Origin of the sequence: Novosphingobium sp. (genome assembly GCF_020852455.1) — a bacterium.
Taxonomy (GTDB): Bacteria; Pseudomonadota; Alphaproteobacteria; order Sphingomonadales; family Sphingomonadaceae; genus Novosphingobium.
Map to the genome: position 1 here is coordinate 56,329 of NZ_JADZAT010000014.1, position 57,671 is coordinate 113,999.

The following is a 57,671-nucleotide window of genomic DNA, read 5'->3' on the forward strand; positions in this document are numbered from 1 at the left end:
CTTCCCGACCACCATGTTCACCGTGCTGTTCGCGCTGGCACGCACCGTGGGCTGGGTCGCGCAGTGGAACGAAATGATCAGCGATCCCAACCAGAAGATCGGACGGCCGCGCCAGCTCTACACCGGCCCGACGCAGCGCGATTACGTGCCGCTCGACAAGCGTTGATCCGAAGGCGATAGTCACCCCTTCAGAACACGAAGGGGAGAGCCATGGATACACTCAGGAACCTGCTGCGGTTGGTCTATATGGCCTTGGCCGCGCTGATGGTGTTTGCCGGGCTATTCTGGGCACTGCAGGGCCTTGGCATCATCATGTGGCCACCGGAAAGCTTCATGCTCGCCGATCGGGCCTGGACCCTCTACGGATTGCTTTGGGCCAGCGGTTGGGCCGGGCTAATCTGGGTCCTGCGCGGTCGTCGGGGCTGAGGCCAGCAGGTCAGCCGGGACGTCCAGGATAAAGCGCGCTCCCTGCCCGGGGGCGCTTTCAACAGTCAGTTCACCGCCCATTGCGCGCGCAAGCCGCCGCGAGATGTAGAGACCCAGTCCGGAGCCACCGTCTTCGCCGCTGCGGCCCAGACGTTCGAATTTTTCAAAGACCTTGGCCTGTTGCTCCTGGCTGAGACCCGGGCCCTGATCAGCAACGATCAGGCGTGCCCGTCCGCCCGCATCTTCCAGTCTGATCCAGATTTGCGAATCGTCGGGTGAATAGCGGATCGCATTGCCCACCAGGTTCAGCAGCACCTGCAACACCCGCCGGAATTCAGCGATAGCAGGCAAATGCTCTCCCTGCTTGGGCGCATCGATCGTGATGCCGCGTTCCTGCGCGCGCACCGCCAGAATTCCGGCCGCGCGCCGCGCTACGTCGGCCAGATCGATCCGATCGGGAGCGGTGTTGAATTCTTCGGATTCGACGACTTCAAGATCAGCCAGGTCTTCGACCAGCGCGAGCAAGTGCTGCCCCGCCGCCGCGATATCGGCAGCATACTGGCTGTACTCTTCTGCAAGGGGACCGGCCATGCGAGTGCGGATTGTCTCCGCATTGGCGATGATCCGGGCGATCGGCTGACGCAGTACCGGAGCAACATCGCGACCAACCAGCCCCGGGCCATTCTGCGGCAGGATGACTTCTGCACCGCTGCGCGGCGCTGGCGGTGGCAGCGGTGCATCCGCGCACAGGCACAGTTCGAAACCGGAAGGTGCATCACCCGGCACCTCCACCGGCAGCAGCGACGCACGCCAGGCCCGTTCCGACCCAGCGATCCGGATGCCGGCACCATCAAGCAGGCGCCAGTGCATCGGTTGCTGGTGCGCGGCGCCTTCCACTTCGACGAAATCGGTCCAGGGCTTGCCCAGCCCAAGCTGCATTGCCTTGACCAGATCGGCCAGGTCAGCAGCATCGGAACTAGCACTCAACACGCATTGCTGGCTGTCGAGCCGCGCCGTAAGTTCGGCCAGATCACGGTCAATCGCCGCGCGATGCGCACTGATTGTTGTCGCATCTTCAGGTGGCAGCGAGCCGATCTGCCAACTGGTAACCCGCAGTGCGCAACTGTGGTCCTCCAGAGGCTCGACTTCAATCCAGGCGGTAATCGTATCGCGACCATCGTTCGCCTTGATCGAGCGCGCCAACTTGAGTCCAAATTCCCGGGATTTACCGATCAATTCACGCAAGGCTGGGATCGCAACATCGCCCGGAATTTCACCGCCACAGGCCAGCTGCAGCCCGGAAAGCGGTTCGCCGGCGCTGGTCAGTCGTCCGGACGAATCGCAGCGACCCTCGGCCAGGTATGGGCTGATGACGGGCACCTGGTTCAGCTTCCCGGATAGATCGCCGAGCGCGATAGCAGGGCGGCGGCGTGATCCGAACCGAGTTGATCAAAGCCCGGTGGCAACGACACTTCGGGATGAAGCGAGACAAACTGCTCTTCGATTGATTGTGGCTTGAGGCCTGCAGCACGCAGCGCCAGCGCAAGCCGGGCCAACTGTCCCTCGTTGGTTGCGAGCACGGCCATGTCACGATCCTGCCCCGAGGCAAGGGCCAGCGCCGAGAGGAACATGCCCACCCCGGCATGGGTAACCGACAGCGCGGCAGTAGCACCACCACCCATCCCCGTGACCAGTCGCGAAATCAGCCCCAGGCGGGTCCGGCTTTCGTCATAATTCTGGCGGATGGTGCGCTCGGCAACGGCCGCGTGCTCGGCCTCTTCAGCACTGGCAAGCCCGCGCAAGGCCAACACGGCGGCGTGCAGCAGGTCACCAGGCAGTTCGCCAAGCGGAAGCTGCATCCGGCGCTGAGCCTGGGCAAAACGGGCCTGTGAAGCCAACAGCGCCATCGCACTGGCGGCCACCGCCGGATCGCTTGACGCGACCAGAGCCTGCAGCAAGGGCGAAAGGACCGGATCGAGCGCCAGACGTGCTTCGAGCCGTTCGGTCAGCTGCCATTCCAGCGCAAGGGCATGAGCATGAGCAAGGAAGCCCGGATGAGCGACCAGAGCATCAACCAGCGCGTGCAGCCTGGCCGGGTCGTGCTCGACCAGGTCCTCCTCACCGCCGGCCCGCGCCTGGGCGTCCAGCAACTGGCCGGCAACATGGCCCATCATGCCACGAACCCGGGCAATGATATCGTCGCCGAACACCGAATGCTCGTCATTGGCCAGCAAGTGGCGCAGGATCGGAGCAATCGTGCCGATCAACGCATCGCCATGCGCCAATTCGTCACGCAGCACCACGGCCACTGCTTCAGCCGAAATTCCCTGGGCAGAAGTATCAATCATGCCCTGTGCCATAGCCCTGTCTGGTTAAGGTCGCGTTAGCCGATTTTTGCCGCCCAACAGCGCCAGTGCCGCGGCAGCTGCGATGATCGCTCCGCCATGGGCAAATTCGCTCGCCAGTCCGGCCAGTGTTGCGCTGCCAGCCACTACCGCCATCAAGGCCCGGTCGGTCAACCAGGCACCCCACCGTCCTGTGGGCAATGCCGCAAGGATGCGAAGCAGTGCGAACAGCATGAGTGGCGGGAACAACCGGTGCGGCAAGGCCTGCATGGCATCTCCGCGTGATCCCCAGGCCAGCAGCAAGACCAGCAGCGCGTCGATCAGCCAGGCGAAGGCGCCCAGCCCATCCATACCCTTGCGGGGGCCGCTTTCATCGCGCTCGATCCTGACCAGCAGAGCGGCGGATTCGCGCAGCAGCCAGGCAATGGCGCAAAGCCCGAATCCCATGGCGACCCAGCCAAACCACCCGGCACTCACTGCCAGCAGGACAGAGACCAAAGCCGCAACCAGTATCGCGTTGGCGCCGCTGCCAGCGTGCAGCAATGCGGGGCCTAGCCCACGCACAGCCAGCAAAGCTATCGCGCGCGAGGGGCCAAGCTGTTGGGTATCGCGGGTCCGTTGGCGGATCCACATTGGTTCGATCGCGTGTGCTTCGGTATCACTGCGGACCAGGGCCCAGAACAGGCCATCCTGCCCCGGAGCCGGGATCGCACGCTGGCGGACGCCCGCCTGCAGCGCGATTCGCTGCAGCGAGGAAACCGTATCGCAATCAGCCGGAAGGTCAGCCAGACGTTCAACCAGGCGCCCGGGAAGCCGCATGGCACCTGCCGAGGCATGGTTGAGGTCGATCCGCTCAAATCCTGCGGCCAGCCCTTGCTCGATCGGCTGCACCAGCACCAGCTGGCCATCTGACAAGAGATCGCAAGCCTCAGCGGTTGAAGCAAACAGGCCATCGGCCAGCACGATGACTTCATCGGTTGCGGTAACCAGGCCGACCAAAGGCCGTCCGCCGGGAATAACATGGAACTGGGCACCGCCACGTTCGGCAAGGTGCTGCAGTTCGACGATCGGGTTGGATAGCGCCGGGGCGATGCAGACAATTCGCTCGCACTGCAACGAAAGCGCCAGCGCCAGTTGCTGGCGCGCGACTGTCAGCCCGCCGATCCGCAGAAACGCGCGTGCGCCGTGCTCGCCATCAGCGGCAGGTTCAAGCATGGACAGTACGGCGACCCGCAGCGTTTCTCTCCGCGCATTCGGGATAGGGAGAGGCTATTTAGGTTGGTCAGGCCGTGGTGCCAAGCCGAAGTCGGCTGACAACCAACGGCTATGGTTCAAACGGCTGAAAAGTCGTCCAGAAAAGCCTTGATCTTGCGCAGCACGCAGGGATCGCCCGGCGCGCCATCGAGCGCTTCCTCGGCCAGTTCGATCAGCGGTTCGGCGTGAAAGCTGGCCGCCAGACCCTTGAGCCGCAAAGCCGCCATCTGCCAGTTGGCATCGCAGCGCGACCGGCCAAGCAAATCCACTTGCCGCGCAACGCTTTCGGCAAAGGCCTGGCGCAGCTCGATAAACAGCGCGCTATCCTCGCCGGCTGCGGCGGCCAGGGTGGCATCAAGGGCTCCAGCTTCGTAGGCCATTTCACTCCCATGCCATCAACAGGTTAAACCGGGGTTTATCCACAGCCCAATCATGGTAAACAGATCCTTATGACCAGGGGTACCCGAATTGTCGCCGTTGATGCCGATACACCGCAAGGTGTTGAAATTGCGTCAACAACCGAGATCGAAACCGCAGCGGAAGCCGAAGCATCCGCAGACGACTGGTGGGAAGAACCCGCCCCGGCCCCGCGCCGGCCATGGCTGGCGATCATCGCGGGAACCTTTGCGGTGCTGGCAATTGGCGGCTGGACGACGCTTTTTGCCATGGCCAACCTGGCGGAAATGCAGACCGGCGGAACGCTTCAGCAATGGACCACGTGGGTGCGTGATTGGTCGGCTCCGGTGCTGTTGGTGGCGGTCGCCTGGCTGGTTGCGATGCGCAACAGTCGGCGCGAAGCGCTGCGTTTTGGTGAAACGGCACGGTTGCTGGGTGACGAATCCGCACGGCTTGAAGAGCGACTGACCACGGTCAACCGCGAACTCAGCCTGGCGCGTGAATTCATTTCGGCCCAGTCGCGCGATATCGATGCGCTGGGCCGGGTTGCGACCGAACGGCTCAGCCAGCACGCCGACAAGCTGGCCGGGCTGATCCAGGATAACGGATCAAGGATCGATGCGATCGGCGATGTCAGCACTGCGGCACTCGAAAACATGGAGAAGCTGCGCGGGCAGCTGCCGGTAATTGCCAGCTCGGCCAAGGATGTAACCAACAACATAGCCGCAGCCGGACGCACCGCCCATTCGCAGGTCGAGGACCTGGTTGCCGGGTTCAACAAACTCAACCAGTTTGGCCAGGCCAGCGAACGCCAGGTCACCAGCCTGCGCAGCCTGGTTGAAGAGACCGTCGGCGAATTTACCCTGCAAGCCGACAAGCTGAAAGAGATCGCCGAAGCGCGTTTCGCCGCGCTGGGTGAGCAAGGGGCGGAATTCCGCGCGCAGCTCGATGCCCAGGAGGTTGAGGCACTCGCGGCGATCCGCACCCGTGCCACGGCATTGTCGGACGAACTGGAAGGAACCCGCAGCCAACTTGACGAGCATGAGGCGGAAAGCCTGACCTCGCTACGCGCGCGGCTCTCTGCGGTGCGCGATGAAAGCGCTGCCTTGATCCGCGCACTGCGCGATGGCGAAGTTGATGCGCTCGAGATCTGGAAGAATGCGATTGCCGGGCTCGAAACCGATCTGCGCACGGCGATTACCCAGGTCGGCGAAATTGACCAGAAGGCCATGGAATCCGCCCGCAAGCGCCTTGCCGAACTTGAGCGTGAAGCCGAGCAGGTCGATGCCCGGATCAGCGAACGCGATCAGTTGTTCGCGGCCGAGCTTGAGCGTCGCAACGCCGAATTCGATACACGCCATGCGCGTTTCATTGAGCAGGTCGGTACGCAGATGGCGGCACTGGATGAGGCCGCTGGTCGCCACCGCGAAATTCAGGACAACCATGCCAGTGCCATGGCTGAACGCAGCGAGCAGCTCAGCACCCGATTGTCCGAACTGGCCGAAACGATGGTCGGAATCGGTGAACAGAGCGGCCAGGTGGAAACCCGTCTGGCCCAGAGTATCGAGAACCTGTCAGCCAAGCTGGCGTCAAGCCGCGATGCGCTGGCCGGTACGGACAAGGCAGTTGAAGTGCTGACCGACAATTCGGTTCGCCTGCTCGAACTGATCCAGGCCTCGGTCCAGCACACTTCGAACGAATTGCCGCACGCGATGAGTGTCGGCGAGGCGCGCCTGGCCGAAGTTGAAGCACGGGTTACAAAGCTACGTGATGTTGCCGAGGAGGCGGCCCGAAAGGGCGAAGTGCTCGCCGGGCATGCCAAGGAAAGCAGCGGTTCGCTTACCGAGGCGCTCGATCAGGTTGCCAGCCTGCACAGCCAGATCAACGAGGAAGGCGCCCGCCAGGAGGCAAATATTGCTGCGCTCAAGGCGGCGCTGGAAAGCGTCCGTGCGGAAAGCCTGGCGCTGGCCGAGCAGGCCCAGGGTGAACTGGGCAAGGCGATTGCCGAACTCAATCAGTCCGCACACGAGGCAATTGGCGGGATCGAAACGATGAGCGCAAGCTCGATTGCAGGTCTTGCCAACCGGATCGGTGCCGAAAGCGCCGCCGCGATCGACAAGGCCATGCGTGAGCGCACCGCCGAAGTTGCCGGGCAACTCGAATCTGCGACTGCACGCGCCGCTGGATCGGGCCGCGAAGCCGCAATTGCACTGCGTGACCAACTGGCCAAGGTCAACGAACTGGCCGGCGCGCTGGAACAACGGATCGCCCATGCCCGCAGCCGCGCCGAAGAGCAGGTCGACAACGACTTTGCCCGCCGCGTCGCCCTGATCACCGAAGGGCTCAATTCGAATGCGATCGACATCGCCCGGGCGCTCGACACCGATGTCACCGACACAGCCTGGGCTGCCTACCTGAAGGGTGATCGCGGGATCTTCACCCGCCGCGCAGTCAAGCTGCTCGAAACGCCCGAAGCCAAGGCGGTGGCCCAGATCTATGAGAATGACCGCGAGTTCCGCGATCATGTCAGCCGGTACATCCACGATTTCGAGGCGATGCTGCGCCAGTTGCTATCGACCCGCGATGGCCACGCACTAGGCGTGACTCTGCTGTCATCGGATATGGGCAAGCTCTATGTCGCGCTGGCGCAGTCGATCGAACGGCTGCGCAACTGAAGCGTCAGAAATAATTGGTGATGTCGATGTCGTCCATCGTCAGCCAGTCGTTGACGTAGTTGGCGTAGTAGAGGCCGAACAGCACAACCGAGAGTATCGTTGCCCTGATCGCGATGCGCTTGGCATCGAAGTTGACCGGCGCGCTGCTGACCTGGCCGGGGATCATTTCTGCCTCATCATCGTCGTGGGTGCGAATTCCGAACGGCATGACCAGGAAGGCGCTCATCACCCAGAACAACAGCATGATCGCCAGGATCGAGGTCCATTTCATCTCAATGCTCCGGCAGGATCACACGGACTTGCGGCTTCTTGCCTGACCAGCGCTGGGCCGCACGCCGCGCCGCGAGCCGCGCTGCCTCGACGATCACGTCGCGGTCATGCCGCTGACCGCCCTTCAGCTTCGACAAGGCGACGGACACATCCTGCGCGGCTTCCACAACAAATTCGTCGTGGTCCTCATCAAGCGGCAGGCCAATGCTTTCGACATGAACCCGGCCCTTGCCGTCCAGCACCACGATCACCAGACCGTTGTGCGCCAAGCGGCGGCGCATCACCATCGCCTCGCCATCGGCGGGAGTGATAATATCGCCATCGAGCAGCAGGCGCCCGGCCCGAACTTCGTCGAACTTGCCCGGCTTGCCGGGGGCCAGGCGCACCAGATCGCCGTTTTCCTGCACCACTGTCTTGGCGATGCCGCAGGCCTTGCCCAGGCGCGCCTGTTCTTTCATGTGCCGCACCTCACCATGGACCGGCATCAGGATCTGCGGCCTTAGCCAACTGTAAAGCGCTTCCAGTTCGGGACGACCAGGGTGGCCGGACACGTGTATCTCGCTCTGCCGGTCGGTCACGATCGTGACGTCCCGAGCGGCCAGGCGGTTCTGGATCCGGCCAATCGATATCTCGTTGCCCGGGATCTGGCGGCTGGAAAACAGGACCACATCGCCAGCCTCCAATGCGATCGGATGGGTATCTTCGGCAATCCGGGACAGTGCAGCACGGGGTTCACCCTGCCCGCCTGTCGCGACAATCAACACTTCGCCGCGCGGCAAGGACATGGCCGTATCGAAATCGACCCGCTCGGGCAGATCACGCAGATAGCCGCATGCCTGCCCGGTGCGGATGATCCGGTCGAGCGAGCGCCCGGCCACGCAGAGGCGGCGATTGGTGGCACGAGCCACCTCACCCAGCGTATGCAGGCGCGCGACGTTGGAGGCGAAGGTGGTGACCAGCACCCGCTTGCCATGATGCCGCTTCACTTCCTCAAGCAGCGCAGTGCGAACCACGCCTTCGGAACCGGACGCCTTGGGATTGAACACGTTGGTCGAATCGCAGACGAGCGCCAAAACGCCCTGATCGCCAATCGCGGTCAGTTCGGCCTGGGTTGCCGGCGTGCCGATCAGAGGCTCATCATCCAGCTTCCAATCGCCGGTGTGGAAGATCCGTCCCTGCGGCGTGTCGATCAACAATGCGTTGCCTTCGGCGATCGAGTGCGCCAGCGGGACATAGCGGATCCCGAACGGCCCCAGGTCGAACCGGTCGAGATGATCGATCACGTTGAGTTCGATCTGGCCGGCAATGCCTGCTTCTTCGAGCTTTTCGTTGACCAGCTTGGCGGTGAACGGTGTGGCATAAAGCGGCACGCCCAGTTCCTGCGCGAAATAGGGCACCGCACCGATATGATCTTCATGGGCGTGGGTCAGCACCACACCCAACAGGTCCTTGCGGCGTTCCTCGATGAATTCGAGGTCGGCAAAAACCAGCTCGGTCCCGGGGTATTCGTTGGCGCCGAAGGTCATGCCCAGATCGACCATCAGCCACTTGCCCTCGCAGCCATAGAGATTGACGTTCATGCCAATCTCACCCGACCCGCCGAGTGCGCAGAACAGCAGTTCCTTTCCGGGCTTCACGCGCTGTCACCCCGGTTGGCATAAAGCAGCGCAATCCCGCGCAGGGTCAGGTCAGGTTCGACCCGGTCGAACAGTTCGGTATGGGCCTGGAACAGTGGGGCAAGTCCGCCGGTGGCGATCACCTTTACCGGACGGCCAATCTCGGCCTTCATTCGCGCCAGCATGCCTTCGATCATGCTGACATAGCCCCAGTAGATCCCGATCTGCATCTGTCCGACCGTATCGCGCCCGATCACGCTTTTCCCCGGGGGCGGCTCAATGGCGATCCGCGGCAGCATCGCCGCGGCATTGTAGAGCGCGTCGAGCGACAGGCTGACCCCGGTCGCAATCGAGCCGCCCAGATAGGCCCCGTCGGCGCCAATATAGTCGAAGGTGGTCGCGGTGCCGAAGCTGATGACGATCTTGTCGCCCGCTTCCAGCGCCTGCGCCGCGATCGCGTTGACTGCGCGATCCGCCCCCAGCGCACGCGGCTCATCCACCTTGAGTGCAATGCCCCATTCAACCGGCGCCCGGCCGCCAATCAGCGCTTCGGTGCCAAAGTATTTCTGCGCCAGTTCCTGCAGGTTGTGCAGCGCGCGCGGCACCACCGAGGCGATCACGACCGCGTGGACATCAGAACGCGAATGCCCTTCCATCCGCAGCAGCTGATCCAGCCAGACCGCGTATTCATCGGCGGTGCGCTTGATATCGGTCGCAAGCCGCCAGCGCTGCACAATCGTGCCCGCTTCGTCGACCAGCGCGAATTTCACATTGGTATTGCCGTTGTCGATCGCCAGCAACATGGCGGTCTCCCTATCCCAGGCGGACCTCGCCCGCGTGAATCGTCCGCGTCGTGCCGTCTGCAAGCCGCAGTTGCAAGGCTCCATCGCTCGCCAGCCCGGCGAAAGTGCCTTGAAGTGGTTCTTCGCCTGGCTCTCCCACCGCCAGCGGCGTGCCGGGTGGGTGCGCGGCGGCTTGCCAGCGGCGCAGCAGCGGGTCCAGGCCAAAGCTGCGCCAGCGGTGCAGTTCCTCGCTGAACTGGCGCGCCAGGCTGCTGGCGAACAGGTCGCGATCGGGCGTCGGCCCGAAGGCGGATAGTGCCAGCGTTTCGCGGCCCTCCACTTGTGGAGCCTGCGCGAGGTTTACCCCAATCCCGACGATCACTGCTTCGCCAACCCGTTCCAGCAGGATTCCGCAAAGCTTGGCACTGCCAACCAGCAGGTCGTTGGGCCATTTGAGCAGAGCCATGGCAGGCGGCGGGATGAGCGGCGCAACCACTTCCTGCACGGCCAGGCCCGCTACCAGCGCCAGCGTACCTGGCGAAGGATCACCCCGCCCTGGCCAGACCACCGTGGAGCCCATGAAATTGCCCGCGCCATCGAACCAGGCACGGCCCTGCCGACCGCGTCCGGCGGTCTGGCGATCGGCGACCAGCCAGTCATCCTCTGCCAGACGCTCGCCCGCAGCAATCCGCGCCGACAAGTCGGCATTGGTCGACCTGGTTTCGGGAACAGTTTGGATCAAGCGCCGGGGAACAACACGCCCGCCGCCACCACGGTCAGTGCAGTCAGGCACTTGGTGATCAGGTAACCCAGCGGCGAGATGAACAGCGTGCAGGTGGCCAGAAGCCATTCGTGGAGCATGTCGCTGCGCCCGGTGGCCTTGCCTGCCGGCTCGTCAAAATACATCACCTTGACGACCTTGAGGTAATAGAAGGCGCCGATCACGCTGGCGGCAATACCCAGGGCGGCGAGGGTGATCATGCCGGCCTGAACCGCAGCCTGGAACACCATGAACTTGCCCCAGAAGCCCAGCATCGGCGGGATCCCGGCAAGGCTGAACATGATAACGGCCAGCCCCGCAGCCAACAGCGGACGCGTGCGTGAAAGCCCGGCCATGTCCGCGATCGATTCGATCTGGTTACCCTCGGCATCCTTGAGCATCAGCACCGCGACAAAGCCGCCGATCGTCATCGCAACATAGACCGTAAGGTAGAACAGCATCGCGCTGGCGCCTTGCGGCGTTCCCGCAGCCAGGCCGATCAGCACAAAACCGACGTTATTGATCGAGGAATAGGCCAGCAGTCGCTTGATATTGCCCTGCCCGATTGCCCCCAGCGCGCCAATCACGATCGAGGCGAGCGCAGCGAACACCACGATCTGCTGCCAGGCTGCGGCCTGCGGCCCGAAAGCTTCGAGCGTGACCCGCATGGTCAAGGCCAGCGCAGCGACCTTGGGAGCCGAGGCGAACAGTGTGGTGACCGGTGTGGGAGCGCCTTCATAAACGTCGGGCGTCCACATGTGGAACGGCACCGCACTGATCTTGAAGGCCAGGCCCGCCAACACGAAGGTCAGACCGAACAGCGCGCCTTTCGAAATCGCTCCGCCAGCCAACGCGGTGGCAATCCCGGCGAAGTTGATAGTCCCGGTGAAGCCGTAGGTCAGGCTCATCCCGAACAGCAGGATCCCGCTGGCGAGCGCGCCTAGCACGAAGTACTTGAGCCCGGCTTCGGCAGAGCGCTGGTCAGGCTTGTGGAAGGCAGCCAGCACATAGGCGGCGAGCGAGTTCAGCTCGAGCCCGACATAGAGCGTCAGGAGATTGGTGGCCGAAACCATCATGCTCATGCCCAGCACCGCGAACAGCACCAGCACCGGATATTCCGGGCGATAGGCATTCTGTTTTTCAAAGAAGGCGGGCGCGACCAGTAGTGAGGCACCGGCTGCCGCATAGATCAGCAGCTTGGCAAAGGCGGCGAAGGCATCCCCGCTGAACAGCCCGCTGAACGCCAGCGCATCGGCCCCGCTGACTCCGCTCCACAAGGCCGGAGCGGTCATGATCGCGGCGACCGCCAGGGTCAGCACCGACAGCCAGGTCACCGCACGCGCATCGCGGCGGGTCTGGCCCCAGGCCGAGGCCACCAGCAGGATGATGCCGGCAACGCTCAGCAGTTCTTCAGGCGCAGCGATGCGCAGCGACTGTGCCCAGTCCATCAGTGCGCTCCCTCTGAATGCGCTTCGGTTTTCATAGCGGGTTGGCCAGCGGTCAGCTGCGCGTCACCGGCCGGCTTGGCGCTGGCCAGGCGCGCTTCAAGCGCCTGGATATCAGCGCGCATCGGCGCCAGGAAGCTCTCGGGATAGACCCCCATCCACAGCACGGCGGCCGCGATCGGGGCCAGCATGGCCCATTCACGCAGGTTCAGGTCCGGCATCGCTGCGGCATCGGCGTTCTTCTGATCGCCAAAGCAGATCCGGCGGTAAAGGTAGAGCATGTAGCCCGCCCCCAGGATCACGCCTGTACCCGCCACGAAGGCGACCAGGCTCGATTGCTGATAAATACCCGCCAGGCTCAGGAACTCACCCACGAAGCCGCTGGTGGCCGGCAGACCGACCGAGGCCATGGTGAACAGCATGAAGAACAGCGCATATTTGGGCATGTTGATCGAGAGGCCGCCGTAGCGATCGATCTCGCGTGTGTGCAGGCGGTCATAGATCACGCCGACACACAGGAACAGCGCGCCCGCGACCAGACCGTGGCTGAGCATGACCAGCATCGTTCCTTCAAGACCCTGGGTGTTGAAGGCGAACAGCCCGACCGTGACGATCGCCATGTGCGCGACCGAGGAATAGGCGATCAGCTTTTTCATGTCGTGCTGGACCAGCGCGATCAGCGATGTCACCACCACAGCGATCATCGAAAGCCAATAGATCAGCCAGGCAAAGTCGGCACTGGCCTGCGGGAACATCGGCAGCGAGAAGCGGATGAAGCCATAGCCGCCCATCTTGAGCAGCACGCCGGCCAGGATCACCGAACCGGCGGTGGGCGCCTGGACGTGCGCATCGGGCAGCCAGGTGTGGACCGGCCACATCGGCATCTTCACCGCGAAGCTGGCGAAGAAGGCCAGCCATAGCCACTTCTGCGCATCGACCGGGAAGTCATAGGCCATCAGCGTCGGGATATCGGTTGTCCCGGCATCGTTCGCCATCCAGATCATCGCGATCAGCATCAGCACCGAGCCAAGCAGGGTGTAGAGGAAGAACTTGTAGCTGGCGTAGATCCGGTCAACCCCGCCCCAGACGCCGATGATCAGGTACATCGGGATCAGGCCGGCTTCGAAGAAGATGTAGAACAGGAACAGGTCCTGCGCCGCGAACACGCCGATCATCAGCGCTTCCATGATCAGGAAGGCGGCCATGTATTCGCCGACGCGCTTTTCGATCGACTGGCTGGCCAGGATACAGATCGGCATCAGGAACACCGACAGTTCGATCAGCAGCAGCGCGATCCCGTCGATCCCCAGCTTCCACGAAAAGCCGGCGAACAGCGGCTTGCTTTCCTGGAACTGCCACTGCGCCCCGCCGATGTCGAACTGGCACCACAGCACAACGCCCAGCGCCAGATCGGCCAACGTGGCCGCCAGCGCGACGGTGCGGGCGGTCTTCGCATCGACCACAAGACAGATGAAAGCGGCCACCAGCGGCACCGCGAGCATCAGCGAAAGGATGGGAAAGCCCGCCATATCAGTGCACCAGTACCCAGGTGATCGCAGCGGTCAGGCCGACAAGCATGACCAGCGCGTAGGAATAGAGGAAGCCCGTCTGCAACTTGCTCGCGAACCGGCTGCCCTGGGCAACCACCCAGGCCGAACCGTTGGGGCCAAAGCGGTCGATCAGGCCGATATCGCCCAGCTTCCAGAACTTATCCCCCAGCCAGAAGGCGGGACGCACGAAGATCCGGTCGTAAAGCTCGTCGAAGAACCACTTGTTGTAAACGAAGGTGTAGAGCGGCTTGATCGCGGCGGCAAAGCGCGCCGGGAAGCCCGGGTTGAGCACATAGCCATAGATTGCCACGGCCAGGCCGGTAATCATCACCCCGAACGGCGCCCACTTCACCCAGCCAGGCACCGCGTGCATTTCGTGGATCAGGTGTTCGCCAAAGGCAATCGAACCGCGCCAGAATTCGCCCGCGCCATCGCTGATGAAGGCGTGGCTGAAGATCATTCCGGCAAAGACCGCGCCCAGGCTGAGCACACCCAGCGGGATCAGCATGTTGAGCGGACTTTCATGCGGGTGATAGCCGGCGGTCCCATCGTCATGGCCATGACCATGGGCGTGGGCGTGATCGTGCCCGTGGTGATCGTCATGCACCGCGTGCTGGATATGCTCTGACTGCGCCCAGCGCGGCTTGCCGAAGAAGGTCAGGAAGACCAGGCGCCAGGAATAGAAGCTGGTCAGCAAAGCGGCAGTGATCCCCATCCAGAACCCGAATCGGCCCGACTGGCTGGCCGAGGCATAGGCAGCCTCAAGGATCGAATCCTTCGAATAGAACCCGGCAAACCCGGCCACATCGACAATGCCGACCCCCGTAATCGCCAGCGTGCCCATCATCATCGCCCAATAGGTGAGCGGGATGTGCTTTCTGAGGCCGCCATAATAGCGCATGTCCTGTTCGTGGTGCATCGCGTGGATCACGCTGCCCGCGCCCAGGAACAGCAGCGCCTTGAAGAAGGCGTGGGTGAACAGGTGGAACATCGCCGCGCCCGGTGCGCCAACACCGGCAGCCACGAACATGTAGCCCAGCTGCGAACAGGTCGAATAGGCGATCACCCGCTTGATGTCCCACTGGGTGGTGCCGATCGTCGCGGCGAAGAACAGCGTGGCGGCACCGACATAGGTCACCACGTCCATCGCCACCGGGCTGGTCTGGAACATCGGCGAAAGCCGGCAGACCATGAACACGCCCGCGGTCACCATGGTCGCGGCGTGGATCAGCGCCGAAACCGGGGTCGGGCCTTCCATCGCATCAGGCAGCCAGGTGTGCAGCCCCAGCTGCGCCGACTTGCCCATCGCGCCGATGAACAGCAGGATGCACAGGATCGTCATCGTATCCCACTGCGTGCCCAGGAAGTGGATCGTCGATCCGGCCATGGCCGGTGCGCGCACCAGGATTTCCGGGATCGACACGGTGTTGAACACCAGGAAGGTACCGAAGATCCCCAGCATGAAGCCAAGGTCGCCCACGCGGTTGACCACAAAGGCCTTGATCGCGGCAGCGCTGGCCGAAGGCTTGCGGAACCAGAAGCCGATCAGCAGGTACGAGGCGAGCCCCACCCCTTCCCAGCCAAAGAACATCTGGACCAGGTTATCGGCCGTCACCAGCATCAGCATGGCGAAGGTGAACAGGCTGAGATAGGCAAAGAACCGCGGCTGATCCGGGTCTTCGGCCATGTAGCCCCACGAATAGAGGTGGACCAGAGCCGAGACCGTGGTCACCACCACCAGCATCACGGCGGTCAGAGTATCAACCCGGAAGGCCCAGTCGAATGACAAGCTGCCCGACTGCACCCATTGCAGCACCGGCACGACCTGCGGTTCGGCGCCATGCATCAGGAAGCCAAGGAAGATCTTCCAGCTGAGCGCACAGGCAATGAACAGCGCGCCGGTGGTCAGCGATTTGACCACGGTGTTGCCCAGCATGCGGTTGCCAAGGCCGCCAATGATCGCGGCCAGCAGCGGCAGGAAAACGATGAAGAGGATCGGATCCACTGATTCTTACCCCTTCATGTGGCTGACATCGTCAACCGCGATGGTCCCGCGGTCACGGAAATAGAGCACCAGGATGGCCAGGCCGATTGCGGCTTCGCCTGCAGCCACAGTCAGCACGAACATCGCGAAGACCTGACCGGTCAGGTCATGCAGAAAGGCGCTGAAAGCCACCAGGTTGATGTTCACCGCCAGCAGGATCAGTTCGATCGCCATCAGGATGACGATCACGTTCTTGCGGTTGAGGAAGATCCCCAGCACGCCCAGCACGAACAGGATCGAGCTGACCACGACGTAGTGTTCGATGCCGATAGTCACAGCTGAACCCCCTTGCCCACTTCCGGCTTCATGTTGACCGTCGCCTCGTCCGGGCGGCGGGCGTTCTGGCGGCTGACGATCTGTCCGCGCACCCCGCCGCGCTTACGGTGGGTCAGCACGATCGCGCCGACCATGGCGACCAGCAGCAGGATCCCCGCTGCTTCGAACAGGAACAGGTACTTGCCGTAAAGCAGGTGCCCGATCGCCTTGATGTTGCTCATGTCGGCAGGCACCGCCGCGCTGCCATCAGGCGTGCCCAGCGCGATCCCGCCCTGGCCCACCGCGCCCAGTCCGATCAGCACTTCAGCCAGCAGCACCGCTGCCAAGAGAAGCCCCAGCGGGAAGTTCTTGATGAACCCCGCGCGCAGTTCGGAGAAATCGATGTTGAGCATCATCACTACGAACAGGAACAGCACCGCGACCGCGCCGACGTAAACAATCACCAGCAGCATCGCGATGAATTCGGCGCCCAGCAGCACCATCAGCCCGGCGGCGTTGAAGAACGACATGATCAGCCACAGCACCGAATGGACCGGGTTGCGGGCCATGATAACCATCGCGCCCGACAGGATGGTTAGGACGGCGAACAGGTAGAAGGAAAGGACCGTGATCATTGCGCCGCGCCCCTATCGATACGGCGCATCGGCTTCAAGGTTCGCGGCAATCGCCCGCTCCCACTTGTCCCCGTTCGCCAGCAGTTTGGCCTTGTCGTAAAGCAGCTCTTCGCGCGTTTCGGTCGCGTATTCGAAGTTCGGCCCTTCAACGATGGCATCGACCGGGCAGGCTTCCTGGCAAAAGCCGCAGAAGATGCATTTGGTCATGTCGATGTCATAGCGCGTGGTCCGGCGCGAACCATCATCGCGCGGTTCGGCCTCGATCGTGATCGCCTGCGCCGGGCAAACTGCCTCGCACAGCTTGCAGGCAATGCAGCGTTCTTCGCCATTGGCGTACCGGCGCAGCGCATGCTCACCGCGGAAGCGGGGCGACAGCGGGTTCTTCTCGAACGGATAGTTGATCGTCGCCTTGGGCTTGAAGAAGTACTTCAAGGTCAGGAGGTGCGCTTTCACGAACTCCCACAGGGTGAACGATTTGATGAGTTGGGCGGCGGTCATGACGCTTTCCTGGCAAGGCATTGCGCTTGCATTGAAACGAGGAAGGGTGCGCGTTCTTTGCTGGCATCATCCGTTGAAACTGCACTGGGGACCAGCAAAAGGCGCAGCGAGCCATCGGTGCTCTTGGCGAAATTGATCATCGTGGCGCACGCCGCTTCGGTGAACATGCATGGGCCACCAGAGACCGCAAGGATCATGCCCGATTCGGGGCCCGTAGGCAGAAGCGCCATGTTTTTGCCGTCAATCTGGAATGGACTTTCTTTCCAATCGATCGAAGCCTTGTCACCCTTTAGCTCCAAACGAAAACGCAGAGCTTCTTTCGGCATTCCGCCGATTTTCGACGCGCTGGCCTTTTCCCCGTCAACCGAAATTGCGGCGATATTGGCAATCTCACAGTCGTATGAACCGGTCAGGCCCAAGACTGCTGATGCAGCTAGAAATAAAGTGCTCACGCCCCCTGCCTCCACATCAGCCAACCGCTCACCACGCAGACAAACAGCAGGCTCACCGGCAAAAACACCTTCCAGCCCAGCCGCATCAGCTGGTCATAGCGGTACCGCGGGACGGTTGCCTTCACCCACGAGAAGATGAAGAAGAACGCGAAGATCTTGCCGAACAGCCAGATCCAGCCCGGGATCCAGTAGAGCGGTGCCCATTCGAGCGGGGGCAGCCAGCCACCCCAGAACAACGTGGCGTTGAGCGCGCACATCAACAGGACGTTGGCATATTCGCCCAGCCAGTAAAGCGCGAAGCTCATGCTCGAATATTCGGTCTGGTACCCGGCGACGAGCTCGCTTTCGGCCTCGGTCAGGTCGAACGGCGCGCGCTGGGTTTCGGCCATGCCGCTGATCAGGAACATCACCGCCATCGGAAACAGCAGTGGGTTAAAGCCATAACCGTTGAACAGGCCCAGGATATGCTCGCGCTGGTCCAGCACGATCCCGTTCATCTGGAAGGTGCCGGCGTACATCACCACGCAGATCAGGATGAAGCCGATCGAAACTTCGTATGAGATCATCTGGGCGCTGGCGCGCATTGCCGAGAAGAACGGATACTTTGAATTCGACGACCAGCCCGCGATGATCGTGCCGTAAACCCCCAGCGACGAGATCGCGAGGACATAGAGCAGCCCGACGTTGATATCGGCCAGGATCGCGCGGCCATTGAACGGGATCACCGCCCAGGCCATCAGCGCCACGGTAAAGGTCAGGATCGGGGCGAGCAGGAATAAGCCCTTGCTCGCTCCCGCGGGCACGATGGTTTCCTGCAGGAACACCTTCAGCCCGTCGGCAAAGCTTTGCAGCAGCCCCCAGGGGCCAACCACGTTGGGCCCGCGCCGCAGCGCCATCGCCGCCCAGACCTTGCGATCGACGTAGATGATCATCGCCACGCTGAGCATCAGCGGGAGGGCGATAAGGAGGATGCCCGCGACCGTGGCGATCAGCCACGACCATTCGTAGGGCAGCCATTGTTGGAAGAACTCGGTCATTCCGCGGCCTCCGCGAAGGTCTCGCCGTGCAGCAGCTCGGCCGAGCAACGCTGCATGGTCACGCTGGCGCGCGCGATCGGGTTGGTGAGGTAGAAGTCCTTGATCGGATAGGCTTCAATGCTGCCCTTGGCACCCGCTTTACCTTTCGGCAGAGCGCCATAGTCAGCCAGGCCTTCGCGGCCCAGTGCCGGCACTGCCTTGGCCATGGCCGCGCGCAGGCCCTCGAAGCTGTCGAAGCCCACCGAGACGCCCAGCGCATCGGCCATGGCACGCAGGATCGTCCAATCCTCACGCGCATCGCCCGGCGCGAAGACCGCCTTGTCGGCCCACTGCACCCGGCCTTCGGTGTTGACGTAGGTGCCGGGCTTTTCGCTGAAGGCGGCAGCCGGCAGGATCACGTCGGCGGCATGGGCGCCCTTGTCGCCATGGTGGCCGATATAAACGATCATGCTGTCGGCGAACCTGGTGTAGTCCACCTCGTCCGCGCCCAGCGAGATCAGCATCTTGGGCTTGGCCTTGACCAGATCGGCGATGCCGCCCTTCTGCGCATAGCCAAGCATCAGCCCGCCCATGCGGGCAGCTGCCATGTGCAGCACGTTGAAGCCGTTCCAACCGTCACGCACTAGCTTGTACTTGGCAGCGAGCGCGAGGCAGGCATCGAGCGCGCCCTTGCCCAGCCCGGCCCCGCCCAGGATCAGTGCGGGCCGCTGCGCAGCCTTGAACGCCGCTTCGGCGTCCTTGGGCAGCTTGTCGAGCACGGCCAGATCGGTGCCAAGGAAGCTTGCCGGATAGGTCGCCTCCCATTCGGGGCCGACCACGAAGACCTTTGCGCCGCACTTCACCGCCTTGCGCAGGCGGGTCTGGACCAGCGGCGCTTCCCAGCGGACCTGGCTGCCGACGATCAGGATCGCATCGGCGTCCTCGATCCCGGCCAGGCCCGAATTGAAATTCACCGCGGCAAGGCTCGAGCAATCGTAGTCGAGCCCGGTCTGGCGACCTTCCAGCAGGCTGGAGCCGAGCGCCCCGGCCAGCGCCTTGGCGGCAAACATTGTTTCGCAATCGACCAGATCACCGGCGACCACTGCCACCGACTTGCCCGGGTTGATCTTGCTCACGGCCTCAAAGGCCTCGGCCCAGGTCGCGGCGACCAGCTTGCCATCGCGGCGCAGCCAGGGCTTGTCGAGCCGGCGGCGGGTGAGGCCATCGACCTGGAACCGGGCCTTGTCCGAAATCCATTCCTCGTTCACGTCATCGTTGACGCGCGGCAGGATCCGCAGCACCTCGCGCCCGCGGGCATCGAGGCGGATGTTGGCGCCGCAGGCGTCGGAAACGTCGATCGACAGGGTCTTCTTCAGCTCCCACGGGCGGGCTTCAAAGGCATAGGGCCGCGAAGTCAGCGCGCCGACCGGGCACAGGTCGATTACGTTGGCGCTCATCTCGTGCGTTGCCGCGCGTTCGAGATAGGTGGTGATCTGCATGTTCTCACCACGATAGAGCGCGCCGATTTCATCGACCCCGGCAATCTCCTCGCTGAAGCGCACGCAGCGGGTGCACTGGATGCAGCGGGTCATCACCGTGTTGATCAGCGGGCCCATGTACTTTTCGGTGACCGCGCGCTTCGCCTCGTGGAAGCGCGAGTGGCCGCGGCCATAGGCCACCGCCTGGTCCTGCAGGTCGCACTCACCGCCCTGGTCGCAGATCGGACAATCGAGCGGGTGGTTGATGAGCAGGAACTCCATCACCCCTTCGCGCGCCTTCTTGACCATTTCGCTGTCGGTGCGGATTTCCTGGCCTTCGCTGGTCGGCAGCGCGCAGCTCGCCTGCGGCTTGGGCGGTCCGGGCTTCACCTCGACCAGGCACATCCGGCAGTTGCCGGCGATGCTGAGCCGCTCATGATAGCAGAAGCGGGGGATTTCCTTGCCGGCTAGCTCGCACGCCTGCAGGACAGTAGCGCCCTGCGGGACCTCGATTTCAACGCCGTCTACGGTAACTTTAGGCATTACTCAGCGGCCTCCCGCACGTTTTCGGCGATCCGCTTTTCCAGCTCGGGCCGGAAGTGGCGGATCAGGCCCTGGATCGGCCAGGCGGCAGCATCGCCCAGCGCGCAGATGGTGTGGCCTTCGACCTGCTTGGTGACGTTCCACAGCATGTCGATTTCCTCGACATCGGCATCGCCGGTGCGCAGGCGTTCCATCACCCGCCACATCCACCCGGTGCCTTCGCGGCAGGGGGTGCACTGGCCGCAGCTTTCGTGCTTGTAGAAGTAGGACAGACGGCTGATCGCGCGGACGATGTCGGTGGACTTGTCCATCACGATCACCGCAGCGGTGCCAAGACCCGAGCCGACCTCGCGCAGGCCGTCGAAGTCCATCGGCGCGTCTTTGATCTGCGCCGCCGGGACCAGCGGGACCGAGCTGCCGCCCGGGATCACCGCCAGCAGGTTGTCCCACCCGCCGCGGATCCCGCCGCAGTGCTTCTCGATCAGCTCGCTGAACGGGATCGACATGCTTTCTTCGACCACGCAGGGCTTTTCGACGTGCCCGGAGATCTGGAACAGCTTGGTGCCCTTGTTGTTGTCCCGCCCGAAGCTGCTGAACCAGCTTGCGCCGCGGCGCATGATCGTGGGGGCAACGGCAATCGATTCGACGTTGTTGACCGTGGTCGGGCAGCCATAGAGCCCTGCCCCGGCCGGGAACGGCGGCTTCAGGCGGGGTTGCCCCTTCTTGCCCTCGATGCTTTCGATCATCGCGGTTTCTTCGCCGCAGATGTAGGCGCCCGCGCCGCGGTGGACGAAGACGTCGAAGTCATAGCCGCTCTTGGCCGCGTTCTTGCCGATCAGACCTGCGTCATAGGCTTCCTGCACGGCGGCGAACAGCGTCTCTGCCTCGCGGATGTATTCGCCGCGAATGTAGATGTAGGCGGCGCGCGCACCCATTGCGAAACCGGCGACCAGCGCGCCTTCGATCAGCTTGTGCGGATCGTGGCGAATGATTTCGCGGTCCTTGCACGATCCCGGTTCGGACTCGTCGGCGTTGATGACCAGGAAGCTGGGCCGGTTGGGGTTCGGCTCCTTGGGCATGAACGACCACTTGAGCCCGGTCGGGAACCCTGCCCCGCCGCGCCCGCGCAGGCCGCTCGCCTTGATTTCCTCGACGATCGCGTCGCGGCCCTTGGCGAGGATCGCCTTGGTATTGTCCCAATCCCCACGCGCCTGCGCGGCCTTCAGGTTCCACGGCTGGTAGCCGTAGAGGTTGGTGAAAATGCGGTCCTTGTCAGCGAGGCTCACGACTTGTCCCCTTCCGATCGGTTCGATCCGAAGATTCCGAGACCGCCCATGAGGCATCCAAGGATAGCCCAAACCACCCAGTTTCCGCCATTGATGAACTTCATGACTGCGAGCAGCAGGAAGACAATCCCGACAATCGGCAGGCCAGACTTCATTGCCTTTGCCATCACCAATCCCCCCGGTAATCGTGGTTGGCCTTGACCATCTGCTTGAGCGTGGTTGGCCCGCCCGAAGGCTCAACCGTGTGGCGACCCGGTTCCTGCGTTCCGGCCTTTGGGCTCTTGCCCGCAGCCAGCGCATCGAGCACCGCGTCAAGCCGGTCGGCGGTCAGGTCTTCGAAATTGTCGTCGTTGATCTGGACCATCGGGGCTGATGCGCAGTTGCCCATGCATTCGACCTCGGTCAGCGTCCACAGGCCATCGTCGCTGGTGTGGCCCTTGGCCATACCGCGCTTCTTGCAGGCGGCCAGGATATCATCGCTGCCACGCAGCATGCACGGGGTGGTGCCGCAGACCTGCACGTGGAACCGGCCGACCGGGACCAGGTTGTACATGGTGTAGAAGCTGGCCACCTCGACCACGCGGATGATCGGCATGTCGAGGTACGCCGCGACATATTCCATCACCGGGATCGGCAGCCAGCCCTGGGTCTGGGTTTCCTCACCCACCTGGCGCTGGGCATAGTCGAGCAGCGCCATCACTGCCGAACGCTGCCGCCCCGCCGGATAACGCGCGATCGCTGCCTTGGCCTTGGCTTCCCAGGCCTTGGAGAACGCAAACTTGCCCCACCGCGCGCGCAGTTCAGGGGTATCGGGTTCGAGATGACGGTCAGCCACGGCTCAATCCAAATGTGTTGAACTTGGGCAACTTGATTGCTGCCCAATAGTAGAAGGCGATGACCGATCCGCCGCCAAGCATTGCAGCAAGGTTTGGGCCGATTGTATCGCCAAAGGCACCCACTGCCGCGTACTGCGTCATCTTTGCGAATCCGATCAGCAGAGCAACGACCGGCAACATTGCAAGGATCTTCAGCACCCTCACCGGTCACACTCCCCGAACACCACGTCGATCGCGCCAAGGATGGCGGTCGCGTCGGGCAGCATGTGGCCCTTGCACATGAAGTCCATCGCCTGAAGGTGGCTGAAGGCGGTCGGGCGGATCTTGCAGCGGTACGGCTTGTTCGAGCCGTCCGACACCAGATAGACCCCGAATTCGCCCTTGGGACTTTCAGTCGCGACGTAAACCTCGCCCGCGGGCACGTGGAAGCCTTCGGTGTAGAGCTTGAAGTGATGGATCAGTGATTCCATCGACTGCTTCATCTCGGCCCGCTTGGGCGGGGAGACCTTGCCGTCGGTGCTGGCGACCGGGCCCGAGGGCATGTCGCGCAGGCACTGCTTCATGATCCTGGCCGACTGACGCACTTCCTCGACGCGAACCATGAACCGGTCATAGCAGTCCGAATTGGTGCCGACCGGCACTTCGAAGTCCATCCGGTCATAGACGTCATAGGGCTGCGCCTTGCGGATATCCCAAGGGATCCCGGCGGCGCGGATCATCGGGCCCGAAAAGCCCCAGGCCAGCGCGTCTTCCTTGCTGACCTTGGCGATATCGACATTGCGCTGCTTGAAGATGCGGTTGTCGATCACCAGGCTCATCGCGTCTTCGAACAGCCGCGGCAGCCGGTCGTCGAGCCAGGCGCCCAGATCGTCGAGCAGCGCCTGCGGCACGTCCTGGTGGACCCCGCCGGGGCGGAACCAGGCCGAATGCATGCGCGCGCCCGAAGCGCGTTCGAAGAAGTTGAGGCAGTCCTCGCGGATTTCGAACAGCCACAGGTTCGGCGTCATCGCGCCGACGTCCATCACGTGCGACCCCATGTTGAGCATGTGGTTGCAGATCCGGGTCAGCTCGGCGAACAGCACGCGCAGGTATTGCCCGCGCAGCGGCACTTCGACGTTGAGCAGCTTTTCGATCGCCAGGACGTAGCTGTGCTCCATCCCCAGCGGCGAGCAATAGTCGAGCCGGTCAAAGTACGGCAGCGCCTGAAGATAGGTCTTGTTTTCGATCAGCTTTTCGGTGCCGCGATGAAGCAGGCCGACATGCGGATCGACGCGTTCGATGATCTCGCCGTCCAGCTCCAGCACCATGCGCAGCACGCCGTGCGCGGCCGGGTGCTGCGGGCCGAAGTTGATCGTGTAGTTGGTGATGACTTCATCGCCGGTGGTGGGCGACTGTTCGAGAGTGAAGCTCATGCCTTGCCTCCCTCCGCCTTTTCATCGCCCGGCAGCACATAGTCTGCGCCTTCCCACGGGCTAAGAAAATCGAACTGACGCAGGTCTTGGGCCAGCTTGACCGGTTCATAGACCACGCGTTGTTCCTCGTGGCTGTAGCGCAGCTCGACATAGCCGGTCAGCGGGAAATCCTTGCGGAACGGGTGGCCTTCAAAGCCATAGTCGGTCAGGATCCGGCGCAGGTCCGGGTTGCCATCGAACACCACGCCGTACATGTCGAACACTTCGCGTTCGAGCCACCCGGCGTTGGGCCACAGCCCGGTTACGCTGGGCACCGGAGTATCCTCAGCCGCAGAAACCTTCACCAGCAAGCGGTGGTTCTTCGTCACGCTGAGCAGCATGTAGACCACTTCGAACCGTTCAGCCCGATCGGGGTAATCAACCCCGGCCATTTCCATCAGCTGCTGGTATTCGTGCTTGTCACGCAGCAGCTTCAGGGCATCGACGATCCCTTCGCGCGCTACGGTGATCACGACTTCGCCATGCTCTTCCCGGGCGGAAATCGCCAGCTTGCCCAGTGCCTTGGTCAGCGCATCGACAACGCCATCGTTGGGCGCGCAGCGCGGCGCGGAATGGAGGACCTTGCTCATCGTTCGATCGTCCCGACCCGGCGGATCTTGCGCTGCAGCTGCATCACGCCATAGAGCAGCGCCTCGGCAGTCGGCGGGCAGCCGGGCACGTAGATATCGACCGGAACGATCCGGTCACACCCGCGCACGACAGAATAGCTGTAGTGGTAGTAGCCGCCGCCATTGGCGCAGCTGCCCATCGAGATGACGTATTTCGGCTCCGACATCTGGTCATAGACCTTGCGCAGCGCCGGGGCCATCTTGTTGCACAGCGTGCCGGCCACGATCATCACGTCCGACTGGCGTGGGCTTGCGCGCGGGGCAACGCCGAAGCGCTCCATATCGTAACGCGGCATGTTGACGTGGATCATCTCGACCGCGCAGCAGGCAAGGCCGAAGGTCATCCACCACAGCGAGCCGGTGCGGGCCCACTGGAACAGGTCCTCGGTCGAAGTGACAAGGAACCCCTTGTCATTCACTTCCGAAGTCAGGTCGTTGAAAAAGCCCGCGTCAGGCGCGGTAACCGGACCGTTCCACAACGGGCGGCCAAGGGCATCAACCGGAACGCTCATTCCCAATCCAGAGCCCCCATTTTCCAGGCATAGACAAGACCGAACACCAGTTCGGCAATAAAGACCATCATCGTCATCCAGGCGGCCCAGCCCAGATCAAGGAAGCTGACCGCCCAGGGAAACAGGAAGGCCGCTTCAAGGTCAAAGACGATGAACAGGATCGCCACCAGATAGAACCGCACATCGAACTGGCTGCGCGGTTCTTCGAAAGCGGGAAAGCCGCATTCGTACTCGCTGAGCTTTTCGTCGGTCGGCTGGTGGGTGCCGGTCAGGCGTGCAACGCCCATCGGCAGGAACACGAACAGGGCCGAAAGCGCGAAGGCGATCCCCAGAAAGATAAGGATCGGCAGATATTGTGACAGATCGACCACGTAGAATCCCGCTGCTTAAGAGTCGGCAACGGCCCGCCTCTAGGCCCGTGCATGGCCGGGCGCAAGGGCCGGATTGGCCCGATTCAGTGGTTTGTTGTGCGTAGTTGCAGCAAGCGGACCTGTGTGGGCTGCACCGGTTTGCCGGGCAGCGGCGCGCCATTGTCGAACCGGTCCCACTGGCCGGTTGCGACATAGAGCAGGCGATTGCCGTCCAGACTGCCCGAAGTCGGCTCGGTCCAGGCCGGATTGGCCTGTTCAAGTACTGCGGCGCGCAGGATTGCAAGCCCGCCATTGGTCAGCGTCAAGCGCACGATCCGCTGCGGCGAAGTGCCGTTCTGAACTGCGATCAGGCTATTGCCCTGGCGCCACAGGCCGTCGATCCCGTCCAGCGGGATCGGCAGCGCGGTGCCGGCGCCAAGACGCAGCACGCGCCGCTGGTCGAGCATGATCGCGGCCAGCCCATAGCCATAGTCGCTGACGTAGAGCAGCCGGCCGTCAGCGCTTTCAGCCAGCCCTTGCGGGGAACGCAAGGTGCCGGGTGCGATCAACTGGGTCAGTGCCGTTTCGCCCACCCGCGCGCGATAGACCCCACCGCCAATCGGGTCGCTGGCATAGAGCGTGCCCTTCACGCCCAATGCGATATCTGACGGGTTGACCCCGTCGGGAGCGGCTATGCGTGCCATTTCACGCAAGGTCGCCAGGTCAATCGCGATCAGACCGCGGAAGGCATTCTGCGGCCCCGGCCCCATGCCCAGATTGCCCGAGGCAACCCATAGCACCCCGCGCGCGGGATCGATCACCATGCCGCTAAGGCTATCTACCCCGGCAAGCGCAACGGCGCTCCATCGCCCGGCGGAATCGCGAACCCAAAGCTGCCGGGATACGACGGTGGTGGCGAACAGGCGGCCGCGCCTGCGATCGAAGGCCACCGCCTCGACCAATTGGGCCGCTACCGGGACTTCGCCGAAGGCTACACTCGCGGAGCGTTCCGCGGCTTTGGCGATCAGGCCGGGATCGGGCTGCCCCCAGTCGGCGGCAAGTTTGGCGAGCTGGCGCTGCCCGCCTGCCGAGAACACGTGGCCATGCGCTGTGAGCCAGGCCAGCGAGGCCAGCGCGCCGGCCTTGTCCTGCGCTTCGATCTGGACATTGAGCAACCGCAGCCGTGCGGCGGCGCTGTCGGGATGGTTTGCTACGAGTTCGACCGGATCGGCCTTGGCCATCCCGGTCGTGACCGGTCGCCAGGGCATGCCCGGGGCACTAACCAACGAAGCAGGCCCCTGCCCGCCGCTGCAGGCGGTTGCGGCCAGCATCAGGATGCCGGCCAGCAGTCGCTTCATTTCTTCAGTTCGCGCGCCAGGGTCGATTGAGTGGCCTTGCCATAAGGCGGCTTGAAGCCCGAGAGCTTGCCAATGTCCATCCCGCTCTGGCTGTAAACCGCGCGGGCATGGCTGAAGGTCTTGAACCCGTCAAAGCCGTGGTAGTTGCCCATGCCCGAAGGCCCGACCCCGCCGAACGGCAGATCTTCCATCGCGTTGTGGAACAGCACGTCGTTGACGGTAACGCCGCCCGAGATCGTGCGGCTCAGCACCTTCTGCTCCTCGGCCTTGTCCTGGCCGAAGTAGTACAGCCCCAGCGGCCGGTCATGCGCGTTGACATAGTCAATCGCCTGATCGATCGAATCATAGGTCATCACCGGCAGGATCGGTCCGAAGATCTCTTCCTGCATGACCTTCATGTCATCGTTCACATTGCGCACGATCGTCAGCGGCATCTTGTTGCCGTTCGAGCTCTTGAAGTCCTCGCCTGCGGGATTGACCTCGATCAGCTCGGCGCCCTTCTCCTGGGCATCCTTGAGGTACCCTTGAAGGCGCTCGAAGTTACGGCCGTTGACCACCGAGGTGTAATCGTCGTTACTCAGGAGTGAGGGGTACATGCCGGCCACCCCGCCCTTCACGCTTTCGATCACATCGGCTTCCTGGTCCTTGGCAACCAGCAGGTAATCGGGCGCCAGGCAGATCTGCCCGGCGTTCATCATCTTGCCCATCGCGATCCGCTCGCCAGCCTGCTTCTTGTTCGCGCTGCGGCCGATGAAAGTTGGCGATTTTCCGCCCAGTTCCAGCGTTACCGGCACCAGGTTGTCCGCCGCGGCGCGCATGATGTGCTTGCCCACGCTGGTCGCCCCGGTGAAGATCATATGGTCGAACGCCAGCTTGCTGAATGCGGTCCCGACTTCGACTCCGCCGGTGAAAACCGCCATTTCCTCTTCAGCGAAATACTGCGGCACCACTTCGGCGAACAGGTCGGCCACCCGTTCGGTAAACTCGCTCGGCTTGATCATCGCGCGGTTGCCGGCGGCCAGGATTCCCGCCATCGGCACCATCACCATTCCAACCGGGAAGTTCCACGGGGCGATCACCCCGACCACGCCTTTGGGCTGGTAAACCACCTTGGCTTTCGATCCGATCAGACCCAGCGGGAACATCGGCTTGCGCTTCTCATCGCGGCTCCAGGCCGCAAGGTGCTTCTTCGAATGCTTGAGCGCGCCGACCGATGGCATGATGTCGGTCATCAAGGTCTGCTCGATGCTGCGATGGCCGAAATCGGCGCTTACCGCCTTGGCAAAGGCATCCTTGTGATCGATCAGCAGCGCAATCGCGCGGTCAATCCGGTCAGCGCGGATCGAGAGCGGCTCGGGCAAAGCGGCGGTAAAGGCGGCGCGCTGGCGGCGCAGGACGTCTTCCATCCGGGCGATTTCGGCAGTCATGGCAAGCTCCCCGTTGCGATTTGCCACTCTTCTTGAGCAGAGCGCCAGCAAAGGCAAGCGCGCAATTGCCATTGTTGCAATGCAGCATTAACAGGGTGCGAGACTCAATTCCCTCCAGAAAGGTTCAAGCGCCATGGCCCAGCTCTCTGCCAGCGATCCGATCGTCATCCTGTCCTATGCCCGCACCCCGATGGGCGGCATGCAGGGCGCGCTGGCCGACGTCAGCGCGACCGACCTTGGCGCCACCGCAATCAAGGCTGCGGTCGAGCGCGCCGGCGTCGATGGTGCCGAGGTTGAGCGGGTCTATATGGGCTGCGTGCTGCCGGCCGGGCTTGGCCAGGCTCCGGCCCGTCAGGCGACGATCAAGGCGGGCCTTCCTGCCTCGGTTCAGGCCACCACGGTCAACAAGGTCTGCGGTTCGGGCATGCAGACGCTGATCATGGGTGCAGAAGCCCTGGCCGCCGGCTCGATCGACCTGGTGGTAGCAGGCGGCATGGAAAGCATGACCAACGCGCCCTACCTGCTCAAAAAGCATCGCTCCGGCGCTCGGATCGGGCACGATACCGCCTATGACCACATGTTCCTCGATGGGCTGGAAGATGCCTATGAACCCGGCCGGGCAATGGGCACCTTCGCGCAGGATACTGCCGACGCCTATCAGCTGACCCGCGAAGCGCAGGATGCCTATTCGATAGAATCGCTCCGCCGCGCCCAGGCCGCGATCACCGAAGGCGCCTTTGTGAGTGAAATCGCGCCGGTTACGGTGGTTAGCCGTGCCGGTGAAAGTGTGGTCGATACCGACGAAGCCCCCGGCAAGGGCCGTCCGGACAAGATCCCGACACTGAAGCCCGCCTTTGCCAAGGACGGCACGATCACCGCCGCCACTTCCAGCTCGATCTCGGACGGTGCCGCCGCGCTAGTGCTGACCCGCCAGAGCGTCGCCGCCGACAAGGGGCTGAAGCCGGTGGCGCAGGTTGTCGCGGTTGCCGCCCATGCCCAGGCGCCCAAGGATTTCACCACTGCACCGGTCGGGGCGATCGAAAAGGTTCTGGCCAAGGCTGGCTGGGCTCTGGCCGATGTCGATCTGTTCGAAGTCAACGAAGCCTTTGCCTGCGTCGCCATGTTCGCGATGCATGACCTGGGCATCCCGCACGAGAAGATCAACGTCCATGGCGGCGCGACCGCACTGGGCCATCCGATCGGCGCATCGGGTGCCCGGATCGTGACAACGCTGATCGCCGCGCTGCAGCGCCACGGCAAGACCAAGGGCATCGCCAGCCTGTGCATCGGCGGCGGGGAAGCCACCGCCGTTGCGGTCGAGCTGGTCTAGCGACAATCGGCGACACTTTGTCGCTTGGCTGCGACAGGACATTTCACTGGGGTTCAGTTTCGGAACCACAGTTTGCGGGGGTCGGCCGGATGGTCCGCCGAACCCAGCAAAGGAGTGCTCCCAAATGAACCGCAAGCTGATCGCCATCGCGATTGTCGCCGGGCTCGCCCTGCCCGGCGTGGCCCAGGCCCGTACCACCCGCGCCGAACTGCGCCGCGATGTGGCGGCCGTGCACCATGAACAACGCGACCTGCGTCAGGAACTGCGTCAGCACGATTGGCGGGACGCACGTCAGGAACGTCGTGAACTGAGCCGGGCCAAGCAGGAACTGCGCGAGGATAGCCGGGCCTACTGGCGCCAGCACCACCGTCGCCACTGATCTAGATGGAGTGCGGAGGGAGCCTCAGGGCTCCCCTGCCCCCCACAGTCGGGCCTGTTCGACAAAGCCGCTGCGCGGGCCAACGCTGAACTCGCACCAGCCAGCCTTGCAATCGCCCAGCAAGCCAACCACGCCGGGCGAAAGCCGCCACAGCAATTTGGCCCCGGCTTCACCCTTCTCGCGCATGTCAGCCGGTTGCTTGCCGGTAACATAGCCGCCCCGATCGCGGGTCAGGAATTGCGAGAGCATCCAGCCTCTGGCTCCATCGGGATCCTGCACCAGGCGCCAGCCTTCCTTGGTTCGCAACACCTTCATGGGCAGGTGCTGGCGATGATAGACCCACAGGATCTTGTAGTCTTCCCCTGGACCGACCCGCATGTTGACGGGTTGATCCTTGCGGATCGAGGCCCAGTACGGAACTTTGGGATCTTCCGCCGCAAGCGAGGTGCCAAGCACAAGCATGGCGGTCAGCGCGGCAATGTGGCGGATTCGGAACATGCCCTTATGATAGCCGCCCTGCCCCCAAGGCTTCAAGCCGCTTGACCGCAAAGCCCCCCACGGCCTAGCGATTGGCGCATGACCGTGGTTACTGACACCCCCCTCGCCCGCCGGATCGCAGGAAAGCCGCGCGTTCAGGTTACCCGCCACCTGCTGCCCTCGGTCGAAGCGCGGATGAGCGAGCTGTTCGACGTGGTGCTCAACACGCAGGATCGCCCGCTTTCGCGCGACGAACTGGTCGCGGCGATGAACGATTGCGACGTGCTGGTCCCTACGGTGACCGACCGGATCGATACTGAAATGATCGCCGCAGCCAGCGATCGGCTGGGCCTGATCGCGAATTTCGGGGCGGGTATCGAACATATCGACCTGGCGGCGGCACGGGCTCGCAAGCTCATTGTTACCAACACACCCGGGGTGTTCACCGATGATACCGCCGACCTGGCGATGATGCTGATCCTGTCGGTGCCGCGCCGTCTGGGCGAAGGCAGCCGCCTGGTGCGCGATGGCAAGTGGACCGGGTGGGCACCAACCGCGATGCTGGGCCACTGCATCGGCGGCAAACGGCTGGGGATCATTGGCATGGGGCGGATCGGCCAGGCCGTTGCGCACCGTGCCCGCGCTTTCGGGATGGAAGTGGTCTATCACAACCGCCACCGCCTGCCCCCCAGCATCGAGACGATGTTCGGCGCCCGCTATGAACCCGATCTGGAATTGCTGATCGCCGAAAGCGACATCATCTCGCTGCATTGCCCGGCCGGTGCAGGCACCCATCATCTGATCAACGCCGCGCGGCTCAAGGAAATGAAGAGCACCGCCTACCTGATCAATACCGCGCGCGGCGACCTGATCGACGAGGAAGCCCTGATCGCAGCGCTCGCCAGCGGCGAGATCGCCGGGGCGGGCCTCGATGTCTTCGCCAACGAACCCAAAGTCGATCCACGGCTGATCGCGCTGCCGAATGTCATTACCCTGCCCCATCTGGGCAGCGCGACGATCGAGGGGCGCGCACATGCCGGCGAAAAGGTGATCGCCAACATCCGGTTCTGGGTCGATGGCCATCGTCCGCCCGATCAGGTGCTGGAAGGCTGGGCATAGTCCCGGCCTGACGCAACAAAGCTGCGCGCGCACCTTGCGACATATGCAATCCTTGCTTTAAGTGCCCAGCCAAGGAATCGCGCGGTCAATGCCCGCGCCGGAGGGAGAATTCGATGCGCAAGCTTGGGGCCCTGAGCCTGGCCGCCGCCGCAACCCTGCTGCCCGTTGTGGCCTGGGCACAGGAGGCTGCTCCCCTGGCGGCTGATGCTGCGGAAGATGCCTTGAACAGCGGGGACAATGCCTGGGTGCTGATCTCATCGGCCCTGGTGCTGTTGATGACCATGCCCGGGCTGACGCTGTTCTATGGCGGGCTGGTGCGCACCAAGAACTTCCTGTCGATCATGGTCCAGGTTGGTGCGATCGCGGCGATCGCTTCGGTGCTGTGGATCATGGTGGGTTACAACCTCGCCTTCGGGGATCCGGCTTCGGCCAATGGCTGGATCGGCAGCAGCGGCATGTGGATGCTCAACAACACGCTCGATGTGCTGCGCGGCGACTATTCGGTTACCGAGCGCACTTTTGCGCTGTTCCAGATGACCTTTGCCGCGATCACTCCCGCGCTGATGGTTGGCGCCTGGGTCGATCGCGCGCGGTTCGGCTGGGTCGTAGCTTTCTGCGCGGTCTGGGGACTGGTCGTCTATGCCCCAGTTGCCCACTGGCTGTGGGGCGATGGCTGGCTCGCAACCAAGGTCGGTACCAAGGATTTCGCGGGCGGGATCGTGGTGCACACCACCGCCGGGGTATCCGCGCTGGTCGCGGCCCTGCTGGTGGGCAAGCGAATGGGCTTTCCGCGCACGCTGATGCTGCCGCACAGTCCCTCGCTGACCATGGCCGGCGCTGGGCTGCTGTGGGTCGGCTGGTTCGGCTTCAATGGCGGCTCGGCACTGGCGGCTGACGATGCTGCGTCCAGCGCGATCATCGCCACCCATCTGGGTGCCAGCACCGCCGCGCTGGTGTGGCTGCTGATCGAAAAGATCAAGGTCGGCAAGCCGACCAGCGTGGGCTTTGCCACCGGCGCGGTTGCCGGTCTGGCAACGGTTACGCCGGCGGCCGGGTTCATCTCACCGGGCGCTGCCATCTTCTTTGGCCTGATCGCCGCGCTGGTCTGTTTTCCGATGATCCAGGTGATCAAGCAGAAGCTGCAGATCGACGATTCGCTCGACGTTTTCGCGGTTCACGGGGTTGGCGGGATTACCGGATCGTTGCTTCTGGCAGTGTTCCTGCACCCTGCACTGGGCGGCGGCGGCTATGACGAAGGGGCCTCGATGCTCAGCCAGTTCGCCGCGCAATTGGTCGGGGTCGGAGTGGTTGCGATCTGGTCAGCGGTGGCAACGGCAGTAATCGCGGTGCTGGTCAGCCTGGTGATCCCGATGCGGGTTGGCGAGGATGATGAGCGCGAAGGGCTCGATCTTGCCAGCCATGGCGAACGCGCCTGGGAATTCGATTGAGCCTTGCTGCTCCATCAGCGCTTGGCACCTTGCGCCAGACGCTATCGTTCGCAGGCAGAAGCCCCCGCAGCGAAGTGCTGAGTTATGCGCTGCTCGCAGTCATGGTGCAGGTTGCCCTGTCGCTGCTGTTCATCTTCACGCTCGATTTCGAGGTGCGGATGCTGGCGCGCAAGGCGCTGGCCGTCCTGATCGCGCTGCCTGTTCCGGCGCTGATTGCCCGGCGCTGTCACGATCATGGCCGCAGTGGCAGCTGGGCCTGGCTTGCGGTATTTCCGTTCGTGCTGTGGCTGGTGCGTTCGGTGCTGGCGCACAGTGCCGGGATCGAAGCCAGGATTGCCTTCGATGCCTGGACCTGGCCGCTTGACGTGTTGGCAACGCTGGCCAGCATCGCCGTGTTGGCACTCCTGGCGATCCCCGGCACCCGCGGGCCCAACCGGTTCGGCCCTGATCCTAGGGCCCAAGCTCCTCTGCCAGAAGCCGGCCCACCAGACTGATGCCCTTTGGCGCGCGGGCCAGCGATAGGTGGCGTTCGTGCAGTTCCAGCTGGCGATCGCTTTCATGCGGCAACCCGCGCGCGGAAGCCGGGGCGACAATCCCGTCGATCGGCGACCAGACGGCGATCGTCGGCACCGGCGGTTTGGCTGCCAGATCGCCGGCAATCGGCGGATTATCGACCGAGTGATCGTTGAGCAGATTGTAGATTCGCCAGGCATTGTTGGCCCTGGGGCTGCCCGAGAACGGACTGCCCAGCGTGATTACCAACCGCACCAGATCCGGGCGGTGCTTGGCCAGTTCGCGGGCGAAGACCCCGCCCAGGCTCCAGCCCACCAGTGCCGCGGGTTCGCCGTGCCGATCGGTCACCTCGGCCAGATGGCGGCCCAGGCGATCAAGCAGATCAACACGCGCGCCCTTGTTCCGGCCAATCTGCCAGCCATAGGCCGCATAGCCCGCCTTGCTGAGCGAACGGCGCAGCCGGATCGAGGAAACGTCGCTGGTCAGATAGCCCGGATAGACCACCACCGGCTGTCCGCGCCCCGGCGCGATCGGCACCGCGCGCTGGAACGGGCTGAGCAGCAACTTCGGAACTTCCAGCCCTTCGCTGGCCCACAACCGTAAACTGGGTGCGGCGCGCTCCATCCGCGGGCTAGTTCCCGGTCAGGATCCGATCGACCAGCTGCTTCACCGTGGGGGTGAAGTTGTTCGAATAGAACGGGTCGGTCTTGAAATTGAAGGCCGCGTGCCCGGCGAACATCAGGTTCTGGTCGATATCTTCACCGTGGACGATCGCCTTCAGCGTTTTCTGAATACAGAAGCTGCGCGGATCGGCGAGGTAGCCGGTAGTGAAATCGTCGTGATCCTTCCAGGCCGAAAAGCCGCAATGCGACAAGCAGCCCATGCAGTCCTTCTGATCCTTCTGGATCACGCTGCGTTCGGCCGGATCGACGAAGACGATGGTGTCGTCGGGCGTGCGCAGCCCTTCGGTATAGCCCTGGGCAACCCAGGCCCGTGCGCGTTCAAGATCAGCCGGAGCAACCCAGAAGTTCTTGTTGCCCACCCCAACATCAAGCCGCGCGGTATGCTCGCCCGCTTCGACTTTCGAATAGGGCACCTGACGCTCGCTGCGCGCCTCTAGGTTGCGCAGGAACGGATTGCGCACGGCCGAAGAATAGAACCCCGTCGGCGAGAAGCGGTGCAGCAGCACGTCACCCGGCTCGAGCGTCCGCAGATGGTCCTTCCAGGCCTGCGGGATCGGGCTTTCCTGCGTCAGCAGCGGACGGGTGCCATACTGGAACACGATCTGGCCCAGTTCGGGGTTGTCGATCCAGTCTTCCCAGTCGCGCAGGTACCAGACGCCGCCGGCCATCACGATCGGCACCGAATCCGCGATCCCTTCGGCGCGCATGGTGTCGCGCAGCGCCTTGACCCGCGGATAGGGATCCTGCGGCTGCAGCGGGTCTTCGGCGTTTGACAGACCGTTGTGGCCGCCGGCCAGCCAGGGGTCTTCATAGACCACCGCGCCCATCAGTTCCGAGACCTTGTGATAGGCCCGCTTCCACAGCGCGCGAAAGGCCCGTGCCGAGCTGATGATCGGCAGGTAGTTGACGTTGAACCGGGCGGCGATTTCGGACAGCTTGTACGGCATGCCCGCGCCGCAGGTGACGCCCGTCACCAGCCCGCGGGTCCGTTCCAGCACGCCTTCCAGCACCTGCTGCGCACCGCCCATTTCCCACAGCACGTTGATATTGATCGCGCCCTTGCCGCCCGAGATATCGTGCGCCCGGCGAACCTGTTCGACCCCGCCGGTGATGCCGAACTGGATCAGTTCGTCGTGACGTTCCTTGCGGGTGGCGCCACGGTAAACCTGGACAACCCGCTCGCCATTTTCGTCATAGAAGTCTGCATTCACCGCGCTGACCGTGCCGATCCCGCCGGCGGCGGCCCAGGCGCCCGAACTGGCGTGGTTGGAAACCGCCACGCCCTTGCCGCCCTCAACCAGTGGCCAGACCTCGCGTCCGCCATAGATGATCGGCTTCAGCCCCTTGAAGCTTGCGGCAGCAGCAGTCATTGCGTCCCTGTCTTTCCGTTTGCCGTGTTGCACGGCTTGATACCCCTCGGCTCAGGCCGATTCCCCGTTGCCTCGAACGCCGCATAGTAGCCATTAAGCTCGGGTCGAAGCACAAATTGCACAAGTTTGAAGCCTACAGCTCCGAATTCGCAGAAAAGCTGGCGCGGCGGGATGCCATGCTGCTCAGTCGGGCGATCGACATCGACCACAATCACCTGACCGCCGGCCTTCAGCGCCGGCCGCAGGTACCACAGGAAGGCGTAGGGCTCGCTCACTTCGTGGTACATATGGACCATGAAGATCCGGTCGAAGCTGTTGGCGGGCAATTTCGGATCGACCGGATCGCCGGTGCGGATCGAGACATTGTCCAGTCGTTCCCGCTCAACCCGCTGGCCCAGGCGCTGGATCGCCTTGGGATCGATATCCTCGGCCAGCACCCTGCCCTTGGCGCCGACGCGTTCGGCCAGGCGGATCGTGTAATAGCCCTCACCGGCACCGATATCGGCCACGGTTGTGCCTGGCTGGATCGCTGCCAGGTCCATCACCACCTTGGCCTCACCCAGGTTGTCGCGCTGGTCCTCGTTGGCGAATTCGTTGCCGGCCATCGTTGAGACCGCGCGATAAGCGCTTGGAAATTCGTGGGCCGCAGGGGGCCGATCGCTCTGCTCAGTTTTCACCGAACAGCCAGAAACAGCAAGGGCGCTGCCCCCCAGGGCCAACCCGATCAACAGGACATGGAACGATCCCAGGCGCATGGCTCTTTCAGCTTTAGCTGAGGCCGCGCCGCTTGGCAAAGCAGGACTCAGTCAACGTCCTCGACGTCCACCTTCTCACCGGTCACACGCTGTGCCAGCGCGGCAGCCATGAACGGATCGAGCGCACCGTCCAGCACGTCGGACGGCGTCGGGCTGGTCACGCCGGTGCGCAGATCCTTGACCATCTGGTAGGGCTGCAGAACATAGCTGCGGATCTGGTGCCCCCAACCGATGTCGCTTTTCGAAGCGTGTTCGGCGCTGGCGGCCTCTTCGCGCTTTTGCATCTCGGCCTCGTAGAGCCGCGATTTGAGCATCCCCATACAGATATCGCGGTTCTTGTGCTGACTGCGATCCTGCTGGCTGGCAACGATGATCCCGCTGGGAACGTGGGTAATCCGAACTGCCGAATCGGTAGTGTTGACGTGCTGACCGCCCGCCCCCGACGCCCGATAGGTGTCAATCTTCAGGTCGGCCGGATTGATATCGATCTGGAAGCTGTCGTCGATCACCGGATAGACCCAGACCGAGCTGAAGCTGGTGTGGCGCCGGGCCGAGCTGTCATAGGGCGAGATCCGGACCAGGCGGTGAACGCCGCTTTCGGTCTTGGCATAGCCATAGGCGTTTTCGCCCTTGCACAGGATCGTGGCGCTCTTGATCCCGGCCTGTTCGCCCGACTGGTGCTCGATCAGATCGACCTTGAAGCCGCGCTTTTCCGCCCAGCGGGTGTACATCCGCAGCAGCATTTCAGCCCAGTCCTGGCTTTCGGTGCCGCCCGCCCCGGCGTGAATTTCGATATAGGTATCGTTGCCGTCAGCCTCACCCGCCAGCAGTGCCTGGACCTTGTCGGCATCGGCGCGTTCGGCCAGCGCGGCCAGCGTCGCGATGCCTTCATCGACGGTGGCCTCGTCGCCTTCCAGCTCGCCCAGTTCGATATATTCGATCGCGTCGGCCATCTGGCTGCCGATCGACTTGACCGTACCCACCGCCGCTTCAAGCCGGCGGCGTTCCTTCATCACCGCTTCGGCTTCCTTGGGATTGTCCCACAGCTTGGGATCCTCGACCCGCGCGTTGAGTTCATCCAGGCGCCGCAGCGCGCGGTCCCAATCAAGGAACTTGCGAACCAGCGCCAAGGCGGCTTCGATACGGTCGATATGGGCCTGCCCTTCGGCACGCATGACTTGTCACTCCGGAATTCAGGAGTGCGCCCGTTAGCCGGAATGCCGGCAATGTAAAAGGGTCAGTGGTGTCGCCCGCCGTGCAGTGCCCGCACCGCCGCCAGCGTGCGTGTGACATGCTCGTTGGGCTTCATGTCGGTATAGACCAGCTTCACCTTGCCATCGCGGCCGATCACATAGCTGGTCCGGCTGGACAGGCCGGTGGCGCTGCCATCCGGCTTCTTCAGATGGACGTCATAGGCGGCGATGATCGCGGGGCTGGCCACACCCACCGGAAACTTGTCGCTGCAATCCTTGCGGCTGAAGTCCTGCTGGGTCTGGATCGTATCGGCGGACAGGCCGATCAGTGTGGCCCCGGCCGCCTTGAAATCCTGCGAAGCCGCGGCAAAGGCCCGTGCTTCGATCGAGCAGCCTTGGGTGAAGCTCTTGGGATAGAAATAGAGCACCACCGGCCCCTTCTTGAGCGCGGCCTTGAGTTTGAAGTTAAACACCTTGCCCGCAAGCGCACCCTGGGTGGAAAAGTCAGGCGCACTGGCTCCCTGGGGCAGCTCAGCCGGCGCCGCCGCCGGCATGGCCAGAGCCGACGCTGCCAAAAACGATCCGGCTATCAGGCGCTTTATCGACATGTGAGTTCTCCCGCCAGAATTGGCAAAATCAGATCGGTGCATCTGCGGCAATGCTGGGCTCTGCTTCCGGTTCCTTCGCATCATCCGGGGCGGTGCTGGTGCTGCCGCGCTGTGATCCGCGCTTGATCGCGTTGATCAGGGCCGCGCGCTGCTTTTCCAGTTCCTCGGTGCCAATCCCCGGCCGTGCTTCGCTTTCAGCCTTGAAGGCTTCCCAGATCACCGAGCTCTTGGGATCCTCGGTCGGGCTGCCGGTAAAGACCCGCTTGCCACTGATCCGATCGACCTTGACCCAATGGATATCATTCGGGGCAACGAATGGCCGGGTACTCCAGCGGTGCTTGGTCGCCTGGACCATCTGCTTGAAGATCGGCGCGGCAATCGTGCCGCCCTGAGCATAGCCGCCCAGCGAGCGCGGCTGGTCATAGCCCAGATAGACCCCGCCGACGATCTGCTGGTTGCCGCCAACGAACCACACGTTGGTGGGGCCGGTGGTGGTCCCGGTCTTGCCGAACAGCGGCAGATCAAGATCGCGCAGCGTCACCGCCGTTCCGCGGGTAACCACGCCTTCCAGCATGTGCACCACCTGGAAGGCGGTACGAGCGTCCATCACCTGTTTGCCGCGCGAATCGAAGCGCGGCATCGGCTTGCCGTCCCAGTCGGGCATGTTGCACTTCTCGCAGCGCCGCGAGTCAGACTTCCAGATCACCTTGCCGCTGCGGTCCTGGATATAGTCGATCAGGGTTGACGGGAATTGGAGCCCGTTGTTGGCCAGCGCGGCATAGGCATTGACCATCTGTTGCACGGTCGTTTCACCGGCCCCCAGCGCGAAGGCCAGATAGGGCGGATATTTGCCGATCCCGACGCGTTCGAAGGTCTGGACCACGTGGTCCATCCCGGCATCATTCGCGATCCGCACGGTCATCAGGTTGCGCGATTGCTCAAGCCCCCAGCGCATCGTGTGATTGCCGCTGCCACCGCCGCCGCCGAAGTTGCGGAAGCATTTCTGGCCAAACTTTGAACCCTGATAGACGCAGAAGGTGGCATCAGCGACTTCGCTTGACGGGCTCATGCCATAGTCAAGTCCGGTACCGTAAACGAATGGCTTGATGGTCGATCCGGGCTGGCGCATCGCCTGGGTGGCCCGGTTGAAACTGTCGAGCCCTGAATCGAACCCGCCCTGGATCGCCAAAACCCGCCCACTGGCCGGTTCGGCGAGCAGCATTCCGCCGGCAATCTCTGGCACTACGCGCAGTGCCCAGCCGTTGCCCGACGGAGCGGCAGCGATCACATCGCCTTCCCGCAGGGCATCGGGGATACCGGACAACGGCCCGGTCTTGCCGTCAGCAAAGCCAACAGTTGCCCGCGGACCGTCGCGGTCGATCACCAGGCCGACCCGCCAGTCAAGATAGTTTACCGACTTGCCCAGCAGCGCGATCTGGCTTTGCCAGCTGTCCTTGTCGACATCGACATGGGCGATCGGCTTGGTGAAGGCGCGGCCCCCGCCATAGCGCATCAGCCCCGCGCGCAGTGCGTCCTGCGTTGCCTTCTGCAGTTCGGGATCGAGCGAAGTGCGCACCCACAACCCGCCGGCATAGACGCTGTTCGGGCCGTTTTCGGCGTTCTCACCATATTTGGCGATCAGCTGGCGGCGCACTTCCTCAACGAAATAGCCGTTGGCAGAATCCCATACTTCAGCCCGGCGCGCGATGACGCCAAGCGGCTGGGCCTTGGCGGCCGCCACTTCGGCCGCTGACGCGACACCATTCTTGGCCATCTGCTCCAGCACCCAGTTGCGGCGTTCGAGCGCCCGTGCGGCATGCTTTTCGCGGCCATAGATCTCGGGGCCCTGCGGCAGGGCGGCCAGAAATGCACATTCGGCCAGCGAGAGATCGCTTACGCCCTTGCCGAAATAGGCCTGGGCGGCCGCTTCGACGCCGAAGCTCTGCCGGCCAAGCGGAATTTCATTGAGGTACAGCTCGAGGATCTGCTGTTTGGTCAGCACGCCCTCGATCCGCCGCGCCAGGACCATTTCCTTGAGCTTGCGGGTAATCGAATACTCGTTGCCCAGCAGGATGTTCTTGGCCACCTGCTGGGTAATCGTCGAACCACCCTTGGCGCGCTCGTTCGAGCCGAGCTTGGTCACATAGTCGAGCACAGCCCCCGCAAAACCCGAATAGTCGATCCCGCCATGGGTCCAGAAGGTCTTGTCCTCAGCGGACAGGTAGGCGTTGATCAAGGGCTTGGGAAAATCGACAAAGCGCAGCTGGACCCGCCGTTCGCGCGCATAGGAATAGACGATCTGGCCAGTGTTGCCTCGCACCATGGTGGGCAGCGGCGGCTGATAGGTCAGCAGCGTATCGGCCGACGGCAGATTGCGGGTGACCGCAACCCACAGCACCAGCGTAAAGGCCAGGAAGGCGCCCAGCACATAGTTGGCGATGCGAAACCGCTTGCTGTCTTCCCAGCGCGACTGGTGCCAGGCGTGGAACTTGGTCTGGCGCCAGCGCTCCAGCCCCGAACCGAACACCCCCCTGACGCGCGACCACAGGCCGCCCGCTTCGCGGCGGATACGCAGGCGCACGGATTCAGTGCCTTGATCGTCGGGTTCAGCCATAACGAGCGGGTCCTAGCATGGCCTTGGCCGCGATTTCCAGAACCATTGCACGGCTATGCCCGGACTGCGGCGGTACGCGCGAAGAATACCTTGATCGCGCTGGCCAGCGTTTCGGCAAAGGTCTTGCGTCCGGCAGGCGAAACCAGTCGCGCGACATCATTTTCGTTGTTGATATAGCCCGTTTCGAACAGCACTGACGGCACATCCGGGGATTTCAGCACGGCAAAGGCGGCCGATTGCGGGCTGGCCTCCTTGAACGGCATTAGCCCGCGTGCTTCGCGCAGCAGCAGGCCGGCAAACTGTTCGGAACGCGCCTGGGTATCGCGCTGCGACAGATCGACCAGGATCGCATTCACATCGTCGCTCTGGTTGCGGATCTTGATCCCGTTGATCTCGTCGGCGGCGTTTTCGCGTGCCGCCATGCGCTCGGCGGCCTCGTTGCTGCCCTTGGCCGACAAGGTATAGACGGTCGCCCCCAGGGCGCCGCTATCCGCCTCGGTACTGTCGGCATGGATCGAGATGAACAGGTCTGCTCCCAGGCGGCGGGCCACATCGGGGCGTTCGCCCAGCAGCAGATAGGTATCATCGCTGCGGGTCAGGGCCACGCGCACCCCGCCCTGCTTGAGCAATTCGTCACGCAGCGCCCTGGCAAGAGCCAGGGTCAGCTCCTTTTCCTTTAGCGTCCCGGCCCCCGCCCCCGGATCCTTGCCGCCATGTCCGGCATCGATCACCACCAGCGGGCGGCTTGAATCCATCGGGCCTTCGATTTTCGGCAGTCCGCCGCCGCTGTTGGGGGCAAGGTCGATGCTGACCACATAGTCGAAACCGCGCCCGGGCTGACCAAACCAGCGATCAGCCATCACCATCGCCGCGAAGACCGCGATCGGCGCAAGGATCACCAGCAAAAGCAACAGAACGCGACGCATCCCCGCCTGCCTAGTCGCGCAGCGGCGCGTGCGCAATCGCCTGATCGAACCTTGCCGCAAGCGCGAAGCAATGCTAACCAGTTCTCAACCGGATCAGTTCCAATGGAAAAGGAACCGCATCCCGGGGGAGAATCCGGACGCGTTTTCTATCCGGATAAACAGGTTGATGTATCGATGAAGAGCTTCGTCCCGTCCAATCCGCCGCGAGCCCAAGGGGTTCTGGTGGGCAAGGCGGTACGCTGCGCGCGCCCTTACCTGCCGCGCCTCTTCGCTGGTGCAGACACGCTCATCGCCGCCGGAGCTGCTTTGCGCCCCGGCATCACCGATACATCCGCACCGTCACTTCGGGATCTCCCGGGGCGGCGCGGAAGTTCCGCATACAGCCGCGCCATTTGTGGAGACGCCCGTTTCGGGCCGGTCTCCTCCCGGCGCGCACGGAGAATTCATAATGACCATGCGCATGCTGATCGATGCGCGCCACCAGGAAGAAACCCGGGTGGCGGTGCTCAAGGGCAACCGAATTGAAGAGTTCGACTTTGAATCTGCCGATCACAAGCAGATCAAGGGCAATATCTATCTCGCCAAGGTAACCAGGGTAGAACCCTCGCTGCAGGCCGCGTTCGTCGATTTCGGCGGCAACCGCCACGGCTTCCTGGCGTTCAGTGAAATCCACCCGGATTACTACCAGATCCCCAAGGAAGACCGCGAGCAGCTGCTGGCGGAAGAAGCCGCCCATGCCGAAGAAGAGGCCGCCCTGCGCGCCAAGGCCGAGGGTGAGGAAGACTTCGTTGGTGACGACGAACTGGGTGAAAGCTTTGCCGACGAACTGGCCGGCACCACTCACGAACATCATCACGACGATGATTTCGGCGGGGTGACCGAAGTCGACACCGCCGAAAAGGACGAAGTCGCCACAATCGAAGACGGTCACGTCGATGACGCTTTCGACCATGAAGGCGAAGAAGCCGCCGAGGAAGACACTGGCGAGCAGCGCCGCCGCGGTCGCGGACGCCGCCGTCAGGGTGGTTCGAATGGACGCGGTCACGCCAAGGAAGCCGATGAAATCCGCGCCAAGCGCATGGCGCTGCGCCGCCGTTACAAGATCCAGGACGTGATCCAGCGCCGCCAGGTGCTGCTGGTCCAGGTGGTCAAGGAAGAACGCGGCAACAAGGGCGCTGCGCTGACCACCTATCTCAGCCTGGCCGGACGCTATTGCGTGCTGATGCCCAATTCCAGCCATGGTGGCGGAATCAGCCGCAAGATCAGCTCGTCGGCTGACCGCAAGCGCCTGAAGACCGTGATTGCCGAGCTTGATCTGCCCAAAACCATGGGCTGCATCGTCCGCACCGCCGGGCTGCAGCGCACCAAGACCGAGATCAAGCGCGACTTCGATTACCTGGCCCGGCTGTGGGACGGGATCCGCGAAACCACGCTGAAGAGCACCGCCCCGGCGCTGATCCATTCGGACAGTGATCTGATCAAGCGGGCAATCCGCGACATCTATAACCGCGACATCGAAGACGTGGTGGTCGAAGGCGAAGAAGGCTACCGCGCCGCGCGTGACTTCATGAAGCTGCTGATGCCCAGCCATGCCAAGCGGGTGAAGCAGTACGCCGATCCGGTGCCGCTGTTCCAGCGCTATGGCGCCGAAGACCAGCTGACCGCGATGTACGATCCCGAAGTCCAGCTGAAGAGCGGCGGCTACATCGTCATCAATCCCACTGAAGCGCTGGTTTCGATCGACATCAACTCGGGCCGCTCGACCAAGGAACACGGGATCGAGGCGACCGCGCTCAACACCAACCTTGAAGCCGCCCGCGAAATCGCCCGCCAGCTGCGCCTGCGCGACATGGCCGGGCTGGTGGTGATCGACTTTATCGACATGGAATACGGATCGAACGTCCGTAAGGTCGAGAAGGCGATGAAGGACGCGCTCAAGAATGATCGCGCGCGGATCCAGGTCGGCCGGATTTCCAGCTTCGGCCTGATGGAAATGAGCCGCCAGCGCCTGCGCACCGGCGTGCTTGAAGCCACCACCCGTGGCTGCCCGCACTGCGACGGCACCGGGCTGGTCCGCACCGCCTCCAGCGCCGGGCTTTCCGCATTGCGCCTGATCGAGGACGAAGCCGCCAAGGGCAAGGGCACCGTGATCTCGCTCTATGCCAGCACCGAAGCTGCGGTTTACCTGCTCAACGCCAAGCGCGCCGATCTCGCCGAGATCGAGGAACGCTATGGCGTGCGCGTTGAAGTGCTGCCCGAAGGTGAGAACGAAGGCGCCAAGATGCGCGTCGGCTCGTCCGGCCCGCGGCCTGAATTCACCCCCCGTTTCGAAACCATCGCCATCGAGGATGACGATGATGATGAGGTGATCGAGGACGAGGACGATTTCGACGCTGAAGATCGTTCGAATGACGATGATGAAGGCCGCGGCAAGCGCCGCCGCAAGCGTCGCCGTCGGGGCGGTCGGGGCCGCGATGGCGGTGAAGATCGCAGCGACGAAGCCCGCGAAGCCGATGACGGCGACGAGGGTGAAGGCGAAGGCGAAGATGGCGGTGCTGACGAAGTCGGCGAAGATGGCGAAGCGCCCCGCAAACGGCGTCGGCGCGGTCGTCGTCGGCGCGGCGGCAAGGGCCGCGGTGACGGCAATGGCGGCGAAGGCGAAGGCGCTGAGGGTGAAGAGGCCTCGGACGATGCTGACCAGGCCCCGGCCGAAGCACCTGCCGCTGAACCCGTTGCCGAAGAAGCGCCGGCCAAGCCCAAGCGCAGCCGCAAGAAGAAGGTAGAAGCCGAACCCGAAGCCGAGGCACCTGCCGAAGCTCCGGCTGAGGCGCCAGCCGAAGCGGTTGCCGAGGAAGCCCCGGCCAAGCCCAAGCGGACCCGCAAGAAGAAGGTCGAAGCCGAACCCGAAGCCGAAGCTCCGGCTGAAGCACCGGCTGAAGCACCGGCTGACGCGGTTGCCGAGGAAGCCCCGGCCAAGCCGAAGCGGACCCGCAAGAAGAAGGCTGATGCCGAAGTGGCCGAAGCGGCCCCTGCCCCGGCGGACGAACCTGCTGCTGAGGAAGCAGAGTCAGCCAGCCCGCGTCGTGGCTGGTGGCAACGGACCTTCGGCGAATAATCACCCAGGATGGCCGCGCCCGATCGCGCATCGGGCGCGGCCAATCTTTCCGAACGTCCCTATCACCATTTGCGCGGCGGGGGGTTCCGCAACCCGCCCGGCAGTCCGCGCAACTCCGCACGCCTGCGCGATTATCTCAAGTTCCTGTTGTGGGACATGCGCTGGAAGCGTCTGCCGCCGCTGCCGCCAGGCCTGGCCAGCTCCACTCCGCCCGATCTTGCCGGCCTGTCCGAGAACCAGATCGCCTGGCTGGGCCATGCCTGCTTTGCGATAAAGCTGGGCGGTCGGCTGGTCCTGACAGATCCCTATCTGGGCGATGTCGCCGGGCCGATGGCACTTGGCCCGCGCCGGTTCCTGCCCCCCGCGCTGCGGGCGCATGAACTGCCCCGGCTCGATCTGATCGCGATCAGCCACAACCATTACGATCATGTCGATGTGGCCGCGCTCAAGGCCTATCGCTGGCGCGCCGAGACGCCGGTGGTCTGCCCGCTGGGGCTGGCGCCCCTGTTCCGCAAGCTGGGTTTTATCCAGGTCGTCGAACTCGACTGGTGGCAGGACTGGCAGCTGGGCGACCTCACCGTAACCGCCCTGCCCGCAGTCCATTTTTCCGGGCGCGGCCTGTTCGATCGCAACCGCACCTTGTGGGCCAGCCTGGCCTTTGCCTCGCCCGCCAGGAAGGTCTGGTTCGGCGGCGATACTGGCTATGGCGCCTGCTTCCGCGAGATCGGCGAACGCTACGGACCATTCGATCTCGCCCTGATCGGGATCGGCGCCTACACCCCGCGTGTGATCATGGAGGCGAGCCACGCCACCCCCGAGGAAGCCGTGCAGATCGCTCGCGACCTGCAAGCCCGCGCCGCCGTGGGCATGCACTGGGGCAGCATCATGCTGACGCCGGAAGATCCGTTCGAAGCGCCGGTGCGGTTCCGCCAGGCCGCGCTGGAGCAGCAGTATGGCGAGGCGAATGCGTGGGTTATGCAGGTGGGCGAAGTGCGGGGGTTTTAGGGCGCGAAGCTAGATGGCGCCCCCGGATCAGCGACTGAATTTGGGGATTTGTGAAGATCGAACCAATCACCGTTTGATGGCGAAATTGAACATCTCTCAACGGAAGATCGTCACTTCATCGTGTTTCAAAGCTGCCAGAGCCTCCAGCCAAGGCATACCCTTTGTCACCTCGCGGCGTGAAGCGCTGAAAGTTTCCGTGGCAATCGCTCCGGAATACAACCTGACAAGCAGGCCAGCATAGGGAAGACCCAGTTCGTCTCGAAGGTCATTGAGGACGGCGTTCCAGAGCTCGAGACTGTCTGAGCCGCCACCGTTTGGCTTAGCAGCAGCCCTGCGGCGGTCCTCATTTGCACGGGCAATTTTGGTTGCCGACCAGCCCTTACGCTTCATGCGGGCCTCTTCTTTGGCAAGCTCAGCCTCTAAGGCCTCTGGTGTGTCATTGCGACGCGCCAGAACAGTACCGCAGTCACAATGTCCACTCGTTGTCAGGTATTGACGCTCGCCGTCCTGTAAAACCTTGCGGATGGAAAAGTTGTCGATCAGGTCTGCTACTCGACCATGCCGCTCCATCACTGCACGGACGGAGGCAGCGTCATCGGTGGGCGCAATCAATGTGATGAAGTGACACACCCAGACAGGTTGGCGCGTCTTGTCAGTATTCGCAATGTTGTCGTGTCCGGACCGGCAGCTACCAGCAAAAAAATGCCGATAGCCGCCTGCCCCTCAACCAGCGAATACCACTACGCCCTCACGCCGTGGCGAACATCTCCACCGGCAGCGCCATCATCGCTTCGCCGCCCGTTTCCAGCTTGCGCCGCAGCGCCCCGGCATCGGGGGTGTAACGCTCGCCGAAATAGCGCGCGGTGACCAGCTTGGCTTCGTAGAAGGCCTTGTCTTCGCTGCCTTCGGCCAGCTTGGCGGCGGCCAGTTCGGCCATCCGCAGCCACATCAGACCCAGGCTGACGATCCCCATGATGTGCATGTAATGATGCGCCCCGGCCCCGGCGTTGTTGGGGTTCATCATCCCGTTCTGCATCAGCCACATGGTCGCGGCCTTGAGCTCGCCATTGGCTTTTTCGATCTGACCGGCCAGCGCTTCGAGCTGGGGCTTGGCCTTGGCCGCGGCGCATTCGGCATCGACCAGGGCAAAGAAGGCCTGGACCGCACGGCCGCCCTGCATCGCCAGCTTGCGGCCGACCAGGTCCATCGCCTGCACGCCGTTGGCGCCTTCATAGATCTGGGTGATCCGGCAGTCGCGGACGAACTGGCTCATCCCCCATTCCTCGATGAAGCCGTGGCCGCCGAAGACCTGCTGCATCTGGACGCAGGTGTCGAAGCCCTTGTCGGTGCCATAGCCCTTGATCACCGGGGTCAGCAGGCTGATCAGATCGTCGGCCATCTGGCGCTCTTCCTCGCTGGCCGCCTTGTGCGACAGGTCAACCTGCAAGGCGCCCCACAGGCACAGCGCGCGCATGCCTTCGGTGAAGGCCTTGGCGTCCATCAGCATGCGGCGGATATCAGGGTGGACGAACAGCGTGTCGGCCTTTTCGTTCGGCTCGGCCGGGCCAGTCAGCGCGCGGCCCTGGCGGCGTTCGCCGGCGTACTTGACCGCGTTCTGATAGGCCGTTTCGGCCTGGCTCAGCCCCTGGATGCCCACGCCCAGGCGCGCGGCGTTCATCATGATGAACATCGCGGCCAGGCCCTTGTTCTCCTCGCCGACCATCCAGCCCGCGGCCCCGTCATAGTTCATGACGCAGGTGGCGTTGGCGTGGATGCCCATCTTGTGCTCGATCGACCCGCACGACACCGCGTTGCGTTCACCCAGCGAGCCATCGTCATTCACCAGCACCTTGGGGACGATGAACAGCGATATGCCCTTGGTGCTGTCGGGCGCGTCGGGGGTCTTGGCGAGGACCAGGTGGATGATGTTCTCGGTCAGGTCGTGGTCGCCCGCCGAAATGAAGATCTTGGTTCCGGTGATCGCATAGGACCCGTCGGCATTCGGCACCGCGCGGGTGCGGATCAGGCCAAGGTCGGTCCCGCAGTGCGGCTCGGTCAGGTTCATGGTGCCAAGCCATTCGTTGGCGATCATCTTGGGCAGGTACTTCGCCTGCTGCTCTGGGCTGCCCTTGACCAGGATCGCGCTGACCGCGCCATTGGTGAGGCCGGGATACATCCCCCAGGCCTGATTGGCAGACGAGATGAATTCCTCGGCCATCATGCCCAGCACGTGCGGCATGCCCTGCCCGCCGAATTCCTCAGGCGCCGACAGCGTGCCCCAGCCTGCCTCGCGGAACTGCGCGTGGGCTTCCTTGAAGCCCTTGGGCGTGGTCACCGTGCCATCTGCGTGGCGGGTGCAGCCTTCCTGATCGCCCGACAGGTTGAGCGGCGCGAGCACCTCGCTGCAGAACTTGCCGCACTCTTCAACCACCACGTCGATCATGTCGGCGCTGGCGTTTTCAAAGCCGGGCAGGCTTGAATGCTGCTCAAGTTGCAGCAGTTCGTTGATGATGAAGCGGGTGTCGCGCGTAGGTGCCTTGTAAACGGGCATGGTGTGTATCCTTGGTGTAGCTGGTGTGCGTCTTAACGGACACCGAAGTCGATGTTTTCGACCAGTTTGATGAACTCGTTAAGCTCGGAGATCGCGGCATCAAGATCGTCACGCTGCTGGCGCAGCCGCTCAACCTTTTCGCGGCACCGCTGGACCGTGACGCGGCGCTGCTCGACCCGGCCATCGCCCAGGTCGTACAGGTCGATCATTTCCTTGATCTCGGTCAGGCTGAAACCGACGTTCTTGGCGCGCAGGATCCAGGCGAGCCGGGCCCGGTCACGCTTGGAATAGACGCGGGTCAGCCCGATCCGTTGCGGAGCGATCAGCCCCTCGTCCTCGTAGAACCGCAGCGCGCGGGCGGTAACGCCGAATTCCACAGTCAGGTCCGAGATCGAGAACTGCTCACGGTCAAGCGCATCGGGCGTTTCGATATGCGCGCCGTCGTGGCTTGCGGGGGATGCGCCGAGATGGTCCATGGCACGCAAGATAGCTTCCCTTTACGTAAGCGTCAACTTGCGATCCGGACCAGCCCCGCTCCCTCGATCCGGCGATAGAAACAGCTCAACGCACCGGTGTGGCAGGCCGGCCCGGCCGGTTCGACCAGCAAGACCAACGCATCCTGGTCACAATCGACCCGGATTTCCCGGACCTTGAGCACATGGCCCGAACTTTCGCCCTTCATCCACAGTCGCCCGCGCGAGCGGGAGTGGAAGTGGGCCAGACCGGTTTCGCGTGTCCTAGCCAAGGCTTCGGCATCCATGAAGGCAACCATCAGCACTTCGCCGCGCGCTGCATCGACCGCCACTGCGGTCAGCAGGCCCTGGGCATCGAACTTTGGCAGGAACTCCTCACCCTGCTCGATTCTCTGGGATTGGTCGTGGCTCATGCTGCTCCCTTGTTGCAAGATAACCACATATGTCGACCAAAAACTGCGCTGCGAACGCTTCGCGCTTCCCTTGACGGCCAGTTTCGGAGATTCAGGCGCCGCGGAAGGCACAAGGCCCAGGTTCAGGGACCGCAAACCGCATGAGGGATCGGGCGAGGCGGCACTAAAGGGGGAGCCGCCAAACCACGCAAGTGGCGCCTGGAGAGTTTCGTCACGAGGACGCCCGGAGCTTCGGTTCCGGGCGTTTTCGTTTCAAGTCAGGTCAGGTCCAACGCCTCGTCAAGCACGCGGGCGAAGCAGGCCACCACCACCTTGTCCGTCCGCGCCCGTTTGAGCACACCGACGCAGGCATCGCTGGTGGCACCGCTGGTCAGCACATCATCGACCAGCAGAACCCTGGCCCCGGACAGGCGACTCGCGCGCCGCGGGTTCACCGCGATTGCCCCCGCCAGCGCCCGGGCCCGCGCCTTGCGTCCCAATCCGCCCAGCGTTGGCGTGCGCCTGGTGCGGACCAGCGCGTCAACCAGCAGTTCGGCCCCCGTTGCCTTCGCCAATTCACCGGCCAGCAGCGCCGACTGGTTGAACCCCCGGCTCCACAACCGCCAGCGATGCAGTGGAACCGGCACGATCAGCCAGCCCGGGCCGACCTCGGCTGGCAGTTGCGCGGCGATCAGCCGGGCCAGCATCGGCGCCAGCGCGATCCGGTGGCCGTGCTTCAGCGCCAGGATCAGCTTGCGCGAGGCATCGTTGTAGAGCGTGCCGGCCGCAATCCCGTCATGCCGGGGCGGATCAGCCAGGCATACCGCGCAGATCGAGCCGGCGGCAGTGCTGCTGTCAAACGGGCGCTGGCAGCTGGTGCAACTGGGTTGCCCGGGTATCGCCAGTTCGGCCCAGCAGCCGGAGCACAGGCCCGATTGCGCCGCCAGCCCTTCGCCGCACAGCGGACAGCGCGGGGGGAAGACCAGGTCAACGACCGGGGCAAGGATCGCGGGCACTTGCATCGATTCCAGCTATCGCTTGCGCGCCGCTCCGGCGCAAGGCAGGGCGTTGGCATGAGCTCCGCCCCGCCCCTGATCTTCGCTCCTGCCCGCCGGCTTGCCGCACGGCGCCGGGCGCTGTGGCTGCAAGGCCGGGCCGGGGCCGCGCGCTATTTGGCCGAGGACATGGCCGAGGACGTGATTGAGCGACTGGGCTTCCTGCGCCACCAGCCCCGCCGGGCGCTGGTGATCGGCCTTGCTGCCGACCTCCCCAGCTGGCTGGCCGGGCAAGGCTGCGCGGTAACCCAGGTCGATCCGGCCAGCGGGTTTGAGCAGGAGCAGCCCTTCCCCGCCGGGCAGTACGATCTGGTCGCCAGCCTTGGCGTGCTCGATCAGGCCAATGACCTGCCAGGCGCGCTGATCCATATCCGCCAGGCGCTGGCCCCGGGCGGCCTAGCGATCGCCAGCTTTGTCGGGGCGGGATCGCTCCCGGCCCTGCGCGAGGCGATGCTTGCCGCCGATGGCGATCGCCCTGCCCCGCGGCTGCACCCGGCGGTCGATGTCCGGGCCGGTGGGCAGTTGCTGCAGCGCGCCGGCTGGGCGCAGCCGGTGGTTGACTGCCGCCAGTTGCAGGTGCGCTTTTCCAGCCTCTCCAGTCTGGTCAGTGACCTGCGCGCGCAGGCACTGTCGAACAGCCTGGCCCGTTCAGGTCCGCCGCTCAGCAAGACCGCTGCGGCCCGGGCCAAGGCCGAATTCGGCACCGGCCGGATCGAGACCTTCCAGATCCTGACCCTGACCGGCTGGCGGCTCTAGCGCAGCGCCGCCTGCGCTGCCGCGAGCCGGGCAATCGGCACGCGGTAGGGGCTGGCGCTGACGTAATCGAGCCCGACCTCTTCGCAGAATGCGATCGAAGCCGGATCGCCGCCATGTTCGCCGCAGATCCCCAGCTTGATTGCGGGGCGGGTCTTGCGCCCGCGCTCGGCTGCCAGTTCGACCAGCTGGCCGACGCCTTCGATATCGAGGCTGACGAACGGATCGCGCGGGAAGATGCCCTTTTCGACGTAGGGGCCAAGGAACTTGGCGGCATCGTCGCGGCTGACGCCCAGCGTGGTCTGGGTCAGGTCATTGGTGCCGAAGCTGAAGAATTCGCCCACTTCGGCGATTTCCCCGGCCATCAAGGCGGCGCGCGGCAGCTCGATCATGGTGCCGACGTGATAGGCCAGCGTGCGGCCCTTTTCGGCAAAGACCTCGGCCGCCGCCTTGTCGACCACGCCCTTCAGGATTTCGAGCTCCTTGCGGGTCGCGACCAGCGGGATCATCACTTCGGGAACCGGCGCTTCGCCGCCCTGCGCGGCGACATCACAGGCCGCCTCGAACAGCGCGCGGGCCTGCATCTCGTAGATCTCGGGGAACGTGATCCCCAGACGGCAGCCGCGATGGCCCAGCATCGGGTTGAACTCGTACAGCTCGCCCGCGCGGCGCTTCAGCGTATCGACCCCGATCCCGATTGCTTCTGAAAGCTCGGCGAATTCCTCGTCGCCGTGCGGCAGGAATTCGTGGAGCGGCGGATCGAGCAGGCGGATTGTCACCGGCAGGCCGGCCATCACATCGAAGATGCCGTGGAAGTCGGCGCGCTGTTCGGGCAGCAGCTTGGCCAGCGCGGCACGGCGCCCGGCCTCGTCCTCGGCCAGGATCATCTGGCGTACTGCGGCGATCCGGGTGTTGTCGAAGAACATGTGCTCGGTGCGGCACAGCCCCACCCCTTCGGCGCCGAACTGGCGCGCGGTGCGGCAATCGGCCGGGGTTTCGGCATTGGTACGCACCTTCATCCGCCGGTGCCGGTCGGCCCAGCCCATCAGCACGCCGAAATCGCCGACCAGTTCGGGCTCGATCGTCGGCACGTGGCCGGCCATCACCTCGCCGGTCGAACCGTCAAGCGTGATGACATCGCCTTCCTTGAGATCACGATTGCCGATCTTGAGCGAGCGGCTGGCCAGGTCGATCGAAACCGCGCTGGCGCCTGAAACACAGGGGCGGCCCATCCCGCGCGCCACCACGGCGGCGTGGCTGGTCATCCCGCCGCGCGCGGTCAGTACGCCCTTGGCAGCGTGCATCCCGTGGATGTCTTCGGGCGAAGTCTCGACCCGGACCAGGATCACCGCCTCGCCCATCGCCGCGCGCTTTTCGGCGGTGTCGGCATCCAACGTGATGGCGCCAGAAGCCGCGCCGGGGCTGGCCGGCAAGCCGGTGGTCAGCACATCGCGCGGCGCCTCGGGATCGAGCGTGGGGTGGAGCAGCTGGTCGAGCGCCATCGGATCGACCCGCAGGATCGCGGTCGGCTCGTCGATCAGGCCCTCGCCCACCATGTCGACCGCCATCTTGAGCGCGGCCTTGGCAGTGCGCTTGCCCGAACGGGTCTGCAGCATCCACAGGTGCCCGCGTTCAACCGTGAACTCGATGTCCTGCATGTCGCGGTAGTGCTTTTCGAGCAGCTCGAACACTGCGGCCAGCTCGGCATAGGCCGCCGGCATCGCCTCTTCCATGCTCAGCGGCTTGGCCCCGGCCCGCTCGCGCGAAGCCTTGGTCAGGTATTGCGGGGTGCGGATCCCGGCGACCACATCCTCGCCCTGGGCGTTGACCAGCCATTCGCCGTAATAAGCCTTCTCGCCGGTCGCCGGATCGCGGGTGAAAGCCACCCCGGTGGCGGACGTATCGCCCATGTTGCCGAAGACCATCGCCTGGACGTTGACCGCGGTGCCCCAGTCGCCCGGGATGTCGTTGAGCCGGCGATAGACCTTGGCCCGGTCCGAATCCCAGCTGTCAAACACCGCGCGGATCGCGCCCCACAGCTGTTCGTGGACGTCCTGCGGGAACGGGCGACCCAGCTCGGATTCGGCGATCGCTTCGTATTCCTTGACCAGCTTCTGCCAGTCTTCGGCCTGCATCTCGACGTCGGCGTAATAGCCCTGGTCTTCCTTGGCGATCTCCAGCGCGTCTTCGAACAGGTGGTGATCAAGCCCCAGCACCACGTCTGAATACATCTGGATGAAGCGGCGATAGCTGTCCCAGGCAAAACGCTCGTCGCCCGAAGAGGCGGCCAGGCCCTTTACCGTCTGATCGTTGAGACCCAGGTTGAGCACCGTGTCCATCATCCCCGGCATCGAAACCCGCGCGCCCGAACGGACCGAGACCAGCAGGGGATTGGCGACATCGCCAAAGGACTTGCCCACCGCCTGTTCGATATGCGCCAGCGCCGCAGCGACTTCGGCTTTCACGCTGTCGGAGAAGTCGCCGCCCTCGGCCAGGTAGCGCACGCACTGCTCGGTGGTGATCGTAAAGCCCGGAGGGACCGGAAGGCCAATCCCCGCCATTTCCGCCAGGTTCGCGCCCTTGCCGCCGACCACCGTCTTGTCGCGGCTGCGCGGGTCTTCGCTGCGTGCCGTGCCACCGAATGTGAATACGTATGAAGTCATGGAAATCCGCCAGTTCCACAGAACCGGCGAATCGCTGCCGGTGTGCTTTCGCCCCTAACCGTGACGGGACGCGGAGTCAGCCTTTTTGTGCATTGCAGCATCAATCTGCGGTGGATTGATGTCTTCCTGAACCGGTGTTTCTGGACCGGCGGAAGTTCACAAAGTTCACAGGGTGCTAAAAGCCGAAAAAAGTCAGCCTTCGATCCGCGAGAAATCCGCCACGCCGTGCACCGCATCGCGCAGCCGCGCGAGCAGCGAAAGGCGGTAGGCACGTTTCGCCGGATCGGCATCGTTGACGGTCACCTCGTCGAAGAACCGGTCGATCGGCCCGCGCAGACTGGCCAACGCCGCCATGGCGCCACCAAAGTCCTCAGCCGCGACAGCCGCCGCCGCCTTTGGCCCGGCCGTGTCGAGCGCGTCGATCAGCGACTTTTCCGCAGGTTCAGCGGTGTAGGAAAGCGAAATCGCCTCCGCCGCCTCGACGCCCTCCTTCTTGAGGATATTCGCCGCGCGCTTGTAACCCGCCAGCAGGTTCGCGCCGTCGTCAGTCCCGATGAACGCCTGGAGCGCATGGACCCGCGCGAGCAGGCGGACCAGATCATCCTCGCCGCCCAGCGCGAACACCGCGTCGATCAGGTCGTGGCGAACACCGGCTTCGCGTTGCTGGACTTTGAGGCGATCGATTATGAATTCCAGCAATCCGTCTGACAAGAAAATGCCAGGCTGATTGAGATGCTGAATGGTACAAGCGAGCAGCATCTCGCTCAGACTTCCACGCAGCCCATTCTCGAGGATGAGTGAGGTTGTGCTAATTGCCGCGCGACGCAACGCAAAGGGATCTTTGGACCCCGTAGGATTAAGGCCAATCTCAAAAAACTGGACAAGGCTATCCAGCTTATCCGCCAACGACACCGCCACCGTCACCGGCGCAGTCGGCACGTCATCGCCCTGCCCGACCGGCTTGTAGTGATCGCGGATCGCATCGGCCACCGCGTCGGGCAGGCCTTCGGCGCGGGCGTAGTAGCCGCCCATCAGGCCTTGAAGTTCGGGGAATTCGCCGACCATTTCGGTGACGAGGTCGGCCTTGCACAGGCGTGCGGCGAGTTCGGCCTGGTCGGCCAGATCCTCCCCGGCACGGGGAGGGGGACCATCCGCAGGATGGTGGAGGGGACTCACGGCTAACGCAGCGTTGGGAGGCGAGCCCCCACCACCACCGCTTCGCGGCGGTCCCCCTCCCCGTTCCGGGGAGGCTACGATCCCTTCCTCAACCAGCCAGCGCGCCAGTTTGGCCACCCGCTCGACCTTGTCGGCTACGGTGCCCAGCTTTTCGTGGAAGGTGATCCGCGAGAGCTTCTTCGCCTGATCCGCCAGACTGGTCTTGCGGTCCTGTTCCCAAAAGAACCGCGCATCGCTGAGCCGCGCGGCGAGGACCTTGCGGTTGCCATCGACAATCGCCGCGCCGCCATCGCTGGCGACGATATTGGCGGTGCAGACGAAGGCGTTGGCGAGCTTGCCCGCGCTATCGTTGCAGACAAAGTACTTCTGGTTCGTCCGCGCGGTTAGCTGGATGACTTCAGGCGGCACATCAAGATAGCTTTCATCGAACCGGCCCAGCAGCGGCACCGGCCATTCGGTCAGCCCGGCGTTCTCGATCACCAGCCCTTCGTCCTCGACCAGCGACAGCCCGGCGGCAGTCGCGGCCTTGGCGGCACCGGCGCGGACCAGATCCTGGCGTTCGGTGTGATCGACGATGACATGCGCCGCGCGCAGCTTGGCGGCGTAGTCGTCAACGCCATCGATGCTGAGTTCACCTTCGGAGTGGAAGCGGTGGCCGCGGGTCAGGCGTCCGGCCTTGATCCCGCCAACCTCACATTCGACCACCTGTCCGTCGAGCAGCGAAACGATTGCCGAGAGCGGGCGCACCCAGCGCAGGCTTTCACTCGACAGCGAGGCCGCGCCCCAGCGCTGGCTCTTGGGCCAGGGGAACGCGCGCACGATTGCCGGCACCGCTTCGGCCAGCACATCGGCCGTGGCGCGGCCCGGCTTTTCGGTGATCGCGAACAGCACCCCGTCGCGTTCGACCAGCTGGTCTTCGCTCAGCCCGGTCTTGCGCAGGAAGCCTTCCAGCGCCTGCGGCGGCGCACCGACGCGCGGGCCCTTCACTTCCTCGCTGACAGCGGCGGTTGCGGCGGGAAGGCCTCGCGCGATCAGCGCCAGGCGGCGCGGGGTGGACCACACGGTCAGCTCACCCACGGCAACCCCGGCGGCGTCCATTTCCTTGCGGAACAGCTTTTCCAGATCGGCGCGCGCGCCGGCCTGCATCCGCGCGGGAATCTCTTCGCAGCGCAGTTCGAGGAGGAAGTCGCTCACAGGCTCCACTCCGGAAATTGTTTCGCCCACTGGTCCTTGTTCTTCTCGATCCAGGCCTGCGCCGATCCCTTCGCAAGGTCGCGCACGCGGGCCATGTAGCTGGCGCGTTCCTGGACCGAGATCACCCCGCGCGCCTGCAGCAGGTTGAACAGGTGGCTGGCCTCGATCGCCTGGTCATAGGCGGCCAGCGGAATGTCGGCCTCGATACAGGCCTGGCATTCGCGTTCGGCGTTGCGGAAGCCTTCGAACAGCTGGTCGGTGTTGGCGACCTCGAAGTTGTATTTCGACATTTCCTGCTCGTTCTTCAGGAACACCTCGCCATAGCTGACCCCGGCAGAGTTGAACGCCAGGTCATAGACGTTATCGACGCCCTGGATGTACATCGCCAGGCGCTCCAGGCCGTAGGTCAGCTCGCCCGCCACCGGCTTGCAGTCAAACCCGCCCATCTGCTGGAAATAGGTGAACTGGCTGACTTCCATCCCGTCGCACCACACTTCCCAGCCCAGCCCCCAGGCGCCCAGCGTGGGGCTTTCCCAGTCATCCTCGACAAAGCGGATGTCGTGCGCCAGTGGATCGACCCCGATCGCCAGCAGGCTGCCAAGGTAGAGCTCCTGGAAGTTTTCCGGGCTGGGCTTCATGATCACCTGGTACTGGTAATAGTGCTGCAGCCGGTTGGGATTTTCGCCATAGCGGCCGTCGGTCGGCCGGCGGCTGGGCTGGACATAGGCCGCATTCCACGGCTCGGGGCCCAGGCTGCGCAGCGTGGTGGCGGGGTGGAAGGTCCCCGCCCCGACGCGCATGTCATAGGGTTGCAGGATCAGGCAGCCCTGCGCGCTCCAGAAGTTGTGGAGCGTGAGGATCATGTCCTGGAAAGGCAGCACCGCAGTGCCCCGATCGTCCTGTGCTTGTCGAAGGGTCATGGGCCCGGCCTTTGGCCGAACCGGCCCGGCAAATCAACCTTCGGATAGCCGAACGAATCACTTGACGATGTAAGGTTACCCTGACATTTTGTTGGGACTGCCTGACACCGACCTGACGGACTCGACCCCCGGAACGTCACGCCAGGCTGCAAAGGCCGGTCTCCGCCGGGTAAGTCGCAGATACCCGGATACCGAGCTCCAGGGGCGGAACCATGCGGTTGCATCGCGGGTTTCGCCCCTTTCTTTTGCGTGCTGGCCTGAACGCGAATTGGCGTTACCCGCTTGCCAGATCACCAGCGGACAGGCACCACGGAAGGCAAGAGTGACGAGGCGGGGGCCGTGAAAGTCAATTACCGAAACTATGACGGCCTGATGGACTGGCTGTTCTATCTGAACTTGCTGTTTATCGCCGATGTCCTGATTGACCCCTTTGGTTTGCACGCCGGAATGGCCAGTGGCCCGCTCAGTGGTGTCCAGATCGCGCTTCTCTCATTCGAACTGGCACTCAAATTCAGCAGTTTCATCGCGATTTTCTGGACCGGGTTGCGCGACGAATATGCCAGCAGACTGTGGCAGATGGCCGCCACCACCTTTACAAAGATCATGCTGTTCCTGCCACTGGCCTGGATTCTGATCACGCTGGTGCTGTATCTGATCGATCAGCCGCTTT

Annotated in this window: 54 protein-coding genes and 1 pseudogene (2 of these 55 only partly in view); 12 read left to right on the forward strand and 43 right to left on the reverse strand. The window is 63.8% G+C overall.

Translation table 11 applies throughout. From position 1 onward, the window contains the following. On the forward strand, positions 1–166 hold the 3' portion of the coding sequence (locus IT549_RS07180) for a citrate synthase (protein WP_292971367.1). Its footprint begins 1,121 nt before the window's first position; 166 of the gene's 1,287 nt are visible here — the last part of the coding sequence; its start codon lies off the left edge, out of view; the stop codon is at positions 164–166. Positions 167–210: 44 nt separating this feature from the next. Further along, a complete protein-coding gene (locus IT549_RS07185; RefSeq protein ID WP_292971369.1) occupies positions 211–426 on the forward strand; it encodes a hypothetical protein in 216 nt (71 codons plus the stop codon). Here IT549_RS07185 and IT549_RS07190 read toward each other — a convergent pair. From IT549_RS07190 to IT549_RS07205, 4 genes are all read right to left on the reverse strand, one after another. Further along, positions 394–1,806: a HAMP domain-containing sensor histidine kinase gene (locus IT549_RS07190; protein WP_292971371.1), complete on the reverse strand. Its 1,413-nt coding sequence runs from the start codon at positions 1,804–1,806 to the stop codon at positions 394–396. The genes IT549_RS07185 and IT549_RS07190 overlap by 33 nt on opposite strands. Before the next feature lie 5 nt (positions 1,807–1,811). Further along, positions 1,812–2,774 (reverse strand): hypothetical protein, encoded by a 963-nt coding sequence (locus IT549_RS07195; protein ID WP_292971373.1) that lies wholly within the window; start codon positions 2,772–2,774, stop codon positions 1,812–1,814. 24 nt (positions 2,775–2,798) lie between these two features. Beyond that, on the reverse strand, positions 2,799–3,986 hold the full coding sequence (locus IT549_RS07200; RefSeq protein ID WP_292971375.1) for a hypothetical protein: 1,188 nt from the start codon (positions 3,984–3,986) through the stop codon (positions 2,799–2,801). A 116-nt stretch (positions 3,987–4,102) separates the two neighbouring features. After that, a complete protein-coding gene (locus IT549_RS07205; RefSeq protein ID WP_292971378.1) occupies positions 4,103–4,405 on the reverse strand; it encodes an Hpt domain-containing protein in 303 nt (100 codons plus the stop codon). Positions 4,406–4,474: 69 nt separating this feature from the next. Between IT549_RS07205 and IT549_RS07210 the strand changes: the two genes are divergently transcribed. Then, complete coding sequence (locus IT549_RS07210; protein ID WP_292971380.1) at positions 4,475–7,096, forward strand: ATPase; 2,622 nt, start codon at positions 4,475–4,477, stop codon at positions 7,094–7,096. 4 nt (positions 7,097–7,100) lie between these two features. Here IT549_RS07210 and IT549_RS07215 read toward each other — a convergent pair whose 3' ends face one another. From IT549_RS07215 to IT549_RS07325, 23 genes and pseudogenes are all read right to left on the reverse strand, one after another. Continuing rightward, positions 7,101–7,367, reverse strand: a complete 267-nt coding sequence (locus tag IT549_RS07215) for a DUF1467 family protein (RefSeq protein WP_292971382.1) — start codon at positions 7,365–7,367, stop codon at positions 7,101–7,103. A gap of 1 nt (position 7,368) precedes the next feature. Next, positions 7,369–9,003 (reverse strand): ribonuclease J, encoded by a 1,635-nt coding sequence (locus IT549_RS07220; protein ID WP_292971385.1) that lies wholly within the window; start codon positions 9,001–9,003, stop codon positions 7,369–7,371. Next, positions 9,000–9,785: a type III pantothenate kinase gene (locus IT549_RS07225; protein WP_292971388.1), complete on the reverse strand. Its 786-nt coding sequence runs from the start codon at positions 9,783–9,785 to the stop codon at positions 9,000–9,002. The genes IT549_RS07220 and IT549_RS07225 overlap by 4 nt, the downstream gene beginning before the upstream one ends. A 10-nt stretch (positions 9,786–9,795) precedes the next feature. Next, a complete protein-coding gene (locus tag IT549_RS07230; RefSeq protein WP_292971391.1) occupies positions 9,796–10,506 on the reverse strand; it encodes a biotin--[acetyl-CoA-carboxylase] ligase in 711 nt (236 codons plus the stop codon). Continuing rightward, positions 10,503–11,972: an NADH-quinone oxidoreductase subunit NuoN gene (nuoN, locus tag IT549_RS07235; RefSeq protein ID WP_292971394.1), complete on the reverse strand. Its 1,470-nt coding sequence runs from the start codon at positions 11,970–11,972 to the stop codon at positions 10,503–10,505. The genes IT549_RS07230 and nuoN overlap by 4 nt, the downstream gene beginning before the upstream one ends. Beyond that, entirely contained in the window at positions 11,972–13,498 is a 1,527-nt protein-coding gene (locus IT549_RS07240) for an NADH-quinone oxidoreductase subunit M (RefSeq protein ID WP_292971397.1), read from the reverse strand. The genes nuoN and IT549_RS07240 overlap by 1 nt, the downstream gene beginning before the upstream one ends. Before the next feature lies 1 nt (position 13,499). Further along, positions 13,500–15,524, reverse strand: a complete 2,025-nt coding sequence (gene nuoL / locus IT549_RS07245; RefSeq protein ID WP_292971399.1) for an NADH-quinone oxidoreductase subunit L — start codon at positions 15,522–15,524, stop codon at positions 13,500–13,502. Between the two features lie 6 nt (positions 15,525–15,530). After that, positions 15,531–15,839, reverse strand: coding sequence for an NADH-quinone oxidoreductase subunit NuoK (gene nuoK / locus IT549_RS07250; protein ID WP_292971401.1), 309 nt, complete (start codon positions 15,837–15,839; stop codon positions 15,531–15,533). Next, a complete protein-coding gene (locus tag IT549_RS07255) occupies positions 15,836–16,453 on the reverse strand; it encodes an NADH-quinone oxidoreductase subunit J (RefSeq protein WP_292971403.1) in 618 nt (205 codons plus the stop codon). Before IT549_RS07255 ends, nuoK begins: the two co-directional genes overlap by 4 nt. A 12-nt stretch (positions 16,454–16,465) precedes the next feature. Next, positions 16,466–16,951 (reverse strand): NADH-quinone oxidoreductase subunit NuoI, encoded by a 486-nt coding sequence (gene nuoI, locus IT549_RS07260; RefSeq protein ID WP_292971405.1) that lies wholly within the window; start codon positions 16,949–16,951, stop codon positions 16,466–16,468. After that, entirely contained in the window at positions 16,948–17,427 is a 480-nt protein-coding gene (locus tag IT549_RS07265; protein ID WP_292971407.1) for a hypothetical protein, read from the reverse strand. Before IT549_RS07265 ends, nuoI begins: the two co-directional genes overlap by 4 nt. After that, complete coding sequence (gene nuoH / locus IT549_RS07270; RefSeq protein ID WP_292971409.1) at positions 17,400–18,440, reverse strand: NADH-quinone oxidoreductase subunit NuoH; 1,041 nt, start codon at positions 18,438–18,440, stop codon at positions 17,400–17,402. The genes IT549_RS07265 and nuoH overlap by 28 nt, the downstream gene beginning before the upstream one ends. Beyond that, positions 18,437–20,440, reverse strand: coding sequence for an NADH-quinone oxidoreductase subunit NuoG (gene nuoG / locus IT549_RS07275; protein ID WP_292971412.1), 2,004 nt, complete (start codon positions 20,438–20,440; stop codon positions 18,437–18,439). Before nuoG ends, nuoH begins: the two co-directional genes overlap by 4 nt. Beyond that, positions 20,440–21,726, reverse strand: a complete 1,287-nt coding sequence (gene nuoF, locus IT549_RS07280; protein ID WP_292971415.1) for an NADH-quinone oxidoreductase subunit NuoF — start codon at positions 21,724–21,726, stop codon at positions 20,440–20,442. Before nuoF ends, nuoG begins: the two co-directional genes overlap by 1 nt. Then, complete coding sequence (locus IT549_RS07285) at positions 21,723–21,893, reverse strand: hypothetical protein (protein ID WP_292971417.1); 171 nt, start codon at positions 21,891–21,893, stop codon at positions 21,723–21,725. The genes nuoF and IT549_RS07285 overlap by 4 nt, the downstream gene beginning before the upstream one ends. Beyond that, complete coding sequence (locus IT549_RS07290) at positions 21,893–22,561, reverse strand: NAD(P)H-dependent oxidoreductase subunit E (protein WP_292971419.1); 669 nt, start codon at positions 22,559–22,561, stop codon at positions 21,893–21,895. Before IT549_RS07290 ends, IT549_RS07285 begins: the two co-directional genes overlap by 1 nt. Further along, positions 22,554–22,760, reverse strand: coding sequence for a hypothetical protein (locus IT549_RS07295; RefSeq protein ID WP_292971421.1), 207 nt, complete (start codon positions 22,758–22,760; stop codon positions 22,554–22,556). The genes IT549_RS07290 and IT549_RS07295 overlap by 8 nt, the downstream gene beginning before the upstream one ends. A 2-nt stretch (positions 22,761–22,762) precedes the next feature. After that, on the reverse strand, positions 22,763–23,974 hold the full coding sequence (locus IT549_RS07300; RefSeq protein ID WP_292971423.1) for an NADH-quinone oxidoreductase subunit D: 1,212 nt from the start codon (positions 23,972–23,974) through the stop codon (positions 22,763–22,765). 14 nt (positions 23,975–23,988) lie between these two features. Beyond that, positions 23,989–24,603 (reverse strand): annotated as a pseudogene (locus IT549_RS07305) (NADH-quinone oxidoreductase subunit C); the annotation flags it as partial. Further along, a complete protein-coding gene (locus IT549_RS07310) occupies positions 24,600–25,154 on the reverse strand; it encodes an NADH-quinone oxidoreductase subunit B (RefSeq protein ID WP_292971424.1) in 555 nt (184 codons plus the stop codon). The gene IT549_RS07310 and the pseudogene IT549_RS07305, both read right to left, overlap by 4 nt. Then, positions 25,151–25,525: an NADH-quinone oxidoreductase subunit A gene (ndhC, locus tag IT549_RS07315; protein ID WP_292971426.1), complete on the reverse strand. Its 375-nt coding sequence runs from the start codon at positions 25,523–25,525 to the stop codon at positions 25,151–25,153. Before ndhC ends, IT549_RS07310 begins: the two co-directional genes overlap by 4 nt. An 83-nt stretch (positions 25,526–25,608) precedes the next feature. Then, positions 25,609–26,862 carry a hypothetical protein gene (locus IT549_RS07320; protein ID WP_292971428.1) on the reverse strand — a complete coding sequence of 418 codons (1,254 nt, stop codon included), beginning with the start codon at positions 26,860–26,862 and terminating at the stop codon, positions 25,609–25,611. Further along, positions 26,859–28,289, reverse strand: a complete 1,431-nt coding sequence (locus tag IT549_RS07325; RefSeq protein ID WP_292971429.1) for a coniferyl aldehyde dehydrogenase — start codon at positions 28,287–28,289, stop codon at positions 26,859–26,861. Before IT549_RS07325 ends, IT549_RS07320 begins: the two co-directional genes overlap by 4 nt. Before the next feature lie 133 nt (positions 28,290–28,422). Here IT549_RS07325 and IT549_RS07330 point away from each other — a divergent pair, with 133 nt between their 5' ends. Both IT549_RS07330 and IT549_RS07335 read left to right on the forward strand, forming a co-directional pair. Continuing rightward, the gene (locus IT549_RS07330) at positions 28,423–29,619 is read left to right on the forward strand and encodes an acetyl-CoA C-acyltransferase (RefSeq protein ID WP_292971431.1); all 1,197 of its coding nucleotides are present in this window, start codon (positions 28,423–28,425) and stop codon (positions 29,617–29,619) included. Positions 29,620–29,743: 124 nt separating this feature from the next. After that, positions 29,744–29,998: a hypothetical protein gene (locus IT549_RS07335; RefSeq protein ID WP_292971432.1), complete on the forward strand. Its 255-nt coding sequence runs from the start codon at positions 29,744–29,746 to the stop codon at positions 29,996–29,998. A gap of 24 nt (positions 29,999–30,022) precedes the next feature. Here the strand turns inward: IT549_RS07335 and IT549_RS07340 are convergent, their stop codons facing one another. Next, entirely contained in the window at positions 30,023–30,496 is a 474-nt protein-coding gene (locus IT549_RS07340; protein ID WP_292971434.1) for an SH3 domain-containing protein, read from the reverse strand. A gap of 78 nt (positions 30,497–30,574) precedes the next feature. Here IT549_RS07340 and IT549_RS07345 point away from each other — a divergent pair, with 78 nt between their 5' ends. From IT549_RS07345 to IT549_RS07355, 3 genes are all read left to right on the forward strand, one after another. Next, positions 30,575–31,594: a D-glycerate dehydrogenase gene (locus IT549_RS07345; protein ID WP_292971435.1), complete on the forward strand. Its 1,020-nt coding sequence runs from the start codon at positions 30,575–30,577 to the stop codon at positions 31,592–31,594. 113 nt (positions 31,595–31,707) lie between these two features. Further along, complete coding sequence (locus IT549_RS07350) at positions 31,708–33,042, forward strand: ammonium transporter (protein ID WP_292971436.1); 1,335 nt, start codon at positions 31,708–31,710, stop codon at positions 33,040–33,042. Continuing rightward, positions 33,039–33,536, forward strand: coding sequence for a DUF805 domain-containing protein (locus IT549_RS07355; RefSeq protein ID WP_292971438.1), 498 nt, complete (start codon positions 33,039–33,041; stop codon positions 33,534–33,536). Before IT549_RS07350 ends, IT549_RS07355 begins: the two co-directional genes overlap by 4 nt. Here IT549_RS07355 and IT549_RS07360 read toward each other — a convergent pair. The 7 genes from IT549_RS07360 to IT549_RS07390 form a co-directional block, all read right to left on the reverse strand. Then, a complete protein-coding gene (locus IT549_RS07360; protein ID WP_292971440.1) occupies positions 33,493–34,179 on the reverse strand; it encodes an alpha/beta hydrolase in 687 nt (228 codons plus the stop codon). The genes IT549_RS07355 and IT549_RS07360 overlap by 44 nt on opposite strands. Before the next feature lie 7 nt (positions 34,180–34,186). Then, entirely contained in the window at positions 34,187–35,608 is a 1,422-nt protein-coding gene (locus tag IT549_RS07365; protein WP_292971442.1) for a nitronate monooxygenase, read from the reverse strand. Further along, complete coding sequence (locus tag IT549_RS07370; protein WP_292971444.1) at positions 35,605–36,363, reverse strand: class I SAM-dependent methyltransferase; 759 nt, start codon at positions 36,361–36,363, stop codon at positions 35,605–35,607. Before IT549_RS07370 ends, IT549_RS07365 begins: the two co-directional genes overlap by 4 nt. A 47-nt stretch (positions 36,364–36,410) precedes the next feature. After that, positions 36,411–37,538 (reverse strand): peptide chain release factor 2, encoded by a 1,128-nt coding sequence (gene prfB / locus IT549_RS07375; protein WP_292971446.1) that lies wholly within the window; start codon positions 37,536–37,538, stop codon positions 36,411–36,413. Positions 37,539–37,600: 62 nt separating this feature from the next. Continuing rightward, the gene (locus IT549_RS07380) at positions 37,601–38,164 is read right to left on the reverse strand and encodes a peroxiredoxin (protein ID WP_292971448.1); all 564 of its coding nucleotides are present in this window, start codon (positions 38,162–38,164) and stop codon (positions 37,601–37,603) included. A gap of 28 nt (positions 38,165–38,192) precedes the next feature. Continuing rightward, the gene (locus IT549_RS07385) at positions 38,193–40,745 is read right to left on the reverse strand and encodes a transglycosylase domain-containing protein (protein ID WP_292971450.1); all 2,553 of its coding nucleotides are present in this window, start codon (positions 40,743–40,745) and stop codon (positions 38,193–38,195) included. A gap of 86 nt (positions 40,746–40,831) precedes the next feature. Continuing rightward, a complete protein-coding gene (locus tag IT549_RS07390) occupies positions 40,832–41,704 on the reverse strand; it encodes an N-acetylmuramoyl-L-alanine amidase (protein WP_292971452.1) in 873 nt (290 codons plus the stop codon). A 448-nt stretch (positions 41,705–42,152) separates the two neighbouring features. Here IT549_RS07390 and IT549_RS07395 point away from each other — a divergent pair, with 448 nt between their 5' ends. Further along, positions 42,153–44,819 (forward strand): ribonuclease E/G, encoded by a 2,667-nt coding sequence (locus IT549_RS07395; protein WP_292971454.1) that lies wholly within the window; start codon positions 42,153–42,155, stop codon positions 44,817–44,819. A 9-nt stretch (positions 44,820–44,828) separates the two neighbouring features. Continuing rightward, positions 44,829–45,824 carry an MBL fold metallo-hydrolase gene (locus IT549_RS07400; protein WP_292971456.1) on the forward strand — a complete coding sequence of 332 codons (996 nt, stop codon included), beginning with the start codon at positions 44,829–44,831 and terminating at the stop codon, positions 45,822–45,824. A 96-nt stretch (positions 45,825–45,920) separates the two neighbouring features. Here IT549_RS07400 and IT549_RS07405 read toward each other — a convergent pair whose 3' ends face one another. The 5 genes from IT549_RS07405 to IT549_RS07425 form a co-directional block, all read right to left on the reverse strand. Continuing rightward, entirely contained in the window at positions 45,921–46,454 is a 534-nt protein-coding gene (locus IT549_RS07405; RefSeq protein ID WP_292971458.1) for a hypothetical protein, read from the reverse strand. A gap of 118 nt (positions 46,455–46,572) precedes the next feature. Beyond that, on the reverse strand, positions 46,573–48,375 hold the full coding sequence (locus tag IT549_RS07410; protein ID WP_292971460.1) for an acyl-CoA dehydrogenase C-terminal domain-containing protein: 1,803 nt from the start codon (positions 48,373–48,375) through the stop codon (positions 46,573–46,575). 32 nt (positions 48,376–48,407) lie between these two features. After that, positions 48,408–48,851, reverse strand: a complete 444-nt coding sequence (locus IT549_RS07415) for a MerR family DNA-binding transcriptional regulator (RefSeq protein ID WP_292971462.1) — start codon at positions 48,849–48,851, stop codon at positions 48,408–48,410. A gap of 32 nt (positions 48,852–48,883) precedes the next feature. Then, on the reverse strand, positions 48,884–49,261 hold the full coding sequence (gene hisI / locus IT549_RS07420) for a phosphoribosyl-AMP cyclohydrolase (protein ID WP_292971464.1): 378 nt from the start codon (positions 49,259–49,261) through the stop codon (positions 48,884–48,886). A 257-nt stretch (positions 49,262–49,518) separates the two neighbouring features. Beyond that, complete coding sequence (locus IT549_RS07425; protein WP_292971466.1) at positions 49,519–50,262, reverse strand: ComF family protein; 744 nt, start codon at positions 50,260–50,262, stop codon at positions 49,519–49,521. Between the two features lie 51 nt (positions 50,263–50,313). Between IT549_RS07425 and IT549_RS07430 the strand changes: the two genes are divergently transcribed. Beyond that, positions 50,314–51,051 (forward strand): methyltransferase domain-containing protein, encoded by a 738-nt coding sequence (locus IT549_RS07430; RefSeq protein ID WP_292971468.1) that lies wholly within the window; start codon positions 50,314–50,316, stop codon positions 51,049–51,051. On the opposite strand, the gene ppdK is transcribed toward IT549_RS07430, so the two are convergent. The 3 genes from ppdK to IT549_RS07445 form a co-directional block, all read right to left on the reverse strand. Next, positions 51,048–53,711: a pyruvate, phosphate dikinase gene (ppdK, locus tag IT549_RS07435; RefSeq protein ID WP_292971471.1), complete on the reverse strand. Its 2,664-nt coding sequence runs from the start codon at positions 53,709–53,711 to the stop codon at positions 51,048–51,050. The genes IT549_RS07430 and ppdK overlap by 4 nt on opposite strands. A gap of 192 nt (positions 53,712–53,903) precedes the next feature. After that, positions 53,904–56,081, reverse strand: a complete 2,178-nt coding sequence (glyS, locus tag IT549_RS07440) for a glycine--tRNA ligase subunit beta (RefSeq protein ID WP_292971474.1) — start codon at positions 56,079–56,081, stop codon at positions 53,904–53,906. After that, positions 56,078–57,001, reverse strand: a complete 924-nt coding sequence (locus IT549_RS07445) for a glycine--tRNA ligase subunit alpha (protein WP_292971476.1) — start codon at positions 56,999–57,001, stop codon at positions 56,078–56,080. The genes glyS and IT549_RS07445 overlap by 4 nt, the downstream gene beginning before the upstream one ends. A 282-nt stretch (positions 57,002–57,283) precedes the next feature. Between IT549_RS07445 and IT549_RS07450 the strand changes: the two genes are divergently transcribed. Further along, positions 57,284–57,671, forward strand: partial view of a hypothetical protein gene (locus tag IT549_RS07450; RefSeq protein ID WP_292971478.1) — the 5' portion only. The gene runs 182 nt beyond the window's last position; the window shows 388 of its 570 coding nt (coding positions 1–388); it begins with the start codon at positions 57,284–57,286; the stop codon falls past the right edge of the window.

Coding starts and splice junctions, on each gene's coding strand:
- IT549_RS07335 (WP_292971432.1), top strand. CDS start 29,744: ATGAACCGCAAGCTGATCGCCATCGCGATTGTCGCCGGGCTCGCCCTG.
- IT549_RS07200 (WP_292971375.1), bottom strand. CDS start 3,986: ATGCTTGAACCTGCCGCTGATGGCGAGCACGGCGCACGCGCGTTTCTG.
- IT549_RS07215 (WP_292971382.1), bottom strand. CDS start 7,367: ATGAAATGGACCTCGATCCTGGCGATCATGCTGTTGTTCTGGGTGATG.
- IT549_RS07415 (WP_292971462.1), bottom strand. CDS start 48,851: ATGGACCATCTCGGCGCATCCCCCGCAAGCCACGACGGCGCGCATATC.
- IT549_RS07410 (WP_292971460.1), bottom strand. CDS start 48,375: ATGCCCGTTTACAAGGCACCTACGCGCGACACCCGCTTCATCATCAAC.
- IT549_RS07285 (WP_292971417.1), bottom strand. CDS start 21,893: ATGGCAAAGGCAATGAAGTCTGGCCTGCCGATTGTCGGGATTGTCTTC.
- IT549_RS07445 (WP_292971476.1), bottom strand. CDS start 57,001: ATGACCCTTCGACAAGCACAGGACGATCGGGGCACTGCGGTGCTGCCT.
- IT549_RS07225 (WP_292971388.1), bottom strand. CDS start 9,785: ATGTTGCTGGCGATCGACAACGGCAATACCAATGTGAAATTCGCGCTG.
- IT549_RS07210 (WP_292971380.1), top strand. CDS start 4,475: ATGACCAGGGGTACCCGAATTGTCGCCGTTGATGCCGATACACCGCAA.
- IT549_RS07395 (WP_292971454.1), top strand. CDS start 42,153: ATGACCATGCGCATGCTGATCGATGCGCGCCACCAGGAAGAAACCCGG.
- IT549_RS07350 (WP_292971436.1), top strand. CDS start 31,708: ATGCGCAAGCTTGGGGCCCTGAGCCTGGCCGCCGCCGCAACCCTGCTG.
- IT549_RS07425 (WP_292971466.1), bottom strand. CDS start 50,262: ATGCAAGTGCCCGCGATCCTTGCCCCGGTCGTTGACCTGGTCTTCCCC.
- IT549_RS07325 (WP_292971429.1), bottom strand. CDS start 28,289: ATGACTGCCGAAATCGCCCGGATGGAAGACGTCCTGCGCCGCCAGCGC.
- IT549_RS07380 (WP_292971448.1), bottom strand. CDS start 38,164: ATGTCGATAAAGCGCCTGATAGCCGGATCGTTTTTGGCAGCGTCGGCT.
- hisI (WP_292971464.1), bottom strand. CDS start 49,261: ATGAGCCACGACCAATCCCAGAGAATCGAGCAGGGTGAGGAGTTCCTG.
- ppdK (WP_292971471.1), bottom strand. CDS start 53,711: ATGACTTCATACGTATTCACATTCGGTGGCACGGCACGCAGCGAAGAC.
- IT549_RS07195 (WP_292971373.1), bottom strand. CDS start 2,774: ATGATTGATACTTCTGCCCAGGGAATTTCGGCTGAAGCAGTGGCCGTG.
- IT549_RS07320 (WP_292971428.1), bottom strand. CDS start 26,862: ATGAAGCGACTGCTGGCCGGCATCCTGATGCTGGCCGCAACCGCCTGC.
- IT549_RS07240 (WP_292971397.1), bottom strand. CDS start 13,498: ATGGCGGGCTTTCCCATCCTTTCGCTGATGCTCGCGGTGCCGCTGGTG.
- IT549_RS07360 (WP_292971440.1), bottom strand. CDS start 34,179: ATGGAGCGCGCCGCACCCAGTTTACGGTTGTGGGCCAGCGAAGGGCTG.
- IT549_RS07365 (WP_292971442.1), bottom strand. CDS start 35,608: ATGACTGCTGCTGCCGCAAGCTTCAAGGGGCTGAAGCCGATCATCTAT.
- nuoN (WP_292971394.1), bottom strand. CDS start 11,972: ATGGACTGGGCACAGTCGCTGCGCATCGCTGCGCCTGAAGAACTGCTG.
- nuoI (WP_292971405.1), bottom strand. CDS start 16,951: ATGACCGCCGCCCAACTCATCAAATCGTTCACCCTGTGGGAGTTCGTG.
- prfB (WP_292971446.1), bottom strand. CDS start 37,538: ATGCGTGCCGAAGGGCAGGCCCATATCGACCGTATCGAAGCCGCCTTG.
- IT549_RS07310 (WP_292971424.1), bottom strand. CDS start 25,154: ATGAGCGTTCCGGTTGATGCCCTTGGCCGCCCGTTGTGGAACGGTCCG.
- IT549_RS07300 (WP_292971423.1), bottom strand. CDS start 23,974: ATGAGCTTCACTCTCGAACAGTCGCCCACCACCGGCGATGAAGTCATC.
- IT549_RS07255 (WP_292971403.1), bottom strand. CDS start 16,453: ATGATCACGGTCCTTTCCTTCTACCTGTTCGCCGTCCTAACCATCCTG.
- IT549_RS07345 (WP_292971435.1), top strand. CDS start 30,575: ATGACCGTGGTTACTGACACCCCCCTCGCCCGCCGGATCGCAGGAAAG.
- IT549_RS07400 (WP_292971456.1), top strand. CDS start 44,829: ATGGCCGCGCCCGATCGCGCATCGGGCGCGGCCAATCTTTCCGAACGT.
- nuoH (WP_292971409.1), bottom strand. CDS start 18,440: ATGACCGAGTTCTTCCAACAATGGCTGCCCTACGAATGGTCGTGGCTG.
- IT549_RS07430 (WP_292971468.1), top strand. CDS start 50,314: ATGAGCTCCGCCCCGCCCCTGATCTTCGCTCCTGCCCGCCGGCTTGCC.
- nuoG (WP_292971412.1), bottom strand. CDS start 20,440: ATGCCTAAAGTTACCGTAGACGGCGTTGAAATCGAGGTCCCGCAGGGC.
- IT549_RS07205 (WP_292971378.1), bottom strand. CDS start 4,405: ATGGCCTACGAAGCTGGAGCCCTTGATGCCACCCTGGCCGCCGCAGCC.
- IT549_RS07185 (WP_292971369.1), top strand. CDS start 211: ATGGATACACTCAGGAACCTGCTGCGGTTGGTCTATATGGCCTTGGCC.
- IT549_RS07340 (WP_292971434.1), bottom strand. CDS start 30,496: ATGTTCCGAATCCGCCACATTGCCGCGCTGACCGCCATGCTTGTGCTT.
- IT549_RS07370 (WP_292971444.1), bottom strand. CDS start 36,363: ATGCGCCTGGGATCGTTCCATGTCCTGTTGATCGGGTTGGCCCTGGGG.
- IT549_RS07330 (WP_292971431.1), top strand. CDS start 28,423: ATGGCCCAGCTCTCTGCCAGCGATCCGATCGTCATCCTGTCCTATGCC.
- IT549_RS07390 (WP_292971452.1), bottom strand. CDS start 41,704: ATGCGTCGCGTTCTGTTGCTTTTGCTGGTGATCCTTGCGCCGATCGCG.